Below are 53567 nucleotides of genomic sequence, written 5' to 3' on the forward strand. Positions count from 1 at the left end.
AATAACCCTTACCTTGCACAGGCGTAAGCATGTTACCAACATTTTTGTCAGTTTGCGTCAGCAGATTCTCGAACTGGCGCAGGTTTGCGTCTAATTTGTCCTTATTTTGCGGCATAAGTTCCAACAATCTGTCGTGAATCGCGATCGCGGTCACTTTTGCTATCTCCGGCGACAGCCAAACGTGCATATTGTACTCGCCGTGATGATGCCCGTGATCGTCATCGGCATGGTTATGCGCTTCGCCTGCATGTTCATGATCGTCGTCCTCTTCGCCTTTCATCAGCAGCGGCTTCACCGCCGGCAGTTCGCTGATAGCCAGCTTTCGGGTCGCCGAGATCGGCACCAGCGCCTTGGTCAGGAACGCTTCCATGTCCGGCCCGACCCACAACACCAGGTCAGCGGAACGCAAGCGTTGGATATCGGAAGGACGCAACGCAAAATCGTGCGGCGAAGCGCCGTCCGGCAGCAACACCTCGGTCGGCGTCACGCCGTCGGCGATGGCCGCAGCGATAAAGCCTAAGGGGCGAATCGAGGTCACCACCGCAGCGGAAGCGCTGCTCAGCGGGCCGGCCATCAACAGTGCGCTGGCCAGCAGCGTGCGCTGCAGCCATTTATTTTTCTTTGCCATCATCAGTAATCCCATCGTTTTCATCAACAAGGCGTGATATTATAACATCCGCTTCGTTCTGCAACCTGTAATCTCGAGATGTCTACACTGATAACGCTAAAAAATATCTCCGTCGCCTTCGGCAGCCGCAAGGTGCTGTCGAACATTTCCCTCAGCCTGCAGCCCGGCCGTATTCTCACGCTGCTTGGCCCGAACGGCGCGGGCAAATCCACACTGGTACGCGTGGTGCTGGGATTGGTCAAACCAACCGCCGGCACGCTGGAGCGGGAGCCCGACCTGCGCATCGGCTACGTGCCGCAAAAACTCCACCTCGACGCCACCCTGCCGCTGACCGTCAGCCGCTTTATGCGTCTCAAGCCCGGCGTAAAGAAAGCCGACATTCTGCCGGCGCTCAAGCGCGTGCACGCCGCCCACCTGCTCGACCAGCCGATGCAGAAGCTCTCCGGCGGTGAAAACCAGCGCGTACTGCTGGCGCGAGCGCTGCTGAATAAACCGCAGTTGCTGGTGCTGGACGAACCCACGCAAGGGGTGGACGTCAACGGTCAACTGGCGCTGTACGATTTGATCGATCAGCTGCGTAAAGAGCTGGGCTGCGCCGTGCTGATGGTCTCGCACGATCTGCATCTGGTGATGGCGAAAACCGACGAGGTGTTGTGCCTCAATCAGCACATCTGCTGCTCCGGCGCGCCGGAGGTGGTCTCGATGCATCCCGAATTTATCGCCATGTTCGGCAACCGCGGCGCAGAGCAGCTGGCGGTGTATCGCCACCATCACAACCACCGCCACGACCTGCAGGGAAGAATTGTCTTGAAGAAAACCGGGAGCCGCGAAGCATGATCGAATTGTTACTTCCCGGCTGGCTGGCCGGGGTGTTGCTGGCTAGCGCCGCCGGGCCGCTGGGCTCCTTTGTGGTTTGGCGCCGCATGTCCTACTTCGGCGACACCCTGGCGCACGCCTCGCTGCTCGGCGTCGCCTTTGGTCTGCTGCTGGACATCAATCCTTTCTATGCGGTGATCGCCATTACGCTGCTGCTGGCCCTGGCCCTGGTGTGGCTGGAACGCCGCCCGCAGCTTTCGGTAGATACCCTGCTCGGCATTCTGGCCCACAGCGCCCTGTCGCTGGGTCTGGTGGTGGTGGCGTTGATGTCCAACGTGCGGGTCGATCTGATGGCCTACCTGTTCGGCGATCTGCTGTCGGTCACGCTGAGCGACATCGTGATGATCGCCGGCGGCGTCGCCGTGGTGCTGTTGGTGCTGTGGTGGCAATGGCGCGATCTGCTGTCGATGACCATCAGCCCGGAGCTGGCGCACGTCGACGGCGTCAATTTGGCGCGGGCGCGTACCGTGCTGATGCTGGTCACCGCGTTGACCATCGGCCTGGCGATGAAATTCGTCGGCGCACTGATCATCACCTCGCTGCTGATCATTCCGGCGGCGACCGCTCGCCGCTTCGCGCGCACACCGGAGCAGATGGCGGGTATCGCGGTACTGCTCGGCATGGTGGCGGTTACCGGCGGCCTGGCCTTCTCGGCATTTTACGATACGCCGGCCGGCCCTTCGGTGGTGCTCTGCGCTGCCGTGCTGTTCACGCTGAGCCTGTTCAAAAAACAACAGGCTTGATTAAAGCCGGGATATGACAAGGGCCGCATCTGCGGCCCTTTCTTATTGGCGGATTAAAAATTTACTCTTCGCGTTCGAGACCAAAGTGCCGGTAGGCGTGCTGCGTCGCCAGACGGCCGCGCGGCGTGCGCTGGATAAAGCCCTGCTGGATCAGAAACGGTTCAATCACGTCTTCGATGGTTTCGCGCTCTTCACCGATCGCCGCCGCCAGGTTATCCAACCCGACCGGGCCACCGGTAAACTTGTCGATAATCGCCAACAGCAGTTTGCGATCCATATAGTCGAAGCCTTCGGCATCGACGTTGAGCATATCAAGCGCCTGCGCCGCCACCGAACCGCTGATCACGCCGTTGGCGCGCACTTCAGCGAAATCGCGCACCCGGCGCAACAGGCGGTTGGCGATACGCGGCGTGCCGCGCGCGCGGCGGGCCACTTCATGGGCACCCTCGTCGGACAGCTCCAGCCCCAGGCACCCGGCGCTGCGCGAGACGATGTGCTGCAGATCCGCCACCTGATAAAACTCCAGCCGCTGGACAATGCCGAAGCGATCGCGCAGCGGCGAGGTCAGCGAACCGGCGCGGGTGGTGGCGCCCACCAAGGTAAACGGCGGCAGATCGAGCTTAATCGAACGCGCCGCCGGCCCTTCGCCGATCATGATATCCAGCTGGTAGTCTTCCATCGCCGGATACAATACTTCTTCCACCACCGGTGACAAACGGTGAATTTCGTCGATGAACAAGACGTCGTGCGGTTCGAGGTTGGTCAGCATCGCCGCCAAATCGCCCGCCTTCTCCAGCACCGGGCCGGAAGTGGTGCGCAAATTTACGCCCATTTCGTTGGCCACGATGTTGGCCAGGGTGGTTTTCCCCAGCCCCGGCGGGCCGAAGATCAATAAATGGTCGAGCGCGTCGCCGCGCTGCTTGGCCGCCTGAATGAAGATCTCCATCTGCTCGCGCACGTGCGGCTGGCCGACGTATTCGGTCAGCAGCTTGGGACGAATGGCGCGATCGAGGATCTCCTCTTCGTTGATCGGTTCGGCGGAAATCAGGCGATCGGCTTCAATCATTATCTACCCCTTTTCGGCCTTACAGGGCGGCGCGCAGCGCGTCGCGGATCAGGGTTTCGCAGTCGGCGCCCGGCTTGGCAATCTTGCTGACCATGCGGCTGGCTTCCTGCGGCTTATAGCCCAGCGCCACCAGCGCCGAGACGGCTTCGGCTTCTGCGTCCGCTTCCGGCGTTTTGTCGGCGGCGGCCGGCAGGCTGATCTCGCTGCTGTTGTTGAACAGATCGCCGTTCAGCCCTTTGAAGCGGTCTTTCATCTCGACCACCAGGCGCTCGGCGGTTTTTTTGCCCACGCCCGGCAGCTTGACCAGTGCGGTGATCTCTTCGCGCTCCACCGCGCTGACGAACTGCTGCGCGGACATGCCCGACAGGATGGCGAGCGCCAGTTTCGGCCCGACGCCGTTGACCTTAATCAGCTCACGGAACAGCGCGCGCTCCTGCTTGTCGTTGAAACCGTACAGCAGCTGCGCATCTTCACGCACCACGAAGTGGGTAAACACGATGGCCTCTTGCCCCAGTTCCGGCAGCTCGTAAAAGCAGGTCATCGGCATGTGCACTTCATAACCCACGCCGTTCGCCTCCAGTAACACCAGCGGCGGCTGCTTTTCCAGAATATTTCCTCTGAGACGACCTATCATTTACCCTCCTGCAGAATTACCGGGCATGGCGCCCTGCCATGCCGTTGCTGGTAAAGCTTATAACATAAAAAAGGCTGGATGAATATCCAGCCTGAGCAATCATCGTTTCGCGTCAGCGCAAACGCCCGCGCGCCAGGTTCAGCCGCCCTTCGCTCATTCGCAGCACGTTCTGGCTGAGGTGGCAGTGGGTGATGGCGATGGCCAGAGCATCCGCGGCATCCGCCTGCGGGTTTGCCGAGAGTTTGAGCAGCGAGCGCACCATGTGCTGTACCTGCGCCTTTTCGGCCGCGCCGGTGCCGACCACGGTTTGTTTGACCTGCCGCGCCGCATACTCGAACACTTCCAGGTTCTGATTCACCGCCGCCACGATCGCGACGCCGCGCGCCTGGCCGAGCTTGAGCGCCGAATCCGGGTTCTTGGCCATAAACACCTGTTCGATGGCGAAGAAATCGGGCTGAAACTGGGTGATGATCTCGCTGACGCCGGCGTAAATCAGCTTCAGCCGCGTCGGCATGTCGTCCACCACCGTGCGGATGCAGCCGCTGGCGATATAGCTCAACTGGCGCCCCTGCTGGCGGATAAGGCCATAGCCGGTGACGCGCGAGCCGGGATCGATACCGAGTATGATCGCCATATCTACATCCACCTTGCATGCACGGCGCCGCCGAACGGCGGCGCCCGTTTTACCGAATTACAGCGTCGCCGCTACTTCGTCAGAGATTTCACCGTTATGGTAAACTTCCTGCACGTCGTCGCAGTCTTCCAGCATATCGATCAGGCGCAACAGCTTAGGCGCGGTTTCCGCGTCCATGTCGGCCTTGGTCGATGGGATCATCGACACTTCCGCCGCTTCGGCTTCGAAGCCCGCCGCGGTCAGTGCGTCTTTCACCGCGCCAAGGCTTTCCCAGGCGGTGAACACGTCGATGGCGCCATCGTCATAGGTCACGATGTCTTCCGCGCCGGCTTCCAGCGCCGCTTCCATTACGCTGTCTTCATCCAGGCCCGGTGCGTAAGTGATCACGCCCTTCTTGGTGAACAGGTAGGCAACGGAACCGTCGGTGCCGAGGTTGCCGCCGCATTTGGTGAAGGCGTGACGCACTTCCGCCACGGTGCGGTTGCGATTGTCGCTCAGGCATTCGATCATGACGGCGGTGCCGCCAGGGCCGTAGCCTTCATAGATGATGGTTTCCATGTTGGTGTCATCATCACCGCCCACGCCGCGCGCGATTGCACGGTTCATGGTGTCGCGCGTCATGTTGTTCGACAGCGCCTTGTCCATCGCCGCGCGCAGACGCGGGTTGGAATCCGGATCGCCGCCGCCCAGCTTGGCGGCCGTGACCAGCTCACGAATAATCTTGGTGAAAATTTTACCGCGCTTGGCGTCCTGCGCCGCTTTACGGTGCTTTGTGTTGGCCCACTTACTATGACCTGCCATAAAAAAATCTCCGAAAAAAACTACTGGACTGAATTGATCACGAACTCTTCAATCGCCTGCTGATTGCTCCACGACTTGGTCAACTTCACGGCCTCGGCCGCCTCAAGCCATTGGTAAGCGTGATGCTCGGTAATCACCGGATCGCGCTCCTCGGGCAACGCCAGACAGAACCAGTGCTCTTTATTGCGCGTGGTTCCCGGCGCATAGCGATGTCGCAAATGGACAAAGAGTTCAAACTCCACGCAGCGCTGGCAATCGAACAACGGCAGGTGCTCTGCTTCGATATCGATGCCCACTTCTTCCATGACCTCACGCCGCGCGGCATGCGGCGGCGACTCATCCTGTTCCAGGCTGCCGGTGACCGACTGCCAGAACTCGGTATCGTCGCGCCGCTGTAACATCAGCACCCGACCACTGGATTTCGCGTAAATCACTACCAGGATAGATTCAGGGCGCTTGTAACTCATCACTCGCTCTCTTGTTCCGCACCGGCTTTCTTTACCACGCTGATCGCCAGCTCCTGCAGCGCCGCCGGGTTGGCGAAGCTCGGTGCGTCGGTCATCAGACAGGCCGCCGCGGTGGTTTTCGGGAAGGCGATCACGTCGCGGATGTTGTCGGTGCCGGTCAGCAGCATCACCAAACGGTCCAGGCCGAAGGCCAGGCCGGCGTGCGGCGGCGTGCCGTACTTCAGCGCGTCCAGCAGGAAGCCGAACTTCTCGCGCTGTTCGTGTTCGTCAATGCCCAGAATGTTGAATACCGTCTGCTGCATTTCGCTGCGGTGAATACGCACCGAACCGCCGCCCACTTCGTAACCGTTGATCACCATGTCATAGGCGTTGGCGATGGCGTTGACCGGCGCGGCGGCCAGCTCTTCCGGGCTCATATCGCGCGGCGAGGTGAACGGGTGGTGCATCGCCGCCAGGCCGCCCTCTTCGTCCTCTTCGAACATCGGGAAGTCGACCACCCACAGCGGCGCCCAGCTGTCGAGTTGGGTCAGCCCCAGATCGCGACCCAGCTTCAGGCGCAGCGCGCCCATCGCATCGGTGACAATCTTGAAACTGTCTGCGCCGAAGAACAGGATGTCGCCGGTCTGCGCGTCGGTGCGCGCCAGGACGGCTTCCAGCACTTCCGCGCTGAGGAATTTGGCGATCGGGCTCTGCACGCCTTCCATGCCGGCGGCGCGGTCGTTGACCTTCAGCCAGGCCAGGCCTTTGGCGCCGTAGATGTTGACGAAAGCGCCGTACTCGTCGATCTGCTTGCGGGTCAGCTGTGCGCCGCCCGGTACGCGGATCGCCGCCACGCGGCCTTTGGCGTCGTTGGCCGGGCCGGAGAACACTTTGAACTCGACGTCCTTGACCAGGTCTGCCACGTCCACCAGCTCCAGCGGGTTACGCAGATCCGGCTTATCGGAACCAAAGCGACGCATCGCTTCGGCGAAGGTCATGACCGGGAAATCGCCCAGATCCACGCCCTTCACGTCCAGCCACAGTTCGCGCGCCAGCTTCTCCATCACTTCACGCACCTGCTCGGCGGTCATGAAAGAGGTTTCGACGTCGATCTGGGTGAATTCAGGCTGACGGTCCGCACGCAGGTCTTCGTCGCGGAAGCATTTGACGATCTGGTAGTAACGATCGAAGCCGGACATCATCAGCAGCTGTTTAAACAGCTGCGGAGACTGCGGCAGCGCGTAGAATTTGCCCTTGTGCACGCGGCTCGGCACCAGGTAATCGCGGGCGCCTTCCGGCGTCGCTTTGGTCAGCATCGGCGTTTCGATGTCGAGGAAACCGTGGCTGTCCATAAAGCGGCGTACGAAGCTGGTGATTTTGGCGCGAGTCTTCAGACGCTCGGCCATTTCCGGGCGACGCAGATCGAGGTAACGGTATTTCAGGCGCGCTTCTTCGCTGTTGACCTGGTTGGAGTCCAGCGGCAGCGGCTCGGAGCGGTTGATGATCTCGAGCGCGTGGGCGAACACTTCCACTTCGCCGGTGGCCATATCTTTATTGATCTGGCTGTCCGGACGCGCACGCACGGTGCCGACGATCTGGATGCAGAATTCATTGCGCAGGTCATAGGCCTTGTCGAACGCCACTTTCTCGTCCGGGTCGAAGAACACCTGCACGATGCCTTCACGGTCGCGCATATCAATAAAGATCAGGCCGCCCAGATCGCGACGACGATTGACCCAACCACACAGAGTGACTTCCTGGCCCACGTGGGACAGATTCAACTGCCCGCAATATTCAGTACGCATACGCTATCCTTTTACACAGCCGATGCCGCGCCGGGCTACTGCGCCCCTGTCGCGCGGCTGTTATCTGATAAATTCTACTTGTTGCCCGGTTTAAAATCCGTCGCATACCAGCCGGTGCCCTTAAGCTGGAAGCCGGAGGATGAGATCAACTTGGTCAACGCGGGCTGCCCACACGCCGGGCAGTCTGCCAGCGGCGCATCGGAAAATTTTTGCAATTTCTCTAACCGATGGTTGCAAGCACCACATGCATATTCATAAATCGGCATAGGTCGTTGGATTAAAGAGTGTTGAAAAAAGGGAGTCATTATAAAGGAAATTCATCCGCCCGATAAGTGCGAACACAGCATTGTTACTGCACTAAATGGCGCGTTTTTGTCCGAATCAACACATCGATTAACAAATTTCCCATTAACCTGCGACAGTTTTTTCACGTAGCCTGATTCTCCCCCGGTTTTGCGCCGTATGTTGTTCGCCCGGCGCGCCGAACAGTTTTTATCCACTTCGCAACGAGATGAAATCCATGTTGAAACTTGACGCCCAAACCACCGCTCTGGTGCTGATCGATTTGCAAAACGGCATTCTGCCTTACGCCGGCGGCCCGCACAGCGCCGGCCAGGTGGTGGCGAACGCCGCCCTGCTGGCCGCCCGTTTTCGTCTGCTGGGCGCGCCGGTGCTGTTGGTGCGCGTCGGTTGGTCAGACTCCTTCGCCGAAGCGCTGAAACAACCGGTGGACAAGCCGGCTCCCGCGCCCGCCGGCGGCTTGCCGGCCAGCTGGTGGGAATTCCCCGCGCCGCTGGCGGTCAATGACAGCGACATTCTGGTCACCAAGCGCCAATGGGGCGCCTTCTACGGCACCGACCTGGATTTGCAGCTGCGCCGCCGCGGCATCAAGTCCGTGGTGCTGGGCGGCATTTCCACCAATATCGGCGTGGAGTCCACCGCCCGCGCCGCCTGGGAGCACGGCTATGAACTGGTGATCGCCGAAGACGTCTGCAGTGCGCAGAATGCGGAAATGCACCGCTTCGCGTTCGAGCACATTTTCCCGCGTCTGGCACGGGTGCGCGACACCGGCGAAATTCTTGCCGCACTCGAGCGGTAACGTTAAGTTGTAGGCTGATGATCTCAGTAAAGGAAGACGACGCCGTGATCTACATCGGACTGCCGCAGTGGCAACATTCATCCTGGAACCGTATCGGGCTGCGTGATTTGGCGGATTACAGCCGCTACTTCAACTGCGTGGAAGGCAACACCACCTTCTACGCGCTGCCGAAACTGGAAATCGTGCAGCGCTGGCGCGACATGACCGGCGACGATTTTCGCTTCTGCTTCAAATTCCCGTCAGACATCAGCCACAAGGCCGCCCTGCGCAACTGCGCCGCCGAGCTACAGGCGTTTTACCACTGCCTGAGCCCGGTGCATCAGCGCATCGGCCAGTTGTGGCTGCAGCTGCCCGCCGCCTTCGGTCCCGATGAGCTGCCGCGCATGTGGCAGTTCTTCGAAAGCCTGCCGCAGGAATTCACTTACGGCGTAGAAGTGCGCCATCCGGCGTTTTTCGCCAAGGGCGAAGAAGAGCGTGCGTTGAATCAGGGGTTACACCAGCGCGGCATCAATCGGGTGATCCTCGACAGCCGCCCGGTGCATCACGCCGCCCCCAATACCGCCGCCGTGCGCGATGCCCAGCAGAAAAAACCGAAGCTGCCGGTACACGCGCTGGTCACCGCCGACCAACCGTTGGTGCGCTTTATCGGCGGTGACCAACTGGCCGATAACCTGCGCTGGTTCGAAGCCTGGCAACAAAAACTGCCGCTGTGGCAGCAACAGCATCAGCCCTATCTGTTTATTCATACGCCGGACAACGGCGATTCGCCCCAGCAGGCGCAAAAAATTTGGCAGCAGTTGCGCCTGGCGATCCCTGATTTGCCTGCACCGCCAGACTGGCCAGAACAAGATGCACTGTTTTGACCTATTAATCTGACCAATAACATCAAATATTTCCCCGCGACAGTGAATACAATGACGGCTATGATGCTGGCTGCCAGTTTTGGTTAGGGAACGGAGTTAAAAATGGTAAGCGCGCTTTATGTGGTGCTCGGCGCATTGTTGTTGATCAAACTCTCTTATGACGTAGTCAGGTTAAGGATGCAGTACCGCGTAGCCTACGGCGACGGCGGTTTCTACGAATTGCAGACCGCCATACGCGTGCATGGCAACGCCGTTGAATACATTCCTATCGCTGCCGTATTGCTGGTGATCATGGAAATGAACGGCGCGGAAATCTGGATGATTCACCTCTGCGGCCTGATGCTGATGGCCGGGCGGCTGGTGCATTACTACGGTTTACGCAACCGCGAGGTTCGCTGGCGCCGTTCAGGCATGGCCGCGACCTATATCTCTTTGTTGTTGATGGTTCTGGCAAATATCTTCTATCTGCCTTGGGATCTGATTTTCAGCCTGCACTGATCCCGTTTTATCATCAGGCGGCCGCGCCGCCTGCTTCCGCTCCGCTTTTTTGCGCTTTTCTGTTAGACTACGCAGCTTCGAATTCTGAACTGATTTGCCGCTATGCCAAACCGCGATACTCTTTTCTCCGCCCCCATCGCCAAACTGGGCGACTGGACCTTCGACGAACGCGTCGCCGAAGTGTTCCCCGACATGATCCAACGCTCCGTTCCCGGCTATTCCAACATCATCTCGATGATCGGCATGCTGGCCGAACGTTTTGTGCAACCCGACAGCCGGGTGTATGACCTGGGCTGCTCGCTGGGCGCGGCGACGCTGTCAATGCGGCGGAATATCAAGGTGCCCGGCTGCCATATCGTCGCCGTCGACAACTCGCCGGCGATGGTGGAACGCTGTCGCCGCCATATCGACGCCTTCCGTGCCGAGACGCCGGTCGAGGTTATCGAAGCCGACATTCGCGATATCGATATCGAGAACGCCTCGATGGTGGTGCTGAACTTTACGCTGCAATTCCTCGAGCCGGCCGACCGCCTGCGTCTGCTGGAGAAAATCTATCGCGGCCTGCGCCCGGGCGGCGCGCTGGTGCTGTCGGAGAAGTTCAGCTTTGAAGATGCCGAAGTCGGCGAGCTGCTGTTCAACATGCACCACGATTTCAAACGCGCCAACGGATACAGCGAGCTGGAGATCAGCCAAAAACGCAGCATGCTGGAAAACGTGATGCTGACCGATTCGGTGGAGGCGCACAAGGCGCGTCTGCAACAGGCCGGATTCGAGCATGCTGAAGTGTGGTTCCAGTGCTTCAACTTCGGTTCGCTGATCGCCCTGAAAGCGGGGGATGCGCAATGATCGAATTCGGTGATTTCTATCAGCGCATTGCCAAGAGCCCCCTCAGCCACTGGCTGGATACGCTGCCCGCGCAGCTGAGCGCCTGGCAACGCGAATCGCTGCACGGCAAATTCAAGCAGTGGTTCAACTCGGTGGAGCATTTGCCGACGCTGACCCCCACCCGTCTCGATCTGCTGCACGGCGTGCGCGCTGAGATGGAGCCTGGCCTGTCGCCGGGCCAGCGTGAAGGCGTCGAGAAAATGCTGCGCACCCTGATGCCGTGGCGTAAAGGGCCGTTCTCGCTGTATGGCATCGATATCGATACCGAATGGCATTCCGACTGGAAGTGGGATCGCGTGCTGCCGCACATCTCCCCGTTGGCCGGACGCACCATTCTCGACGTCGGCTGCGGCAGCGGTTATCACCTGTGGCGCATGATCGGCGCCGGCGCACACCTCGCCGTAGGCATCGATCCGATGCAGCTGTTCCTGTGCCAGTTCGAAGCGGTGCGCAAGCTGTTGGGCGGCGATCAGCGCGCCCATCTGCTGCCGCTCGGCATCGAGCAATTGCCGGAACTGGCGGCGTTCGACACCGTGTTCTCGATGGGCGTCCTGTATCATCGCCGCTCGCCGCTCGATCATCTGTATCAGTTGAAAAATCAGCTGGTAGCTGAAGGCGAACTGGTACTGGAAACGCTGGTGGTGGAAGGCGATCGCCACCAAGTGCTGGTGCCGGGCGACCGTTATGCGCAGATGCGCAACGTGTATTTCATCCCTTCCGCCGAAGCGCTGAAATGCTGGCTGGAGAAATGCGGCTTCGTTGACGTGAAAATCGCCGATATGTGCGTCACCAGCCTCGAAGAACAGCGCCGTACAGACTGGATGACCAGCGAGTCGCTGGCTGAATTCCTCGACCCGAACGACCGCAGCAAAACGGTTGAGGGCTATCCTGCGCCGCTGCGCGCCGTGTTGACCGCCAAAAAGCCCTAGCGCTTGCTAATCGGGCCGGCCTGCGCCGGCCTCAACTTACCCGTTGCCGGCATCGACAATCCGCAGCTCATACACCATCGTCGCGTTCGGCGGGATCTGCGGCGCATAGCCCGTTTCACCGTACGCCAACGCCGGCGGCACCACCATCGTCAGCGAGCCGTGATTTTTCAGATGGCCGATCGCCTCGCGGAACAGCGGTGGATAGGCGGAGAGCGGCTGTGACATCACCTTTCCACTGCGATCCATATCCTGGATCACGCTGCCGTCGGTCAAGCTCTCTTTCACCACGATGTCTACCCGCGCGTTTTCCGCAATGGTTTCATCACCCCTATAATCGATGCGATACCAGAAGCCGGAAGGCGATTTCTGCGTGCCCTTCTTCTTTTTGAACTCGGCAACGAACGCTTCGCCTTTGCTGGTTTGCCTCTTCGCCGCCTGGCTTCTGGCGTCGTTTACCGCTTTTTCCGACTCCGCCAATGCGCTGGCCAGCTGCGCATCGCTCAACTGGTAATGGCCGTTGAAGGTATCAATTACGCCGGCCAGCAACACAGTTTTATCGGGTGTGATGCCCCAATTTTTACGCTCCGCCAGCATCGTTTGAATGTCGCGCCCCAGGGCGACGCCGGCAGCATAGCTCTGTTGTTCCGGCTTTTTCTTCAGCGTTTTCACCTCCGGCAACCATTTGGCCCGCGATCTCAGCCCGCTCAGTTCGTCTTGCAAAGCTTGCTGAGCCTGATGGGCGGCAGCCAGCTCCGCCGCCGTTTTATCCGCCCGTTGCGTCGCTTCATCCCTCTTCTGCGCTGCCTGCGCGCTTTCCGCCGTCACCGCCGCCAGACGTTGTTCCAGCGTTTTGGCCTGCTCGGTTTGCGTTTTGTTTTTTTCCTGCAGTTGCGCCAACTGCCGCTGCAGTTCCTCCGTCGCTTTGGCGGCTTCTATCGCCTGCTTTGCCAGCGCCGCCTTCAGGCTGTTCTCTTGCTGCCCGGCCTGCTGGCGTTGGCCATCACGCTCTTTTTGCAGCGCTGCCAGTTGCTGCTGAAGTTCCCCCGTCGCTTTGGCGGTCTCGGTCTTTTGCTGCTCCAGCGCCATCTTCAGGTTTTTCTCCTGTTGTTCGGCCTGATGACGTTGGACACTCTGTTCTTTCTGCAGTTGTGCCAGCTGCCGCTGCAGTTCCCCCGTCAACTTGTCGGCTTCGGCCTGTTGCTGCGCCAGCGCCGTCTTCAGGCTTTTCTCTTGTTGCCCCTCCAGCTGACGTTGGACACCCTGTTCTTTCTGCAGTTGTGCCAGCTGCCGCTGCAGTTCCCCTGTCAACTTGGCGGCTTCGGCCTTCTGTCGCTCCAGCTCAGCGGCGGCCGCTTTTTTGTCCTGCTCATAACGCTGACGCGCTTTATCGTTGGCGGTTTGCGCCGCCGCCAGCTTCTCCTCCCAAACCTGCTGCCGAACGTTTTCCGCCGGTTTAGGCAAGGCCGCCAGCCGTTGTTCCAGCAAGGCAATGCGCCGATCTCGCTCCGCGGTTTGTTGCTTTTGCCGCGCTAACGCGGCTTGCGCTTCGGCGATCTGCGCCTGAGCCTTGCGCTCCTGCGGCGTCAGGTTCAGCGCCTGTCGCACGCCACTGGCGAAGTCGCTCAAGGCGCTCAGATCGGGAGCAGGTGCCGGTTTATCGGCAGCCGTCAGGGATGACGCAACGCGCAGCGCGGTCAGCTCCTGCTGCAGTGATTGAATAGCGGCTTGCTGTTGTTCCAATCGAGTCTCTTTCTCACGCAGCGCCTTTTGCAACTGCGTCAGTTGCTTTCTCTGCGCAGCCGTTTCACGAATCTGAACCGGCCGGGACGCCGGCTTTTGGGTTTCCTGAGATGGGGTAACCACGGTATCAGCCGCCGGTGCGTCCTGCCGCTGATAACGCTCGGCAAACTGCAATAACGCCGGCACATCGTCATCCGCCGCGGCCACCGCCGGCGCAAACGCCAGCGGTATCATCAGGCTCAGTAATGCCTTTCTTGCACGAGGGGTCATTGGGCACGTTCTCCGCGCTCAGCCAGGCCGGTCATCATGGCAGAACTGATGTCTGCGCAGAGGCGGCTGGTGCGATAACGATACAGCGCGTCGACGGTTTCCTGCGTGCCCGTATTGACCCGCTGGCGTACCCCGGCATACTGCGCGGCGCCGCTCATCAAGGTATCGAACTCGCGTTTGAATTTCTGATATTTCTCATTATCCATGCCGCGCATGGCATCCAGTTCGCGCTGGCACTGTTGCATGCGCTCGGCCTCACGCTGCCGCTTATCTTGCTCCGCAACTTCTTCTGCGCTGGGCGGCTTACTCAATGTAGAAACGGGCCGCTTGGCGGTCTGGCAGCCGGTCAGGGCCAACGTCAGTAAAAGCGCCGCGGTCCAACAGTGTGCCGTTCGGGTCATTATCATTATCTCCTTGTTAAGTCCGCCGCCAACGCGCTCTGCAGTCGAGCTGACGGCTCTCCTCATTGATGCTGTGATGTTCCGGCCATCAGCCAAGCTGTGTTCGGACATGAAAATGCAGACGCAGCATTGAGAGGCATGGCGCCAATCATTTACTGCATCAATATATATCAAAAAATCATTTAATATTATGATATTTAAAGGATTTTAACTCACAAACTTATCAGCAGGACATGACAATCGCAAGAAGAGATGGGGGGTTGGTCGACCGAGATACCGCGTTGAAACGGGCGAATGGTCTTTACAAAACCTAAAAAAAGCCCCGGCAAAACGCCGGGGCCTGGTACTTGCGTGATCGCCGAGGGCTCAGTGACACGCAAAGGGGTCTTACGGCCCGGAAACCGGTTGTCAAACGCGGCTAACTGCGTGCTTATGCGCTTTGCGCCAGAGGATCAACCAAGGCCAGCGCGTTTTTCATCGCCTCCACCATTTCGCCATCCACGCAATAATGGCTAAATTCGTCAAACTCGTTATCGGAGCACATGGTAACGCCCGCCTTGCGATAACGCATGGTCGACGGCACCAGATGGCCGGAAGAGCTGTGCAGTTCATGCAGGCCGATATCGACAAACTTGTGCAGATTGCTGAGGCGCACGCCGGCACCCGCCATGATCACCGGACCCTGGCTGGCCTGGCGCAAATCGCGCAGCAACGGCAGGCCAAGTTCGGCGCTCTGCTGCTGGCCGGAGGTCAGAATGCGCGCCACCCCCAGCTCGGTCAGTTGCTCCAGCGCCACCATTGGATTCTGGCACATGTCGAACGCGCGATGGAACGTCACCGCCATGCCCTCGCACAGCCTCATCACTTCGCGCATGCGCGGCAGATCGATGTGCCCTTCGTCGTCCAGCATGCCAACCACCACGCCGGGGAACCCCATCTCGCGAATTTGGCGGATATCTTGTTTGATCACTTCGAAATCCACCGCGCCGTAGCAGAAATCGCCACCGCGTGGGCGAACGATCGGATGCACCGGGATCGAAACCCGCTCACGCGCCAGACGCAGCGTGCCATAGCTCGGCGTCAATCCCCCTTCGCTCTGGCTGGCGCACAACTCGATGCGATCGGCGCCCGCCCGTTCGGCCGTCAGCGCACAGTCGACGCTAAAGCAACAAACTTCCAGTTTTATCATTGTCACCCCCAGATAACGGCCAACATACGGCGGCAATTGTTCATTTCTTCATTTCTCACGTAGGCTCATGCATAGGCATAAACCGGCTCAGGGTTATCACTATGGCATTCAATTTTGATCAATGGGTAGACCGCAGTCACAGTGACAGCGTTAAGTGGGATAAATATCGCGGCAGCGACATCATCCCGCTTTGGGTCGCCGACAGCGATTTCACCTCACCGCCGGCGGTGATCGAAGCCTTGCAGCGCCGCGTAGCACACGGCGTATTCGGCTACACCCACCCATCCCCTGATCTTGTTGAGGTTTTTACCCGCCGCATGGTAGAGCGCTACGATTGGCACATCAAGCCTGAATGGATCATTTTCCTGCCTGGCCTGGTGTGTGGCCTGAACCTGTGCGTGCGGGCCTGCACCGAAGAACATCAGAGCACGCTGGCCCCCTCGCTCATTTATCCGCCGTTTCGCAAAGCGGCCAAATTCGCCGGGCGTAAACACCTTCCGGTATCGCTAACAGCGGTCAACCAGCGTTGGGGACTGGATTTTTCCTCGATGCATGATCAGCTCAACGGCAACGAAAAACTCCTGTTGCTGTGCAACCCGCAGAACCCCGGTGGCACCGTGTATCGCCGAGAGGAGTTGTTGCAGCACCATCAGTTCGCTCGCGAACACGATTTAATCGTCTGTTCGGATGAAATCCACTGCGAACTGCTGCTTGAGCCCGGCGCGCGGCATATCCCCTTCGCCACCCTGAATGAAGACGCGGCCCAACGCAGCGTGACGCTGATGTCACCGTCAAAGACGTTTAATCTCGCCGGGCTCGGCGCCTCAATGGCGATCGTTCCCAACGAAGCATTGCGACAAAAGCTGAAACGCGCGCGCAGCGGCATCGTGCCGGAGGTCAATCTGTTGGCGCTGGCGGCGGCGCAGGCGGCTTATCAATACGGACAACCCTGGCTGGATGAGCAGTTGATTTATCTGCGCGCCAATCGCGATCGGCTGACAAAACGTATCAACGCCATGCCGGGATTGACGTTGCTGCCCGTCGAGGCCACCTACCTGGCCTGGATAGACTGCAGCGCGCTGCCGGTAGATAACCCGCATCAGTTCTTCGAACGTGCGGGCGTTGGGCTAAGCGCCGGCCTGGACTTCGGCGATCGGCGCTTTGTACGGCTTAACTTTGGTTGCCGATGGGCCCTGCTCGATGAAGCGCTCGATCGCATGGCGCGCGCCTGTGCGGCGCTGCCTGGCTAACCTTGTTCGCTGGCGACGATGTCTCGAATGGAATACGGATGAAACTTGATCGTGACCGTTCCGTCGGTGATGGCCAGCGTCGGGTTCGGTAGCCGCTCGCCCTCGCCTTTTGGCGAGCTTTGCTTCAGCTTGATCCCCGGCGCCAACAATGCTTCATCGGCAAGGTGGCTCAACGCCCGAGCGTACAGCGTCTGAGGATCGCCACTGAGCACTAATTCGACGTGTTCCCAGCCTTCGTGCGGATAGCGTTTCTCCCCAGGATACGGCAGCTCGATGCAGTCTATCCGCCACGGCCCTACGGCCAGCGGCTGAGACAAATCGAACAGACAGATAGGCCGCCCGTTGATCATCGATTCGGATAGCAGTGTCCCGCACTGCATCAGCCCCTGGCGCCAACGTTCGGCGGTGGCATTCTGGTGACAGCGCAGGGAGATGTGATCGGCGGTGAACGCGGCCAGGTCAAGCCGCAATTTGGCGGCGAATTGATGCAGCGCCTGCTCGAAACGCGGCAAATCGAGCTTCAGATCGTCAAGCTCGGCAATGGCCTGCAAGGGAGTGGTCATAGAAACCTCAAAACAACGGAGCGCAAAGTTAAACGCGGTAATTTACACGGTGGCGGCAGCGCTCGCCACCGTTACGACGTTTTTCGGCGGCAGTTCAGAATGATTTTTGGTTGCGGACGGGGAGAATAAAAAAACCAGTCCCTTATTAAGATGACAGCTTATTAAAGCAACAGAAAAATAAAAAATAAGATTTTTCGCAAGCCATTATACCTTTTCTTCATGACGCTATGATTTAAGTTATTTTGCACAAAACTCTCTGCAGTCCATTGGTCAACTCGATTGAATAGTCTGGTTTAATCAAACCTGATCCACTTATCGAAACCACATAAAACCATAAGCACAACCTATTGTAAAAAAAGACAATAAACCTCATTAATTGATGGGGAACTAAGGATTATCTTAATTTACCCCCGGGCAATTGATTCACCAAGACAACTCAGCTACTTTGGAGGAAATTTAAATTCGAGATGATCATTATGTTATTGCTGACGATATCCTTGGTGTTGATAATTATCGCCGTATACGCCATCTACCGTCATTTCAAATCACGCAGTGCCAACACGCTGGATGCCGGTCGCCGCAATAAAAAGCGCTAGCTTCGCAACTCTCCCCTTCGTACATTCTGTTCAGATCATTCTGCTTTCACCTTCCGGCAATCAACGCGCCGCCCTCGACAACTGTTTCAACGCAGCGGCCGCGCCAACTGCTGACGGGCTCCGTCAGATCGGTTACAATTACAGGCTGTTTTGTGGCGGTCGCCCATCGCGCCCGCCACCGTTGAATCCCGCAGGGGCTGGCTTCAGCCCCTCGTTCGTCATTAAGGTAACCCGGTGAATATTCAGGTTCTTCTTTCAGATAAAGTCAGCCAGGCGCTGATCGCCGCTGGCGCGCCAGCCGATTGCGAAGCGCAGGTCCGCCCTTCCGCCAAGGCGCAGTTTGGTGATTACCAGGCCAACGGCGTGATGTCAGTCGCCAAAAAGCTGGGCATGCCGCCCCGTCAACTGGCGGAAAAAGTGGTGCAACTGCTGGATCTCGGCGACGTCGCCGGTAAAGTGGAAATCGCCGGTCCCGGCTTTATCAACATTTTCCTGAACAGCGATTGGGTCGCCCGCCAGGCCGATCAGGTGCTGAACGCACCGAAGCTGGGCATTGCGCCGGTTGAGCCCCAAACCATCGTTATCGACTACTCCGCACCGAACGTGGCGAAAGAGATGCACGTCGGCCACCTGCGCTCCACCATCATCGGCGACGCCGCGGCGCGTACCCAGGAGTTTTTGGGCCATAAAGTGATTCGCGCCAACCACGTCGGTGACTGGGGCACTCAGTTCGGCATGTTGATTGCCTACCTGGAAAAAATGCAGAACGAAAACGCCAGCGACATGGGCCTGTCCGATTTGGAACAGTTCTATCGCGAAGCCAAGAAACACTACGACGAAGACGCCGAGTTCGCCGAGCGCGCGCGCGCTTACGTCGTGAAGCTGCAGGGCGGCGATCAGTACTGCCTGAAAATGTGGCGCAAGCTGGTCGACATCACCATGGCGCAAAACCAGCTGACCTATAACCGTCTGAACGTCACGCTGACCGAAGACGACGTGATGGGCGAAAGCCTGTATAACGCGATGCTGCCGGGCATCGTCGCCGATCTGAAAGCCAAAGGGCTGGCGGTGGAAAGCGAAGGCGCCACCGTGGTGTTCCTCGACGAATACCAGAACAAGGACGGCGACCCGATGGGCGTCATCATCCAGAAAAAGGATGGCGGCTACCTCTACACCACCACCGATATCGCCTGCGCCAAGTATCGCTACGAAACTCTGGGCGCCAACCGCGTTCTGTATTACATCGACTCCCGCCAGCATCAGCACCTGATGCAGGCCTGGACCATCGTGCGCAAAGCCGGTTATGTGCCGGAGTCCGTCTCGCTGGAACACCACATGTTCGGCATGATGCTGGGCAAAGACGGCAAGCCGTTCAAAACCCGCTCGGGCGGCACGGTGAAGCTCTCCGATCTGCTGGATGAAGCCATCGAACGCGCCGAACAGCTGATCGCCGGCAAAAACCCGGATATGCCGCAAGACGAAATGAAGACCGTGGCCCGCGTGGTCGGCATCGGCGCGGTGAAATACGCCGATCTGTCGAAAAGCCGCACCACCGACTATGTCTTCGACTGGGACAACATGCTGGCCTTCGAGGGTAATACCGCGCCTTATATGCAATACGCCTATACCCGTGTGGCATCGGTATTCAAGCGCGCCGGGATCGACGAAAGCAGCCTGTCACTGCCGCTGACGCTGACCGAAGAGCGTGAAATTGCGCTGGCTACCCGCCTGCTGCAGTTCGAAGAGGTGCTCACCACCGTCGCACGTGAAGGCACGCCTCACGTCATGTGCAGCTACCTGTATGATCTGGCCGGCTTGTTCTCCGGCTTCTACGAGCACTGCCAGATCCTGAACGCCGACAGCGAAGAAACCCGTCAGAGCCGCCTGAAGCTGGCGCTGCTGACCTCTAAAACGCTGAAAACCGGCCTGGATACGCTGGGCATCGAAACCGTCGAACGTATGTAAGCCGCACCGTGCGGAAAGTAAAAAGGTCGCCAAGGCGACCTTTTTTTGTTCTTGCATTCGGCTCAGGCGACGCGGCGCGCAAAATCACGCGGGCGGAAGCCCAACCCGGCCAGCACGCCAAAGTAGGCCACCACACCGGCCACCACCACCGCAGCCAAACGCAGCAAACGTTCCAGCATATTGCCCTGATCCCAGGCCGGCATCAGCCACATCACGCCAATCAGCACCGCCGACATCGCCAGCACGGCGATCACCAGCTTAGTGAGGAACAGCGCCCAACCCGGCTGTGGCTGGAAGATCTTCTGCTTGCGCAGCTGCCAATACAGCAGCGAGGCGTTCAGGCAAGCCGCCAAGCCAATCGACAGCGCCAGGCCGGCATGCTTCAGCGGACCAATAAACGCCAGGTTCATCACCTGCGTCATGATCAGCGTGATGATAGCGATCTTGACCGGCGTTTTGATGTCCTGCCGCGAATAGAAGCCCGGCGCCAGCACTTTAACCACGATCAGCCCCATCAGCCCTACCGAGTAAGCCACCAGCGCGCGTTGCGTCATCGCCGCGTCAAAGGCGCTGAACTTGCCGTACTGGAACAGCGAGACGGTCAACGGTTTGGCCAAAATACCCAGCGCAATGGCGCTCGGCAGCGCCAGCAGAAAGCACAGGCGCAGCCCCCAATCCATCAGGCGCGAATACTCGTCGTGGTTGCCGCTCGAGAAGCTTTTGGCCAGCGACGGCAGCAGGATGGTGCCCAATGCCACGCCCAACACGCCGGAAGGAAATTCCATCAGGCGGTCGGCGTAGTACATCCAGGACACCGAGCCGGATACCAGGAACGATGCGAAGATAGTGTTGATGATCAGCGAGATTTGACTGACCGACACCCCAAGGATCGCCGGCCCCATCTGACGCATTACCCGCCAGACTCCGGCATCGCCCAATTTGAGGCGCGGCAGCACCAGCATGCCGATCTTGCGCAGGTGCGGCAGCTGGTAGCCCAGTTGCAGCACGCCGCCCACTACCACCGCCCACGCCAGCGCCAGCACCGGCGGGTGGAAATACGGCGCGGCGAACAGCGCGAAGCCAATCATGCTGACGTTAAGCAGCGTTGGCGCAAAGGCCGGGATCGAGAAGCGGTTCCAGGTATTGAGGATCGCCCCCACCAGCGACGCCAGCGAGATCAACAGAATATAGGGGAATGTGATGCGCAGCAGCGCCGACGTCAAGGCAAACTTGTCGGGCGTATCGGTAAAGCCCGGCGCGGTGAGATAGATAACCCAGGGCGCGGCCAACATCCCCAGCACCGTCACCACCGCCAGCACCAGCGTCAGCAGCCCGGAGACATAGGCGATAAAAGTGCGTGTCGCCTCGTCGCCCTGCTGGCTTTTGTATTCGGCCAGGATCGGCACGAAGGCCTGCGAAAATGCCCCTTCGGCAAAGATACGGCGTAACAGATTCGGGAGTTTGAACGCCACGAAGAAGGCGTCCGTTGCCATGCCGGCCCCGAACACCCGCGCGACGATCGCATCGCGGGCAAAGCCCAACACCCGCGAAAACATCGTCATCGAGCTGACGGCAGCCAAGGATTTGAGTAGGTTCATGTGGTTGTCTGATAGGTACCGTAAATATCAACGCCTGCAACAGCAGGCGTCAGTGAAACAATCGGCTCAGTTTACGCATCCGGAAAAGAATAGCTACCGCCAGATGTTACATAGAGTTATCCCGCAGCAAACGCTCGACCACCCGCTGGGCAAGCAGCGCCTGTTCGCCGCCGGTTTCCGGCGCGCTCTGATTGGCGACGGCATCAAGGAAATGCCGCACCGCACCGTCGAAGCCGCGTTGCACCAGCGTGCTTTGCCAGCCCGGCACCGGTTGTTCCAACTCGCCCTGCGCATCTTCACGCAGCCAGTGGCGCATATCGGTCAACTGATACAGCGCGCCGTCTGTCACCGCCTGCACGCTTTCGCGCTGGCTGCCGCCGCGGCGATGCATGCTGGTCGTCACCTGCGTATCGCCGCAGGCGAAGTGATGCTCGGCGTACAGCATTTCGCCTGCGGCGTTGGCGCGCACGCTGCCGCTCAGCAGTTGCTCGCCGCCGCCCGCCAGCCACAGCGCCGTGTCCACCACGTGCAGGTAATCATCCAACAGGGTAAAACGCAGATCGTGCGGGCCGACGCTGTCCGCCCGATGTTTATCCATGCGAATGGAGGCCGGCTGGTTCATTTGCTGCTTGAGCTGCCGGTAAAGCGGCGCGAAACGCCGGTTGAACCCCACCATCAGCGTTTTGCCTCGCCGCTCGGCCAGCTCAAGCAACTGCTCACCCTGCTCCTGCGTCTCCGCCAGCGGTTTATCGACGTAAACGTGCACGCCGCGGTTCAGCAGCTCGCCTATTACTGAAAAATGGCTGGCGGTGCTGCTGTGAACAAAGACCGCGTCGCACTGTTCGGCCAGGCTGTCCAGCCGGGAGAAACAGGCCATGCGGTAGCTGTCGCACAGCGGCTGCGCTTTTTGCTGATTGGGCGAAAAACCGCCCACCAGCGTCCAATCCGCCGCCTGGCCGAGGATTGGCAGATAAGCCTTCTGCGCGATACTGCCCAATCCCACCACGCCTACACGCAATTTAGTCATTCGCATCCCTCACCAACAGATGTTGCAACTGCCGTTTCAGTTCCGCCACTTCGCTTTCCAATGCGCTAACCCTGGCGCTCAGTTCGCCGTCGAACTCGGATTCGAACGCCGCCGCCGGCGCTTCATCAATCTGGCCGCTGAACAGATGCATGAATCGGCTTTCGCGCTTGCCCGGCTCACGCGCCAGGCGCACCACGAACGGGCCATCTTCTCGCGTGGCCAGCTGTTGCAACACCTGTTCGACCTCGTTGACATCACTGAACTCGTGCATCCGATTGGTACGGGTGCGCAGCTCGCCGGGCGTTTGCGCGCCGCGCAGCAGTAAGGTGGCGATCACCGCCAGTTCGGCGGGTGAAAGTTTCAGTTGGCCGAACTCGGAGTTGCAAAACCGCTGTTCGTACTTCACTACCCGGTTGCCGAATCCGCTGAGGGTGCGCAAGAAATGTTTGCGCAGCAACAGATCGAGCAGCTGCTGCACTTCGCTTTCGCTCAGATCCATCACCGGTTCACGGTTGGTTTTTTGGTTACATGCCAGCGTAATGGCATTCAGCGAAAGCGGGTATTGATCCGGGGTCGTGACCTGTTTTTCCAACAGGCAGCCGATGACCCGGGCCTCTTTGGCGTTCAATTCATATTTCATCGTTTGGCCTCAACGTGGGGGTAGCCACTCTTTATTGGTGTATGCCGTCAAAACGTGGTCTTGCCACTGGCCGTCGATCAGCAGGTAATCCTTGGCGTAACCTTCGCGTTCGAATCCCAGACGCGTCAGCAATGCGCCACTGCGCTGGTTGTGCGGCATATAGTTGGCCATGATGCGGTGCATGCGCTGTTGGCGCAGCATATAGCGGATGGCGGACTGCAAGGCTTCGAACATCAGCCCCTGTCCCTGCCATTTCTCCCCCAGCGAATAACCGAGGAAACAGGCGTGAAACGAACCGCGCAGCACGTTGCTGAAGTTCGCCACGCCGCGCACTTCCTGCTCTTCTGGATCGAGCAGGATAAAATAGTAGGCGCTGCCCTGCTTTTGCATTTCAGCGATCATCCCCAGACGCGCCTGCCAGCCGGAAGGATAACAATGGCTTTCGTCGCGCACCGGCTCCCAGGGTTTGAGAAAGGCTCGGTTCTCGGCATAATAATCCGCCAGACGATAGGCATCCCGTTCATGCACTAAACGGACCACCATCCGGTCGGTAGTAAGACGTACTTTTGGCGATGCAGAGCGGTAGCCGAACATCATTTCCCCCGCAGTCAAAACGGTTCGATAAGAAGTATTTATTGGGAAGCCGCGTGGATAATCATCCGATGCCGATCTGATGGCATGATTTTATTTTGCCAATAGCGCTTCAGAACCGCACTTCCCTGCATTCAATATAACCGTAGCCCGCCCCCGAGGTAAAACCTCGGTCGCTCAGTAAATCGCCGAATACGCGTTTTACGGCGTTTTTCCGCCCATTTTGCAGCACAGGTAACACCTTGACGATAAAAAAATATTATCTACTCCGCCCCTGTCGCCGTCCGGCAATTGGGTAGAGAATGGTGGGGTTGCCTTCCCCCTCTCTCTTAATTGCTCATGGTGATGCATGTCTCTGGTGTCGCAAGCGCGCAGCTTGGGTAAATATTTTCTGTTGCTCGACAACCTGCTGGTGGTTTTAGGCTTCTTTGTCGTTTTTCCGCTTATTTCGATCCGCTTCGTCGATCAATTGGGATGGGCGGCGCTGATCGTCGGCATCGCGCTGGGTTTGCGGCAGCTGCTGCAACAAGGGCTCGGCATCTTTGGCGGCGCCATCGCCGATCGCTTCGGCGCCAAGCCGATGATCGTCACCGGCATGTTGCTGCGCGCCGCCGGTTTCGCCACTATGGCGATGGCCGATGCCCCCTGGATCCTGTGGTTCTCTTGCGCACTGTCCGCCCTCGGCGGCACGCTATTCGATCCGCCGCGCACCGCTTTGGTGATCAAGCTGACCCGCCCGCACGAACGCGGCCGCTTTTTCTCGCTGCTGATGATGCAGGACAGCGCAGGTGCGGTCGTCGGCGCGCTGATCGGCAGTTGGCTGCTGCAGTACGACTTCCACTTTGTCTGCTGGGTCGGGGCGGCGATCTTCGTGCTGGCCGCCGGCTGGAACGCCTGGCTACTGCCGGCTTACCGCATCTCCACCGTGCGCGTGCCGATGAAAGAAGGCATGCTGCGGGTCGTGCGCGATCGCCGCTTCCTCACCTATGTCCTGACGCTGACCGGCTACTATATGCTGGCGGTACAGGTGATGCTGATGCTGCCGATCGTGGTCAATGAAATTGCCGGCTCACCGGCGGCGGTGAAATGGATGTACGCGATCGAAGCGGCGCTGTCGTTGTCGCTGCTCTATCCGCTGGCGCGTTGGGGAGAAAAACACTTCCGGCTTGAGCAGCGCCTGATGGCGGGCCTGCTGCTGATGACGCTCAGCCTGCTGCCGATCGGTCTCGCCACCAGCTTGCAGGGCGTATTCACGCTGATCTGCTGCTTCTATCTGGGATCGATCATCGCCGAGCCGGCACGCGAAACGCTGAGCGCTTCGCTGGCCGATCCACGTGCGCGTGGCAGCTATATGGGCTTTAGCCGCCTTGGTCTGGCGCTGGGTGGCGCGTTAGGTTACACCGGCGGCGGCTGGATGTACGATACCGGACGCACGATGAACATGCCGGAGCTACCCTGGTTGCTGCTTGGGGCAGTGGGTTTCGCTACGTTGCTGGCGCTGTACTGGCAGTTCAGCCCGCGGCGCAGTGCATCGATGATGCTGCGCGGCGGTTAACGTCATAGAAATCCGGCCGAATCGGCAACAGCTGCTATCCTGTTAGTAAAAACCCCCACAGGAGCCCGTCGGCATGAGTGAAGAAGCAAAATTACCGCAACTACTCGAACATATGATACTGAACTTGCGCATGATTTATGCGCGTTCCACCCTGGTGGAAAAGGCCCTGGCCCATATCCTCGCCAGCGACGCCGGCCTGAAAAACGATATTATCAAACAGCTGCAGGTCGTCACCGCCGCCAACGAACGTGACAAAATCGACCTGGAAGAAGCTCGCATTCACCTGATCGATGTGCTCAACTCGGTACCGGCCAAGAAATAACGCCCCCTAGCCCGCGCCGGTGCGCGGGCAATATCGCAATAACGCACCATCCAACACACGCACGTCAAGACAGCCTCGATAAGCTGTGGTAACTATTGCTGTTAAAACCTGACAACCCGGAGCAAGCATGAAACTGTTCATTTACGATCATTGCCCATTCTGCGTTAAAGCCCGCATGATTTTTGGCCTGAAACGTCTGCCGATTCGTCTGGTCACGTTGCTCAACGACGATGAGACGACTCCGTTCAATCTGATCGGCCAAAAAATGGTGCCTATCCTGGTCAAAGACAACGGCGAAGCGATGCCGGAAAGCCTGGATATCGTGCGCTATGTCGATAACCTGGACGGCAAGCCGGTGCTGACCGGCCGCACCAACCCGGCCATTGCCGAGTGGCTGCAGCGGGTCGGCGGGTACAGCGCAAAATTGTTGTTGCCGCGTATTGCGCATGCCGATTTCGAAGAGTTCGCCACCGACAGCGCCCGCCGTTATTTTATCGATAAAAAGCAGGCGTCAATCGGTGATTTCGCCGAGCATCTCGCCAACAGCGCCGATCTGATCGCCCAGCTGGAGGCCGATCTGCAAACCCTGTCACCGCTGATCGTCTCCGCCGAAGCGGTAAACGGCGAACTGTCCGAGGACGATATCCACCTGTTCCCGCTGCTGCGATCGTTGTCGATCGTCGCCGGGGTTGCGCTGCCGGAGAACGTGGAAACCTACCGCAACCGCATGGCGCAGCGCTGCGAGGTGCCGTTGCTGCTGGACATGGAACAATAACGTTTGAATAACCCAAAGGATAGGGCGTACTGATGCTGAAAATGGTGCTCGCCACCGCTCGCGATCGGGCGCGGCTGAAGGAAATTACCTCCGTTCTGATTCGTTACGGCCTGCAAGACGTTCTGCGTCTGCTGGGCCTGGGGGCTTTGCTGCGCGGCGCCCGCACTGGATCCGCCCAACAGGACGCACAAACCCTGCCCGAGCGGCTGCGCGAAGCGCTCGAGGCGCTGGGCCCGACCTTCGTCAAATTCGGCCAGATCCTGGCCACGCGTTCTGATCTTCTGGATCCGGCCTGGACCGACGAACTGGATCGCCTGCACAGCCAGGCAGCGGTGTTGCCATGGGAAACGCTGGCGCCGCAAATCATCGCCGATCTGGGGGGCGAGCCCGAGCAGCAGTTTGCCGAATTCGATCGCACGCCGCTGGCCGCGGCATCGATGGCGCAAATTTACCGCGCCCGCTTGCACAGCGGCGAACAGGTAGTGGTGAAAGTGCTGCGGCCCGGTTTGGCGAAAACCATCCACGCCGATCTGCGGCTGCTGGCCTCGCTGGCGGAAACTGTCGAGCAGCAGAGCCCCGCGTTGGCGCGCTATCGGCCGCGGCAGATGGTCCGAGCGCTGGCGACGGCGCTGAATCATGAGCTGGATTTGACTCACGAAGGGCATAACTGCGATCGCGTCGCCGGGATGTTCGCGCATGAACCCGATGTGGTCGTGCCGAAAATCTATTGGCAATGGTCTTCCCCGCGCCTGTTAGTGCAGGAGTACTTGCCCGGCACCGCGCCGGAGAACCCTCAGCAATTGGCGGCGGCGGGCTTTGACGGCCCGCTGCTGGCGCAACGCGGCGCGCGTGCCTTTATGAGCATGGTGCTGAAGCATCGGTTGTATCACGCCGATCCTCACCCCGGCAACGTCATGGCGCTGAGCGATGACCGCGTCGGCTTTATCGACTTCGGCATGGTGGGCCAACTGTCTGAGCGGCGGCGCAATCAGTTGCTTCTGCTGCTGCAGGCCATTGCCGATCGTCAGTCCGAAGGCATCGTCAACACGCTGATCGCCTGGTCGGACAGCGAACCGCTGGATCTGATGGATCTGGAGCTGGCGGCGCAAAACTTTCTCGACAAACAGGCCGCCGCCACCCTGACGTTGGGCAAGGCTCTGACCGACCTGCTGGTGATGGCGCGTGAACACCAGTTGGCGCTGCCGCCCGATCTGGTGCTGCTGTTCAAGGCGTTAATCACCGCCGACGGCGTGTTGCACCGATTGGATCCGGCCTTCGACATCGTCGCCACGCTCAAACCGATGCTGCAACAAACGGTGCTGCAACGCTATGCCCCTGACGCCGTGCGCCAGCGGTTGCTGGCCCTGGGCGGGGAAGCGCTCGACGCCGGGGAAGAACTGCCGCAAACCCTGCGGCTGTTGGTGCGCCGCCTAAAACGCGGGCAGCTCAATGCCGATATCAACGTCAGTAATCTCGGCCAGTTGAGCAAAGCGCTGGAACGCGCCGCCGTCACCCTGGCTATCGCCATTGTCACCGCCGCTTTCGCCCTGGGCCTGGCGCCTTATCTGATGCACTCCTCACTGCAGCTGTGGGGCATTCCGCTGTTCCCGCTGTTGGGGGCCGCGGCCTGCCTGGCCGGCGTGATCCTCCTGGCGCTGCGATTGCGGCGCTGACGCTTTCGGCGTTATCCGATAGGTGTCGCCCGTTTTTGCGCGCACTATCCTCTGCACATCGCCGCCTGCCGTTTTCACGCGCAGGCGGAACGTTTATAATGATTAATCAATTATCTGCAGCACTTTTCGCCAGCAGTCGCAATGAGGCATTAATGAAGAAGATCCTGATGGGCGCAGCCGCCCTGCTGTTCGCCGGCGTATTGGCCGGTTGCAATCAACTGACCCAGTACACCCTGAGCGAGCAGGAAGTGAATGATTACCTGCAGAAACATAACGACTATCAGAAGCAGATCGGCGTGCCCGGCCTGGTGGACGCCAACATCGTGCTGACGCAGCTGCAAAGCCAGATCGGCCGCAGCGAGCCGGGTAAAGTCACCCTTTCCGGCGACGCCAAGGTCAACATCACGTCGATTCTCGGCCCGCAGGCGGCGGATCTGAAGCTGACGCTGAAAGCGCAGCCGGTTTACGACCGCGCACAGGGCGCCATTTACCTGAAAGACATGGAACTGACCGATTACAGCGTGCAGCCGGAAAAAATGCAGACGGTGATGAAAGCACTGACGCCATATCTGAACCAGTCACTGAAGTCTTACTTCGACCAAAAGCCGGCTTATGTGCTGAATCCTGACAACAGCAAAACCGAAGCGCTGGCGAAAAAACTGGCGAAGGGATTGGAAGTGAAACCGGGTGAGTTGGTGATACCGTTCAGCGACTGACGCCGTCTGGGGACATCAAGCCCGCCGCCAGGCGGGCTTTTTATTGCCAAAAAAGCGTTACTGCGGCGCGCTGTAGGCGATCTCGCCGGTGTTGCAGTTGAGCGTCACGTTGTAGGTTTTATCTGCCTTGGTGCCACGCACCGTCAACGGCACCTGCCACACCTGATCCTTGCCGGTGATGGCATCCGGGCTAACCCAGGCGATCGGGGTGGCGGTGCCCAGCAGCTTTTTGTCCGATTCCCAGCGCGTGATGCGGTTCTGCAAGAAGTCGCGCTTGACCTGGGCGGCGATATCCGCCGGCTGCAGACCCGCACACTGTCCCACCTTGGCGGCGCGCTGCTCGTGATCCTGCGCCCACACCGCAGTCGATGCTCCCATCATGGCCAACAAGGCGATAGCCAAACCCGTTTTTTTCATATCTCCTCCCGTTGTGATTAGCGCTATCCGGGCGTCCATCCCTGGCTCACAACAGGGTTTCGGCAAAGGGTTTACCGTTTGACGAACTCGATGACAAACAGCGCATCCAGGCCCGGATAGATTTCCTTGATCACCTGCTTCAATTCGCCGAGCGACATGTTCTCCTGCTGTGCGTGGCGTTCAGTCAGCGCGTCCAGGCGCACCGGCGTTACCGACAGCACTTCGATAAAGCAGAAAAATACGCCGTCTTCATTGCGGCTTACGCGCAATACCTCGCCCGGTTCGAAGTGCGACTCACTGGCATCCCGAATGGTGATGGTTTTGCGCCCGGCCAGAATATCTTGCTCAAAGCGGCTGAAGAAAGTTATTTCACGGCTCATTTTAGATCCTTTTTCATCACAACACCGCAACATAAGTCATTATGCCGCTTGCTTTTCTGACGCAGATCCCTCTTTTGAGTTAGAGGTCGCTTTTTTCGCTTTCGCTTCCGCCGGTTTCTTGAGGGTTTCCGCCGGTGAAGCGCCGCGCAGAATCAGACCCAGCGCATCTTTATTCTCTGCCAGGAAGAAGCTCAGCCCTTCGCGCTGTTCGTCGTCCAGGTTCAGCGGCGCCTGTTGCAGCCACTCTCCGAGGTTATCCGCCAGATCCAGCATTTTGTCGTAGGCGTCGGCTTCTTTCTTGCTCGCGAAAGTCATTTTTTCCTCACCGTTTCTCACCACCACATATTTAACTTCAACCGCCATGCGTGCGTCCTCAAATACTCAAATAACTGTAATTACATACAGTATAAATAGATAATGGCGGGAGGGCAAACCGCAGCCCGCCTTCGGCTTATTTCAGCAGCCGCACCTTGCAGCTCTTGCCTTTGATTTTGCCCTGTTGCAGCTGTTGCAACGCCTTGCGCGCGCTGGCTTTACGGATCGCGACGTAGGCATGCACCGGGAACATGTCGATTTTGCCCACTTCCGCCGCCGTCAGCCCGGCATCGCCGGTCAGCGCGCCAAGGATATCGCCGGGACGGATCTTCGCCTTGCGGCCGCCGTCGATGCACAGCGTCACCATCTCTGCCTCCAGCGAGCCGTTGGCCGCCCCGCTCAGCTCGGACACCGGCGCCCAATCGACGGTCATCTGCAGGTAGTCTTCAATCGCATGCGCCCGCGCCATCTCCTGCGGCGTGCACAGGCTGATCGCCAGCCCGCTCATGCCGGCGCGGCCGGTGCGGCCGATACGGTGCACATGCACTTCGGGATCGAACGCCAGTTCGTAGTTAACCACCAGCTCCAGCTCTTTGATGTCCAGCCCGCGAGCGGCGACGTCGGTCGCCACCAACACTCGGCAACTGCGATTGGCGAAGCGCACCAACACCTGATCGCGGTCGCGCTGCTCCAGATCGCCATGCAGCGCCAGCGCGCTGATGCCGTGGGCCTCCAGGGCCTCAAGCACTGTCTGACAATCGCGCTTGGTATTGCAGAACACCACGCAGGACGCGGGTTGATGATAGCGAATGGCCGACACCAGCAGCGCTGGGCGCTGATCGCGCGTGGTCTCATAAAAGCGTTGTTCGATGGAGGTCTGCGCTTCGCCATCGTCCACCTCGACGCTCAGCGGCTGGCGTTGAACACGCTCGCTGATGCGTTCGATGCCCGCCGGATAAGTGGCGGAAAACAACAGCGTCTGACGCTGCGGCGGCGTGTAGCTGATCACATCGTCGATATCGTCGGCGAAACCCATATCCAACATGCGGTCGGCCTCATCCAGTACCAACACCTTCAGCTCGTCCAGCAGCAGCGTTTTCTTGCGCAGATGCTCCTGAATGCGCCCCGGCGTCCCCACCACGATGTGTGGCGCGTGCACCAGCGAGTCGAGCTGCGGCCCCATCGGTTGGCCACCGCACAGCGTCAGAATTTTGATGTTTTGCGTGAAACGCGCCAGGCGACGCAGCTCTTTGCTTACCTGATCGGCCAACTCGCGGGTGGGACAGAGCACCAGCGCCTGTGTGGCAACCTGAGTAACGACGATGTTATTCAGCAAGCCAATACCGAAGGCCGCCGTTTTGCCGCTGCCGGTTTTCGCCTTGGCGCGCACGTCTCGCCCTTGCAGGATAGCGGGCAACGCGGCGGCCTGCACCGGCGTCATTTTGGCGTACCCCAGTTCGTTGAGGTTGGCCAACTGTTCGGCTGGCAGAGGCAGGGAAGAAAAAGAAACTGTGCTCACGGCGATAACTCTTATATGACGAATGGAATGGCGGCGCGCCCGCAGGTAAGCGCCGAATCAGCGGTAAATGATAACAGAGATGGGCGGCGTTACGGGGTGCGGGCATAAAAAAACCCGCCGGCGGCGGGTTTCTTGGCAACGCAGTCGTTAAATCGCAACGACGTTGGCTGCGGCTGGGCCACGTTGGCTGTCCTGGATGGAGAACTCAACCTGCTGGCCTTCAGCCAGGGTCTTGAAACCATCGCTGACGATAGCGGAGAAATGAACGAAAACGTCTTTAGAGCCGTCGGCAGGGGTAATAAAGCCGAAGCCTTTGCTTTCGTTGAACCATTTAACGTGACCAGTGATCTTGCTCATTTGTGTTTCCTTTACTTGATAAACCTGCCTTGACGGCACGAGACGCGAAAACCTTTCGATAAGTAGGCCTTCTTTCGCCGTCGCTTATTAACGCACAATCGCTCATACAGGGCAAATATTTCTGTTTGTTATAAAAACAGCCAGTTAGCAACAAAACCGGCGCGGCGGCTGTGAACGCAATCGTTTTCGTATATACTGCCCGCCGATCATCAATCCGCTTACTTTCACCGATCCAGGTACGAAACTATGTTAACGATTGGAACCGCCCTGCGCCCTTCCGCCACCCGCGTTATGTTGCTCGGCTCCGGGGAGCTGGGTAAAGAAGTCGCCATTGAATGCCAGCGCCTCGGTCTGGAAGTGATCGCCGTCGATCGCTATGCCGACGCCCCCGCCATGCATGTGGCGCACCGCAGTCACGTCATCAATATGCTGGACGGTGACGCGTTGAAAGCCGTTATCGAACAAGAGCGGCCGGACTATATCGTTCCCGAAATCGAAGCGATCGCCACCGCCATGCTGGTGGAACTTGAACGTCAGGGCCACCGCGTGGTGCCCTGCGCCGAAGCCACGCGCCTGACCATGAACCGCGAAGGCATCCGCCGTCTGGCGGCGGAAGAACTTGGCCTGCCCACCTCCAGCTATCGCTTTGCCGACAGCGAAGCGGCTTTCCGGCAGGCGGTCGAGCACATCGGCTACCCGTGCATCGTCAAACCGGTGATGAGTTCTTCCGGCAAAGGGCAAAGCCTGATCCGTGCGCCTGAGCAGCTGCAAAGCGCCTGGGATTACGCGCAACAGGGTGGACGCGCCGGCGGCGGTCGGGTGATCGTCGAAGGGTTGGTAAGATTTGATTTTGAAATTACGTTGCTGACCATCAACGCCGTGGACGGCGTACATTTCTGCGAGCCGATCGGCCATCGTCAGGAAGACGGAGATTATCGCGAATCCTGGCAACCGCAGCGCATGTCAGCCACGGCGTTGAGCCGTGCTCAGGCTATCGCGGAGAAGGTGGTGAAAGCCCTGGGCGGATTCGGCCTGTTCGGCGTGGAGCTGTTCGTCTGCGGCGACGATGTGATCTTCAGCGAAGTGTCTCCGCGGCCGCACGATACCGGCATGGTTACGTTGATCTCACAGGATCTGTCCGAGTTCGCCCTGCACGTTCGCGCGTTTCTCGGGTTGCCGATTGGCGCCATCCGCCAGTTCGGCCCTTCCGCTTCGGCGGTGATCCTGCCGCAGCTCACCAGCAGCGATGTGCGTTTCAGCGGACTGGAAAATGCGCTGCGCGGGCACAACCAGCTGCGCCTGTTCGGCAAACCGGAGATCGCCGGGCAACGTCGTCTGGGCGTAGCGCTGGCGACGGCCAACACGACGGAACTGGCGGTGGAGCAAGCGAAACAAGCCGCCGCCGCCGTGACGGTCAACGGCTGATACTCACGGGGCCGCTTGCGCGGCCCCGATAACGTCAATAGTCTTCGTCTTCTTCAGCATCGTCATCCCGCGACGCCTCCGGTGCGGCCTCATGTTGCTCGTCTTCGTCATCGAACAATACCGCAACCTGAGCACCTTGATGCTTCTCGCGAATTTCCTGCGCAACGCGAGCAATGGCCTCACCGCTGCTCATGCCCTGCTCCATCAGTTGATGGATGCGATCCGCCGCTTCCTGCTGCTCCGCGTGATTCAGTAATGGCATACCTGCATGCATGTGTCGTTCTCTCCGGCAAAAGGGAGAAGGAGTATACGCGCTAACGCGGCGGATCCCAACGTCTGGTGCGTCAGGCCGGTTGCGAACAGCCGTTATCGTTGCGCCACTGCTTCAGGCGATGCCGCCACAGCATGACATGCCACCCCTGCTTCAGGCCGCGCGCATTGGCGAACATCGCTCTGTCGATACCGCGCTGATAGAACTCTTCGGTGATCTGACTCTGAGCGGCCGGTTCCGGCTCGCGACGAATGCTGTGGCAAATGCCCAGCGCTTCGCGGGTGATTTGCCAATGGAAAGCCGGACGAATGACGATAGTGCCCGCATAGCGCTGGTTGAGCCGCTCCAGCATTTCGACGATTTTCATATAGTGGCGTTGATACTCCACGTTCGCCTTACCGATGCGACGACGATTACTGATCGACTTGTCGTGCACCCGTTGACGGTACAGCGGCGTACTTAAATATTTGACCCGTTTGGCATTAAACATGACTTCTGTCGTCCAGGGAATATCCTGGTGATGTAACCCCGGCTCAAAATAAAGCCGATGCTGGCGAATAAAGTCGAGGCGATATATTGCCAGCCATACAACGTGAATAAACTTTCGCGATTTCAGCGCACGTTCAAACCACTGCACGCCACTGATAACATCGGTGGTACGCAAACGCGCCTCGGGAAAAATCGGCTGCAATTCATCTTGGCTGGTGAAATAGCGCTCGCCATTACATTGCATCACGTCTAATTGGTGTTTTTCCGCCTGTTCCAGCAGCGTGGAATACATCTCCGGCGCCAGCAAGTCGTCGGCATCGGGAAACGCCACATATTTGCCTTGGGCAACGGCAAGCCCGGCATTACGCGCGTTAGAAACACCGGCATTGGCCTGATCGATCACACGAATATGCGGATGTACCGCCGCGTAACGGTGCGCGATCTCTCCTGAACCGTCAGTGGAACCATCGTTGACGATGATCACCTCCAACCGTTGCTCGCGCTGGGCCAGCAGCGAGGCCAGGAAAGGCTCCAATAATTCCCCCGCATTGTGCATCGGGACGATCACGCTCAGCATTAACGACATAGTCAGCTCTTCAATGATAATGTAACAAAATAATAATTTTATTTTTCTAAAAGACTCATTCGGCCTGCGTAGGCTTGGGATAAGCGTGAAACACTGCAAATTCCCGCGCTGGCTAATGGGACCGAACTGGCCTTTCTTTCTCAAACCCGCGCCAGAAAAGCGCTGAGTAATTAAGCCATTAATTCCAAAGGGCGGCGACGTTGCTAAAATCGGGCATAGCAACATCTCCCCCGCTTCTAATAACAAGCAGAAATAATAAATTTATGAAATTAACGAATCTTTTTTTATATTTCTCGGGTATTGCGCCCTCGATGAATAGGCTTCCAGTGCATTTGACGTTAAATTTTTAACATATCGAAGTATAATCAATGGCGCAAAAAATGCCTTATTTCAGGTTTATTGAGCTGCCGTTTATGTGAACTGTGCTGCATGTCGCGCATGGCAAAACATGCATGACGTGGCCGTCTATGGCACACTAGCCGCCAGATATCGCCGTCCTCACAGCCAGGTTTATTGACGTTCATGAGCGTAACCGCCCCAAACATAAAATCTTTGCCCTACAGCCGCCGTGCCCTGATGACGCTTTTCGCCCCGCTTTCATCGCAGCCTTGGGCGATGCTGCTGCATTCGGGCTTTGCCGACCATTCGCACAACCGCTTCGATATCCTGGTCGCACAACCGCGCGTGACACTCACCACTCAGGGTGCCGACACGCAAATCGAAAGTGACGGCGTCACCATTCAGTCGCAGGAAGATCCGTTCTCCTTGCTGCAGCAGCAACTGGCGGCGCAAGGTTGGCAGCCGGCGTTTAATCCGGACCTGCCGTTTCAGGGCGGAGCTCTGGGACTGTTCGGCTACGATCTTGGGCGCCGGGTGGAAACCCTGCCGCAGTTGGCCGAAGCCGACCTCGCTTTGCCGGATATGGCAGTGGGCATTTATGACTGGGCAGCGATCGCCGACCACCAATTGCAAACCCTGACGCTGCTCAGCTATGGCGATGTGGAGCAGCGCTGGCGCTGGCTCAATAGCCAAACCGCACCTACAGAACGCCCTTTCACGCTGCTGAGCGACTGGCGCGCCAATATGAGCCGGCGACAATACGGCGAGAAATTCCAACGTATTCAGCACTACCTGCGCAGCGGTGACTGTTACCAAATTAATCTGGCACAACGATTCTCCGCCGACTATCAGGGGGATGAATGGCAGGCGTTCTGCCGCCTGAGCGCCTGCAACCGCGCGCCGTTCTCGGCCTTCCTGCGCTTGCCGCACAACAGCGTACTGAGCGTCTCTCCCGAGCGCTTCCTGTGGCTGGAGCAGCAGCGTATCCAAACCCGCCCGATCAAGGGCACGCTGCCGCGGCTGGCGGACGCGGAACAGGACGCCGCGCAGGCTCGCCGTTTGGCCGATTCACCCAAGGATCGCGCTGAAAATCTGATGATCGTCGATCTGCTGCGCAACGATATCGGCCGCGTCGCCCAACCTGGCAGCGTACGGGTGCCGGAACTGTTCGCCGTGGAGCCGTTCCCCGCCGTGCATCACCTGGTGAGCACCATCACCGCGACCCTGCCAAACCATACCTCGGCGGTCGAACTGCTGCGTGCCTGCTTCCCCGGCGGTTCGATCACCGGCGCGCCCAAGGTGCGCGCGATGGAAATCATCGAAGAGTTGGAGCCGCAGCGCCGCAATGCCTATTGCGGCAGCATCGGTTACCTGAGCGCCTGCGGCACCATGGACACCAATATCACCATTCGCACGCTCGTCACCGAAAACGGTCGCATCCACTGCTCCGCCGGCGGCGGCATCGTGGCGGACAGCCAGGAGCAGGCGGAATACCAGGAGACCTTCGACAAGGTCGGCCGCATTTTGCCGCAGCTAGGGGAGTATGCCCTGTCGTGATCCCATCGAACTCACCGGCCTCACTGCACGCCTTTATCAGCCGTTTTCAACTGCAGCTGCCGCAGGCGACGCAGATTTCGCACCATGTGCGCCCGGCGGCGGTGCTGATCCCGATCGTCTGCCGCGCCGAGCCGACGCTGCTGTTGACCCGCCGTGCCGACTCGCTGCGCAAACATGCCGGTCAAGTGGCCTTCCCCGGCGGCAAAACCGACGCCGAAGACGGATCGGCGATCGTCACGGCGCTGCGAGAAGCGCAGGAAGAAGTGGCGATACCGCCGCAAGCGGTGACTGTCCTCGGCCAAATGGCGCCGCTCGACAGCAGCACCGGATTTCAGGTTACCCCTATCGTCGGCCTCATCCCGCCGGACGTGCAGTTCCACGCCAATGAAGGCGAAGTGGCGGACGTGTTCGAGATGCCCCTGCGGGAAGCGCTGACCCTGTCGCGTTACTATCCGCTGGATATTCATCGCGCCGGCCATACGCACCGCATCTACCTCTCCTGGTATCACAGCCAGTTTATCTGGGGGCTGACCGCCGCCATCATTCGGCGCCTGGCGCAACAGGTCAGTATTTAGCCCGCATTACGTGATCTGACTCGCAATCTGGCACGGTTGCCGGCCTCCGCGGCGGGTAAAGCGATCGCTATCACTTCATTTGATCGCTTTTTCAACTACCGTTCCGTTTGAATGGTTTTAAAAAAACTGTAAACCCTCTCTTAAACCTTACGAAATACCTGTAAAATACCACCGTCCGAGATAAACCACTGTAGAAACAGGGATTAAGCCGGCGGCGTTCAGCACGGAAAGCTGGCGCGATTACCGCTAATGGAGCTTGGGCGAAAGCGGATACCCCGCACAAGGGTTCGCCCCGGGTAATCAGTAAAAAAAGCGACACCACGGATTATTTAATTTCATGCGAAAAAGGCAGCCGAACCCGCACGGCCCTTTTACAATATCGCTGTTCCCTGCGCGGTTTTTGACCGCCGCAGCCATAACAATACGTCTCTTTAAGGAGTTTTAGCGTGATTAGCGTTTTCGACATGTTTAAGATCGGCATCGGCCCGTCCAGCTCTCATACGGTTGGACCGATGAAAGCCGGCAAACAGTTTGTCGACGATCTGGTAAATAAAGGCCTGATGCCTTCTATCACGCGTGTTGCCGTAGACGTTTACGGCTCACTCTCATTGACCGGCAAAGGTCACCATACCGATATCGCCATCATTCTCGGCCTGGCCGGCAACATGCCGGACACCGTCGATATCGATAGCATTCCGGGTTTTATTCGCGATGTAGAACAACGTCAACGCCTGATGCTGGCCAACGGCCTGCATGAAGTCGATTTCCCACGCGACGGCGGCATGGTCTTCCGCAGCGACAACCTGCCGCTGCACGAAAACGGCATGCAGATCCACGCCTTCGCCGGCGATAAAGAAGTGTACAGCAAGACCTATTACTCTATCGGCGGCGGTTTCATCGTCGACGAGGAGAATTTCGGCAAGGCCGCCGAGCAAGAACTGCAAATGCCATATCCGTTCAACTCCGCGCGCGAAATGCTCGACCACTGCCGCGAGACCGGCCTGTCGCTGTCCGGCATGGTGATGCAGAACGAACTGGCGCTGCACAGTAAGCAAGAGATCGAGACCTACTTCGGCAACGTCTGGCAAACCATGCGCGCCTGTATCGACCGCGGTCTGAACACCGAAGGCGTACTGCCGGGGCCGCTGCGCGTACCGCGCCGTGCCTCCGCGCTGCGCCGCATGCTGGTGGCGTCGGACAAACTGTCCAGCGATCCGATGAACGTGATCGACTGGGTCAACATGTTCGCGCTGGCGGTTAACGAAGAAAACGCCGCCGGCGGCCGCGTGGTCACCGCGCCGACCAACGGCGCCTGCGGCATCGTGCCTGCGGTGCTGGCTTACTACGATCACTTCATCGAGTCCGTCAGCCCGGATATCTACATCCGCTACTTTATGGCGGCGGGTGCGATCGGTGCGCTGTACAAGATGAACGCCTCCATTTCCGGCGCCGAAGTCGGTTGCCAGGGTGAAGTCGGCGTTGCCTGCTCCATGGCGGCGGCCGGTCTGGCCGAACTGCTGGGCGGCAGCCCTGAGCAGGTCTGTGTGGCGGCGGAAATCGGCATGGAACACAACCTGGGTCTGACCTGTGACCCGGTCGCCGGCCAGGTGCAGGTGCCGTGCATCGAGCGCAACGCCATCGCCTCGGTCAAGGCGATCAACGCCGCCCGCATGGCCCTGCGCCGCACCAGCGAGCCGCGCGTTTCGCTGGATAAGGTGATCGAGACCATGTACGAAACCGGCAAAGACATGAACGCCAAGTACCGCGAAACGTCACGCGGCGGCCTGGCAATCAAGGTGCAATGCGACTGACAGACAACCCCGCCACCCGGCGGGGTTTTTTATGGGTAATCAATTTATTAGCCGCATTCTGTGACAATGTCACCAGAAAAAATCCTGCATTTCTCTCATCGATCCGGCGGTTAGCCTGCAAATTGACCTTCTGTTTTGCCAAATCGAAATAATTTACTGAGTTACCATCAATCTTGTATAACCTCAGGCTAGAATTAGCCGAGCGCAACTTAAGGATCTATGACCTGACCGTGACTCGGGGCTGGATTACCGAACAAGGATTTACCGGATGTTGATGACCCACCTCGCCGCGTCCCGATATCGTTATTACCGTTGGCTGCTGGCCGGAGCGGTGGGCGCGGCTATTCTGTTGGTATCGCTGTATACCCGTTACTATCAAGAGGTCAAAAGTATCGAGCTGAGCCAACAGACATTGGCCACCCGCACCGTCGGCAAGCTCAACCAGTTGTTGACGCCGGCTCAGCTGCAGGCGGAGCGCAGCATGGACATGCTGGACCAGCCCTGCGAGAACGTTTCGTCGACCCTGCGCTTTCGCGCCGCGCAGAATCAGGCGCTACGCGCCATGTTGCTGGTAAAAAACGGCATTATTTACTGCTCCAGCCTGTTTGGTTCCCGTCATTATCAGCTGGCCGCGGTAATGCCGACCTTCGTCAACAGCAACGCCAGGCTGGCGCTGCGCCCCTCGCTGGCGGTGAGCAAAGGCCTGCCCACGCTGGTGATGTGGACGCCATCCCCCCACGATAAAACCAGCGGCGTGCTGCACGTGTTTAATATCGAGCTGCTGTCCAACTTTTTACTCGAGCCGCAGGAGCCTTACGTTCAGCGCGTGGTGCTGAACGTGGCTGACAGCAGCCTGGAATACGGCCGACGTGAAATCCTGAGCCGTGACACCCTGACCAACGATCTGCGCTACACCGCCGGCTCTGCGCTATACCCGTTCTCGATTTCGCTGTTCGGCCCGCAGATCGGCATGCTGGCGCTTTCCGCACTGCCGCGCCATATCCCGCTGGCGCTGCTGATCAGCCTGTTGGCCGCCTATGTGGTCTATCTGCTCACCGCTAACCGCATGAGCCTGTCTTATCACATCGGCCATGCCATCACCCATCGCGAGTTCCGCGTCTATTGCCAGCCCATCATCCATAGCGACACCGGGCGCTGCGCCGGCGTCGAGATGCTGCTGCGCTGGAAAAAGAAGCGGCAAGGGTGGATCTCCCCCGACGTGTTTATTCCGCTGGCCGAGCAGCATGAGCTGATCATTCCGCTGACCCGTTATCTGATGAACACCGTGACGGAAAATCTGCAGCTGTTCCCGCCGCGACCGTCGTTCTACATCAGCATCAACGTCGCCGCCGAACACTTTAAAACGCTCAACATCATCGACGATATCCGCCGGATTTGGCTGCCGGCGCATCCGATGCCGTCACTGATGCTGGAGCTGACCGAGCGCACCGCGCTGTCGGCGATCCAGCATGACCAGATCCGGACGCTGAAAGACATGGGGATCATGCTGGCCATCGACGATTTCGGCACCGGCCACAGCTCGCTGAGCTACCTGAAGAACCTTAGCCCGGACGTGTTAAAGATCGACCGCGGGTTTACCGCGGCCATCGGTACCGACGCGGTCAACGCCACGGTGACCGATACCATCATTACGCTGGCGCAGCGCCTGAAGCTGAAGCTGGTGGCTGAAGGGGTAGAAACGGCGGAACAGGCCGACTATCTGCGCTCGCGTGAGGTCAATGCCCTGCAGGGGTATTATTTCGCCAAGCCGATGCCGATCCACGTTTTCCCGCTGTGGTTGCAGCAGTACGAATCGCGCGTCAGGAAAACAGAAGAGAATACGCCGGAGACCTGAGCCTCCGGCGGGTGGGTTACGAATGCGCCGGTTCGTCGAAGACGACGCGGGTGACACGCACCAACTCGATGCGATAGTCGGAGACCTCGACGATATCGAAACGCAGGTGGTTCAGTTCAATGGTGTCCCCCACCACCGGCATCTGGCCGTAGTGGGCTAACAGCAGCCCCGCCAGAGTAGCGTAGTCTGCGGTTGGGCTGACCAGGTCATCGCAGGCCAGCGCCTGTTCCAGCGAGTGCAGGTCGGTCCCGCCTTTGACCAGCCAGCCGTCGCCTTCCGCCACGATGTCCGGCGTTTCATCTTCGTCCGGGAACTCGCCGGCAATCGCTTCCAGCACATCCAGCGGCGTCACCAGCCCCTGCACCACGCCGAACTCGTTGGTGACCACCACCAGGCGCCCTTTGGCGCGGCGCAGCACCGCCAGCAGCTTGATGACATCCATGGTTTCCGGCACCACGATCGGCGGCGTGCGGGCGGCAAACTCGGCGATATCTTCCCCTTGCTCCAGCGCCACCAGCAGATCCTTGGCGCGTACCACGCCGACGATCTCATCCACAGAGTCGCGACACACCGGGAACAGGCTGTGCGGCGTATCCAGCAACTGTGCGCGCACCTCCTCACGGGAGCGCTCGCAGTCGACCCAGGAGATGTCAGTGCGCGGCGTCATCACGCTGCGCAATGAGCGCGAGGCCAGCGTCAGCACACCGCTGATCATATAACGCTCTTCCGCCGCAAAGGTTTCATCCCTCGGCAACGCCACCGCATCGTCCGCCTGCTGCGCGCGCTGCTGCCCCATCAGGCGCATGATCGCTTCCGCGGTGCGCTCGCGCATCGGGCGACGCGCCTGATGCTTGATAAAGTTGCGACGCGCGATCTGATTGAACAATTCAATCAGGATCGAGAAGCCGATCGCGGCGTACAGATAGCCTTTAGGAATATGCAAGCCGAAGCCTTCGGCGATCAGGCTCAGACCGATCATCAACAGGAAGCTCAGGCACAGCACCACAATGGTCGGGTGCGCGTTGACGAAGTTGGTCAACGGCTTGGATGCCAGCAGCATCACCGCCATCGCGATCACCACCGCCGCCATCATCACCGGCAGATCGTTCACCATGCCCACGGCGGTGATCACCGCATCGAGCGAGAACACCGCGTCAAGGATCACGATTTGCACCACCACCGCCCAGAACTTGGCGTAACCGCGGTTGGCGCCATCCTGGTGCGTCTGCCCTTCCAGCCGTTCATGCAGCTCCATGGTGGCCTTGAACAGCAGGAATACCCCGCCGAACAGCAGGATAAGATCGCGGCCGGAGAAGCTGAAATCGCCGACGCTGAACAGCGGCGTGGTCAGGGTTACCATCCAGGAGATAACAGACAGCAGGCCCAAACGCATCAGCAATGCCAGCGACAGGCCGATGATGCGCGCCTTATCGCGCTGCTTAGGCGGCAACTTATCGGCCAAAATGGCGATGAATACCAGGTTGTCGATGCCCAGCACAATTTCCAGCACCACCAGCGTAAGCAACCCCGCCCAAATAGAGGGGTCCATTAAAAATTCCATATCAGACTCCAGAAAAAAGTGGGAATGAGCGCACGCCGCTCAGACATGACGATGCCGCCGCTGCATGGGCGCAGTCGACAATAGCAAAGTGACGGGATGGGATTACCGGGAGATGGCCGAAGGGCCGAACAGCATATGCAACGCCAGCAGGTGGCGGGTGAAACCTGGAAAAACAGTTACTTCGGTGACAGTCCATAGGGAGGGCTGAGGCCCTTCACTCCTTAGTGATGAAAGAGGAAATTACTGTATCAGGATTTTTCTGGGGGACAAAGCGGCTTTTTCAACGGCGGTTTAGGGTGACGCCACGCCATATCGTCTGCGACAGCTAAGATTTCTCCGAGCATTCAATAGCGGAGCAGCGTCACAAAAAATATTTTTTCACTCACTAAAATAAATCTCGCGTTCGTGAAGTATCACGCACAGGCATTTGATACTGCGTGAGAAATGTTAGGCGTGCGTTTCTTTTTTTCTACCATAATGTATCTGAACCGCGGAAGTGACTGCCAAGACGGCGCGGAGAAACGACACAAGCCGCGCCTGGAGTTCAACGAGGAGGTAGCGAGTGGCAATAGCTATTATCATCGGCACACACGGGGCTGCAGCGGAACAACTGCTGAAAACGGCGGAGATGCTATTGGGCGAGCAGGACAACGTCGCCTTTATAGACTTCGTTCCCGGTGAGAATGCCGAAACGTTAATCGTCAAGTACAACGAAAAAATCAGTGGGTTGGATACCAGCGGCGGCGTGCTGTTCCTGGTGGATACCTGGGGCGGCAGCCCGTTCAACGCCGCCAGCCGCATTGCGGTCGACAAAGAAAACTATGAGGTCGTCACCGGGGTCAACATCCCGATGCTGGTGGAAACCTTCATGGCGCGGGACGACAACCCCGCTTTCGATGAACTGGTGGCGCTGGCGTTGGAAACCGGCCGAGAAGGCGTGAAAGCGCTGAAAAAACCGCAGGAAGAACCCGCAAAACCCGCGGCGCCCGTCGCCAAAGCCGCTGCCCCTCAGGCGCCGCTGGGGCCGAACGACCACATGAAAATCGGCCTGGCGCGCATCGATGACCGCTTGATTCACGGCCAGGTCGCCACCCGCTGGACCAAAGAGACCAACGTCAGCCGCATTATCGTCGTCAGCGATGAAGTCGCCGCCGATCATGTGCGCAAAACTCTGCTGACCCAGGTCGCCCCGCCGGGCGTCACCGCCCACGTGGTGGACGTGGCGAAGGCCATCCGCGTGTGGAACAACCCGAAATACGCCAACGACCGCGTGATGCTGCTGTTTACCAATCCGACCGACGTCTGGCGTCTGGTGGAAGGCGGCGTGGATATTCAATCTGTCAATATCGGCGGCATGGCGTTCCGCCAGGGGAAAACCCAGGTGAACAACGCCGTTTCCGTCGATGAAAAAGATATCGAAGCGTTTAAGAAACTGAACGATCGCGGTATCGAGCTGGAGGTGCGTAAGGTCTCGTCCGACAGCCGGCTAAAAATGATGGACCTGATTAACAAACTCAATTAGTGGCGCCAGCCGCTGATTATTTTACTCAGAGCTTTTTTGGTCATAGGAGAAGTGCAATGGAGATCACCACTCTTCAGATTGTGCTGATATTTATCGTTGCCTGTATCGCCGGGATGGGTTCCGTCCTCGACGAGTTCCAGTTCCACCGTCCGCTGGTCGCCTGTACCCTGATCGGCTTCATTCTCGGCGATATGAAAACCGGCATCATCATCGGCGGTACGCTGGAAATGATCGCCCTCGGCTGGATGAACATCGGTGCGGCGGTCGCGCCGGATGCCGCCCTCGCGTCCATCATCTCGACCATCCTGGTCATCGCCGGTGGGCAAAGCGTCGGTGCCGGTATCGCCCTGGCCATTCCGCTGGCGGCGGCCGGCCAGGTGTTAACCATCATCGTGCGAACCCTCACCGTGGCCTTCCAGCACGCGGCGGACAGCGCGGCGGAGCGCGGCAGCCTGCGCGCCATCAGCTGGATCCATGTCGGCGCCCTGCTGCTGCAGGCAATGCGTATCGCCATCCCGGCGGTCATCGTCGCCATCTCGGTGGGCACCGCCGGGGTGCACGCCCTGCTCAACTCGATCCCGGAAGTGGTCACCAGCGGCCTGAACATCGCCGGCGGCATGATCGTGGTGGTCGGTTACGCGATGGTGATTAACATGATGCGCGCCGGCTACCTGATGCCGTTCTTCTATCTCGGTTTCGTTACCGCCGCCTTCACCAACTTCAACCTGGTGGCGCTCGGCGTCATCGGCGTGGTGATGGCCGTGCTGTATATCCAGCTCAGCCCGAAATACAACAAGTCTCAGGTTGTCCAGGCCGGCCCGGCTAACGCGAACGATCTCGATAACGAACTCGACTAGGAATAGGTGAGAGAAATGGTTGATACAACTGCTCAAAAGAAACTCACGCCGGCCGATATTCGCGGCGTATTCCTGCGTTCGAACCTGTTCCAGGGTTCATGGAACTTCGAACGCATGCAGGCGCTGGGTTTTTGCTTCTCGATGGTGCCGGTGATCCGTCGCCTGTATCCGGAAAACAATGACGATCGCAAACAGGCGATCAAGCGTCACCTGGAGTTCTTCAACACCCACCCTTACGTGGCGGCACCGGTACTCGGCGTGACCATGGCGATGGAAGAGCAACGCGCCAACGGCGCACCGATCGACGACGCCGCAATCAACGGCATCAAGGTTGGTTTGATGGGGCCGCTGGCGGGCGTCGGTGACCCGATCTTCTGGGGCACCGTGCGGCCGGTATTCGCCGCGCTTGGGGCGGGCATCGCCATGAGCGGCAGCCTGCTCGGACCGATCCTGTTCTTCGTGCTGTTCAACCTGGTGCGCCTGCTGACCCGCTATTACGGCGTGGCCTACGGTTACCGTAAAGGGGTGGACATCGTCAACGACATGGGCGGCGGCTTCCTGCAGAAACTGACGGAAGGGGCGTCCATTCTCGGCCTGTTTGTCATGGGCGCGTTGGTCAACAAGTGGACGCACGTGAATATCCCGCTGGTGGTGTCCAAGATCACCGACCAGACCGGACATACCAACGTCACCACGGTGCAGACCATCCTCGACCAGCTGATGCCGGGCCTGGTGCCGCTGCTGTTGACCTTCGCCTGTATGTGGCTGCTGCGTAAAAAAGTCAATGCGCTGTGGATCATCATCGGCTTCTTCGTCATCGGTATCTTTGGCTATTGGATTGGCCTGCTGGGCCTGTAATCGTTCGAAACGGCCGGGGGGCAACCCCCGGCTTTTTTATGTGTGGAGCAAGAGATGTCACTGACCGACGCCGTACTGATGCTGTTTATCGCCCTGCTGTTGCTGTATTCACTGTACGACGAATTCGGCATGGATCTGCTGAAAGGCAAAACGCGGCTCAAAGTGCCGCTCAAACGCCGCAACCGCCTCGACAGCCTGATTTTCGTCGGCCTGATCGCCATTCTGATTTACCGTAACGTCACCGCCAACGGCGCGCTATTAACCACTTATCTGCTTATTTCTTTGGCGCTGCTCGCCATCTATATTGCTTATATCCGCTCGCCCAAAATGGTGTTTAAAGCGCACGGTTTTTTCTTCGCCAATGTTTTTGTCGAATATAACCGCATTAAAGCCATGAATTTATCGGAGGACGGCATTCTGGCCATCGACCTGGAGCAGCGCCGGCTGTTGGTTCAGGTGACGCACCTGGATGACCTGGAGAAGATATACAATTTTTTCGTTGATAATCAATAAATAAAGGGAAATTAATTTTATTCCCGCTCAAACCTTGCGCTGTCTGTGGATAATTAATCGGCAGCGCCATTTCATTTCTGACTATTATTTCTGCAACATTGTTACCCGCGTCTACATTATATTCCCACATGAACTCAGATTAATGAAAACGAGTCTCAATTAAGAACAAAAATCGCGCCAGAATAAAGTTGTCGGTACCGGAAATAATATGGTATGGTTGCGCCGTCATTGGGGAGTAGCCGGTTTCTGGAGAATAAAACGCCAGAAACGCCCGTATCAACATACTCGTTTCGCCGTATGAAACGTGGTGCGGGCAGCCAGGTAAGGTTGGCGAGACCATAGACACGTAACTCCGTCGTTTGGTTGGGGGTGGGTTACGTGTATATGGAGCCACCCGGCCGAGGCTATTTCACATGAACCTTTCAGCAACGCTTATTCTCGCTTTCGGCATGTCCATGGATGCGTTCGCCGCTTCTATCGGCAAAGGCGCCAGTCTGCATCAGCCGCGTTTCCGCGAAGCGATCCGCACCGGCCTGATCTTCGGTGTGGTCGAAGCAATCACCCCGCTCATCGGTTGGGCCATCGGCCTGTTCGCCAGCCAATACATCATGGAATGGGATCACTGGGTCGCCTTCTCGCTGCTGTTCATTCTCGGCATGCGCATGATAGTCGAAGGGGTGCGCAACAGGCCCGACGAAGAAGAGAAGGTCAAACGCCACGGCTTCTGGATATTGGTGGCCACCGCTATCGCGACCAGCCTGGACGCCATGGCGATCGGCGTCGGTCTGGCCTTCCTGCAGGTGAACATCGTGCACACCGCAATGGCCATCGGCTGCGCCACCATGATCATGGCAACGTTGGGCATGATGATCGGCCGCTTTATCGGCCCGCTGCTGGGCAAACGCGCCGAAATTCTCGGCGGCGTGGTGTTGATCGGCATCGGCGTCAACATCCTGCTGGAGCACCTCGGCTACCTGGCCTGAGGCGACCGAACTGCAAAAAAAAACCTGCCGCGGCAGGTTTTTTTGTTTCTGAGTTCAAGGCCCCTTAAGCGCGACGTCGGTACAACGCCAACACGAAATCCGTCTCGCACACAAACTCGCCGCCTTCGGCCAACCGCTGTTGCACCTCCGGCGTAGCGCGCCAGGCGAACGGCGTCATCTGCAGCAGATTGGCGGCCTGCGCGCCCGGTAGGGTCATCGTATAGGCCAGCGCCTCTTTGCGCTCGCAGTCGAATCCGTCGAACTGTTCATCCTGTTCGGCATGCAGCTGCACCTGCTGGTACACCTGCTCTTTCAGCTGGTACAGATGACGCGGGCCCGGCGACACCGTCAGCACCACGCCGCCCGGCTTCACTACCCGCGCCAGCTCCTCCGCCTTGCAAGGCGCATAAATGCGCAAGACCGCATCCAGCGCCCCGTCGGCGAACGGCAAACGGTGACTGGAGGCAACGCAGAACGAGACCGCCGGATAACGTTTGGCAGCGTAGCGGATCGCCACCTTGGCGACGTCCAGCCCATAGACCGTCATATTGCGCTTCTGTGCCAGCCGTGCGGCCACGGCGGCGGTGTAGTACCCTTCCCCGCAGCCTATGTCCAATAACGCGCCTGCATCGGCCGCCAGCGCCGAATCCAGCCACTCAGCTACCTGCGCTTGCAACGGCTGATAATATCCACCGTCGAGAAACGCGCGCCGTGCCTGCATCATTTCCGCGCTGTCTCCCGGCTGCTTCGATCGTTTGTGCTGCACCGGCAGCAGATTCACGTAGCCTTCTTTGGCTTGATCGAACTGATGATTGCCGTCACAACGCCAGTGTTGTGATGAAAAATGCAGCGGTTGATGACACAGGGGGCATTGATAAGACATGAATGGGCTTCCAGAAAGACAGGGCGCGGCTAGTCTAAAGAAGGCGTCGGCTTGATGCAAGGCGCATCCCCGCTCGCTTTCGCCGCCAACAACACCTGGCCAAGCGGGGAAAAAGCTGGCTACACTGAGAGTCTGTTTTCTCATGCAGGTGAACATAACTTATGAGCGATCGTTCCGCGCTGCTCGATGCGGTGCCCCACATTCAGCACGGCTTCGGCAGCAAACTCGCGCTGCTGCCCGGGCATCTGCTGCCCTACAGCGCCACGCTGCCGGAAAAAAAACAGGTGCACGGTACCCGCATCGTCGATGTGCTGCAGCCGGCGCAGGCATGCGGCGAGGCCGATGGTTTCTATACTCGCCAGCCCGGCATTCTGCTCAGCGTACTGACGGCGGACTGTTTGCCGGTGCTGTTCAGCCGCCGTGACGGCAGCGCCATCGCTGCGGTACACGCCGGCTGGCGCGGGCTGCTGGACGGCATTCTGGAACAGATGGCAGCACGCATTCGCCAGGACGGCGACACCGCCGATTGGGTCGCCTCCATCGGCCCTGCCGCCGGCCCGTGCTGCTACGAAGTCGATGAAGCGCTGGTGGAGAGTTTTAAACAGCGCCTGCCGCTGCCCGCCACGCTGATCAGCCCGCATTACCGGCATCTCGATTTGGCCGCAATTGCCGAATACAAGCTGGCGGCGCTCGGCTTCGCCGCCGTTGACCGCGCCGGCAGTTGCACCATCTGCACGCCGGACGTCGACCCACAGCGGCCGCAGCGCTTCAAATACACCAGCTATCGCCGCAACAGCCACCGGCGCGCGCAGGATCCGACGCATCCGGGGATCAAAGGCCGCAACCAGTACGCCGGCATCATCATCGCCGCCGGATGACGGAAACGAAAAAGCCCGCGCGAAGGCGGGCTTTTTGTACAGCTGACGCTGATTAGATAGCAGTAACGTTTACTGCAGATGGGCCTTTCTGGCCATCTTGGATTTCGAACTCAACGTTCTGGCCTTCAGCCAGGGTTTTGAAGCCGTTACCCTGGATTGCAGAGAAGTGTACGAACACGTCTTTGCTGCCGTCAGCCGGGGTGATGAAACCGAAACCTTTAGACTCGTTGAACCACTTAACTTGACCTTTGATCTTTGCCATCTTGAGTATTTCCTTTGGATTGTTTAAACCGCCCGAGGGCGTTACATAGACAAACTAGAGTCGTTACTGCTTGAGGCACTAAGATAAGGATCGGCAGAGAAGCGGTATTCAACGCTAACGTCTTTACTCAGAACTTCTTTACTGAAAATGCCACACATATACAGAACTGTACCTCGTTTTACCCAGATGCGTTATCACATACTCTGTATGCGATGGCAAGCCATTTTTAATCACTGAACGACATGTCGCACATATTTGAAACGGTCGAGCGCAACATTTGCTTAAATAGGCCAAAAGATGTTGAAGCATCGGCTATTTTCTGCTTGCCAAAATCACTGCGCCAGACCCCGCATTCTGCTGGAGTTTTAACAAAACTTTCATCGTCTTGACGCCTTTGCGTCTCATCATTTCCGCTTTTTTACCGCTTATAGCGTTAAAAAATTTGAATCTTTATGGAATGTGATATGCAACATCTGAATATCGATGAACGGGGGCCAATTTATTCATCGCTCCTCCGACCATTTACCGCCGGAAAGCCCATTCATCATCGGCTTTCCGCCCTGCCGCCAAACGGCGCGGGCGAGAACGGCGCACGGGTCGGCGGCAACGTCTCAGCCCTGCACAACGGATGCATAAGCATGCAAAGCGCCGGCACATCTTCCGCTGCCTGCGATTTCATCATAAATAATCCGAATGTCATTAACCTCAATAGCCGGAATAATCTTATCAATAACGAAAGTTCAACGTTGAATTAAATCCTGAAAACACGGGGGTTATTTGAATCACCACCCGCACTTATCAATTCTGCTAATTACAGCTGCGCTTTCAAACCATTGACTTTATTCATCCCGCTGCGCCGCCGGGTGATTAGGTAACGCAGGCGATGAGCCCTGCAACGCGATGCGCTCGCCAATCTTCAGCGGGAGGAATTGATGCTGCTCCAACCCCGCCTCGCTCAGGGCCAGGTTCAGCTGCTGCGGCGGTTCGTCCAGCGATTCATCCGCCAGTTCGAATACTCCCCAATGGATGGGAATGGCTCGCGGCTGATTCAGCTCGCGATACAGCGCCACCGACTGCTGCGGATCCATATGCTGCTCCTGCATAAACCAGCGCGGCGCATAGGCGCCGATCGGCAGCGCAGCCACGTCGAACGGCCCCAGCCGTTGACCGATCTCCGCCAGCCGTTCCGAATAACCGCTGTCGCCGGAAAAATAAAACCGTAGCGCCGGATGGTGGATCACCCACCCGCACCACAGCGAGCGATTGCGATCCCACAGCGTGCGCATGCTCCAGTGCCGCGCCGGCGTGGCATAGACCGTCAGCTCACCCAGTGACAGGCTCTGCCACCAGTCCAGTTCATGCACCTTCAGCCGGTAGCGGCGAAACCAGCGCTTCAACCCCAACGGCACGATGAACTCGGCCTGTGGGAAACGCCGCGCCAATTGCCGCACCGTACGCCTGTCGAGGTGGTCATAATGGTTATGAGAGATCAGCACCACATCCACCGCCGGCAGTTGCCCCACCGTCAACGGCGGCGGCGTTCTGCGCTTTGGGCCGTAAAAGCTCAGCGGCGATGCACGTTCGGACAATACCGGATCGATCAGGATATAGCGGCCACTCAATCGCAATAGCATCGAGGCATGCCCCAACCACCAGACGCTGTCGTCGCTGCCACTGAGATCGGCAGGTTGCCACCAGCGCTGGGTAAATTGCGCGTAACCCAGCTGCGGCGGCCTGGGCAGCCCCTGCCGCTTGCGTTCATCTTGCCAACGCCGAAGATCGCCCTCCTGACGCCGCGAAGGTTCCAGGTTGCGAAATCCCTCCGGCGTATGATGCGCCTTGGCCGCGTCGTAATAACGGTTGATTCTTTTCATCCTGCCTTTTCTCCCGACCACAGCGCCCTGCACGGGCATGACTTTCAGTGTAACAAACCCGATGAAGCTCGCACTTTGTCAGCCGTGCGCTGCATCTCGGGACCTTTTGCCGTATGCTGTTGTCTCACTCCGGTGGAAAGCCAGGGCCGCCAAGAGCCCGTTAAGACTCTCTTAAGATCTTTGTGATTGACTTGTAGGGCATACAGAAAAGGAGAAGTTATGAGTCGTTCTACATCCCGCAAATCAGGCATCGGCCTGGGGCGTCGTATTCGCAGCGCGCTGCTGGCGCAGAAGCAATACTGGAAAATGTATTTCGCCATGAAGCTGCGCCGGCTGCGCGTACCTGCACCGTTGGTACTGCTGGGCGGTTCGCTGCTTGGGTTCTTCATGCTGACTCTGCTGATGCTCAGCGTAGTCGCCATCGACGTCATCAGCACCCTGCTGCTGTGCCGGAAACTGCTGGGGCGGGGTCACGGTGAGGACCGCGCCTTTATGCCGCGCGGCTAACGAGAAAAGAAGCGGAGGCGGGCAATACGCCTCCGCAGCACGCAGATTAACGCTTGGCGCCTTTACGGCGCGTCAGCATGAACCCGCACCACAGCACCGCAACCCATACCGGCATCAGCAGCACCGAAATGCGGATCCCTTCGCTGAAATACATGATCACCAGAATCAGGCCGAGGAACGCCAGGCACAGGTAGTTGCCGAACGGATACCACAGCGCCTTAAAGCTGGGGATGACGCCCTGGCGGTTCTTGGCGGCACGGAACTTCAGGTGCGCCAGGCAGATCATCACCCAGTTGATCACCAATGTTGACACCACCAGCGCCATCAGCAGCTCAAACGCCTTGCCGGGCATCAGGTAGTTGATCAGCACGCCGATCGAAGTAATCAACGCCGACAGCGCGATGGACAGCACCGGCACGCCGCGTTTATTCACGCGCGTCAGCACCTGCGGCGCATTGCCCTGGCTGGCCAGCCCGAACAGCATGCGGCTGTTGGCATAAACGCCGCTGTTGTAAACCGACAGCGCGGCGGTCAATACCACTACGTTGAGCACCGTTGCCACCAAATTGCTGTTCAGCGCATGGAAGATCAGCACGAACGGGCTGCCGCCCTCCACCACTTGCCCCCACGGATAGAGCGAAAGCAGCACGGTCAGCGAGCCGATATAGAAGATCAGGATGCGGTACACCACCTGATTGGTGGCTTTGGGAATGCTGCGGCGCGGATCGGCGGCTTCCGCCGCGGTGATGCCGACCATCTCCAGCCCGCCGAACGAGAACATGATCACCGCCATCGCCATCACCAGCCCGGAGAAGCCGTGCGGCATAAAGCCGCCCTGCTGCCAGAGATTGGTGATGCTGGCCTGCGGCCCGCCGTTACCGCTGGCCAACAGCCAGGCGCCGAAGACGATCATGCCGACAATCGCCACTACCTTGATGATGGCGAACCAGAATTCGGTTTCGCCGTAGAGGCGCACATTCACCAGGTTAATCAGGTTGATCAGCACGAAAAACAGCGCGGCGGAGGCCCAGGTGGGGATCTCCGGCCACCAGTACTGAATGTAGATGCCGACGGCGGTCAATTCCGCCATGCCGACCAGAATGAACATTGCCCAGTAGTTCCAGCCAGAAAGGAAGCCGGCGAAATCGCCCCAGTATTTATAGGCAAAGTGACTGAAAGAGCCGGCGACCGGCTCCTCCACCACCATTTCACCCAGCTGGCGCATGATTAAAAACGCGATAAAACCGCCGATGGCGTAGCCCAGCAGCACGGCGGGGCCGGCCATTTTAATGGTTTGCGCAATGCCGAGAAATAAACCGGTACCGATGGCGCCCCCGAGGGCAATAAGCTGTATGTGTCTGTTTTTTAAACCGCGTTTTAGCGGAGTATCCTGATGCTGACCGCCCATCTTATCCTCATATGGCGTATACCCTTGCCGCTATCGGCCAAGATTTCACCAATCAATAAATGTATCTGCGGGCGGCTTTTTAACACTTAACCCCGTGAGCATCAAGGAGAAGCGCCCCGAGACGGCAGGCCGGAGCGCGATTTTTTTACCGCGAGAAAGCGGATAACGGCAGCGTTTAGCCAGGCATACCGCACAGTTTGGTCAGATTGCGCGCGCCGATCATCAGCGTGGCGACATAAGATTGGCTGCGCGTGACCACTTCCACCGCCACGCGATCGTTTTGATATTTTATCAGGTAGGTCGAGGGCCAGCCCTGACGGCGCTGGCCGAAGCTTTCGGCATGACGATCGATCGCCGCATGGGCAATCACCAGATGAGACAAGTTTTTATCACCTTTGATAATGCGCTTCATAAACAGCCTCCGCCAACGACAGCTCTGTTATTAGAAAAAGGAGAAACTCTTACCAATCACCGGTATTGTTCGACTCAGTTAGCCTGTCGGCTCATCAGGAAGCAGATCATCGCCGCGCGCAGCGGGCTGGCGCTGTCCGCCTGCCATTCACCGCCCTGAGTGCTCATGCGCGCCTGCCACTGCGGGCTGTCGCTTTGGTTGTCGGGGTTCAGACTGATTTTGTTGGCGCAAATGATCGGCCAGGCATCGGAGGGATTCTTGCAGTAATCTTTACCTTTCACACCACCGTAGGGATACCACTTGTCCGGGTTCTCTCCGGTCAGCAGCGCAATGCTGCGGTTCACTTCGGCATCGCTTTCTTCGTACCATTTAATC

At 58.6% G+C, this 53567-nt stretch carries 58 protein-coding genes and 1 riboswitch (2 of these 59 running past the window's edge); of the genes, 27 read left to right on the forward strand and 31 right to left on the reverse strand.

Going from position 1 to position 53567, the window contains the following annotated elements; all coding sequences use genetic code 11:
- A protein-coding gene (gene znuA / locus ACJ8IJ_RS01840) for a zinc ABC transporter substrate-binding protein ZnuA (protein WP_041922343.1) crosses the window boundary here: on the reverse strand, positions 1–628 show its 5' portion. Its footprint begins 317 nt before the window's first position; the window shows 628 of its 945 coding nt (coding positions 1–628); the start codon lies at positions 626–628; the stop codon falls past the left edge of the window.
- Positions 629–706: 78 nt separating this feature from the next.
- Here znuA and znuC point away from each other — a divergent pair, with 78 nt between their 5' ends.
- Positions 707–1465 carry a zinc ABC transporter ATP-binding protein ZnuC gene (znuC, locus tag ACJ8IJ_RS01845; RefSeq protein WP_004932357.1) on the forward strand — a complete coding sequence of 253 codons (759 nt, stop codon included), beginning with the start codon at positions 707–709 and terminating at the stop codon, positions 1463–1465.
- Positions 1462–2247, forward strand: a complete 786-nt coding sequence (gene znuB / locus ACJ8IJ_RS01850; RefSeq protein ID WP_154871181.1) for a zinc ABC transporter permease subunit ZnuB — start codon at positions 1462–1464, stop codon at positions 2245–2247. Before znuC ends, znuB begins: the two co-directional genes overlap by 4 nt.
- A 61-nt stretch (positions 2248–2308) precedes the next feature.
- On the opposite strand, the gene ruvB is transcribed toward znuB, so the two are convergent.
- The 7 genes from ruvB to ACJ8IJ_RS01885 all read right to left on the reverse strand — a co-directional run bounded on the left by ruvB (position 2309) and on the right by ACJ8IJ_RS01885 (position 7938).
- A complete protein-coding gene (gene ruvB, locus ACJ8IJ_RS01855) occupies positions 2309–3313 on the reverse strand; it encodes a Holliday junction branch migration DNA helicase RuvB (RefSeq protein WP_004932364.1) in 1005 nt (334 codons plus the stop codon).
- Positions 3314–3332: 19 nt separating this feature from the next.
- Positions 3333–3947 carry a Holliday junction branch migration protein RuvA gene (ruvA, locus tag ACJ8IJ_RS01860; protein ID WP_004932365.1) on the reverse strand — a complete coding sequence of 205 codons (615 nt, stop codon included), beginning with the start codon at positions 3945–3947 and terminating at the stop codon, positions 3333–3335.
- Positions 3948–4059: 112 nt separating this feature from the next.
- Positions 4060–4581, reverse strand: a complete 522-nt coding sequence (gene ruvC, locus ACJ8IJ_RS01865) for a crossover junction endodeoxyribonuclease RuvC (RefSeq protein WP_004932367.1) — start codon at positions 4579–4581, stop codon at positions 4060–4062.
- 57 nt (positions 4582–4638) lie between these two features.
- Positions 4639–5382, reverse strand: a complete 744-nt coding sequence (locus tag ACJ8IJ_RS01870) for a YebC/PmpR family DNA-binding transcriptional regulator (RefSeq protein ID WP_004932370.1) — start codon at positions 5380–5382, stop codon at positions 4639–4641.
- 20 nt (positions 5383–5402) lie between these two features.
- A complete protein-coding gene (gene nudB / locus ACJ8IJ_RS01875) occupies positions 5403–5849 on the reverse strand; it encodes a dihydroneopterin triphosphate diphosphatase (RefSeq protein ID WP_004932373.1) in 447 nt (148 codons plus the stop codon).
- A complete protein-coding gene (gene aspS / locus ACJ8IJ_RS01880) occupies positions 5849–7633 on the reverse strand; it encodes an aspartate--tRNA ligase (RefSeq protein ID WP_280631523.1) in 1785 nt (594 codons plus the stop codon). Before aspS ends, nudB begins: the two co-directional genes overlap by 1 nt.
- 74 nt (positions 7634–7707) lie before the next feature.
- Entirely contained in the window at positions 7708–7938 is a 231-nt protein-coding gene (locus ACJ8IJ_RS01885; protein WP_320204121.1) for an FmdB family zinc ribbon protein, read from the reverse strand.
- A 215-nt stretch (positions 7939–8153) separates the two neighbouring features.
- Here ACJ8IJ_RS01885 and ACJ8IJ_RS01890 point away from each other — a divergent pair, with 215 nt between their 5' ends.
- The 5 genes from ACJ8IJ_RS01890 to cmoB all read left to right on the forward strand — a co-directional run bounded on the left by ACJ8IJ_RS01890 (position 8154) and on the right by cmoB (position 11907).
- Positions 8154–8732, forward strand: a complete 579-nt coding sequence (locus ACJ8IJ_RS01890; protein ID WP_275094852.1) for a hydrolase — start codon at positions 8154–8156, stop codon at positions 8730–8732.
- 47 nt (positions 8733–8779) lie between these two features.
- Positions 8780–9595: a DUF72 domain-containing protein gene (locus ACJ8IJ_RS01895; protein ID WP_442518392.1), complete on the forward strand. Its 816-nt coding sequence runs from the start codon at positions 8780–8782 to the stop codon at positions 9593–9595.
- 102 nt (positions 9596–9697) lie between these two features.
- On the forward strand, positions 9698–10093 hold the full coding sequence (locus tag ACJ8IJ_RS01900; protein WP_004932387.1) for an MAPEG family protein: 396 nt from the start codon (positions 9698–9700) through the stop codon (positions 10091–10093).
- Between the two features lie 102 nt (positions 10094–10195).
- On the forward strand, positions 10196–10939 hold the full coding sequence (cmoA, locus tag ACJ8IJ_RS01905) for a carboxy-S-adenosyl-L-methionine synthase CmoA (RefSeq protein ID WP_019452812.1): 744 nt from the start codon (positions 10196–10198) through the stop codon (positions 10937–10939).
- Positions 10936–11907 (forward strand): tRNA 5-methoxyuridine(34)/uridine 5-oxyacetic acid(34) synthase CmoB, encoded by a 972-nt coding sequence (cmoB, locus tag ACJ8IJ_RS01910; RefSeq protein ID WP_004932392.1) that lies wholly within the window; start codon positions 10936–10938, stop codon positions 11905–11907. The genes cmoA and cmoB overlap by 4 nt, the downstream gene beginning before the upstream one ends.
- A 36-nt stretch (positions 11908–11943) precedes the next feature.
- Here cmoB and ACJ8IJ_RS01915 read toward each other — a convergent pair whose 3' ends face one another.
- From ACJ8IJ_RS01915 to cutC, 3 genes are all read right to left on the reverse strand, one after another.
- Positions 11944–13881 (reverse strand): FKBP-type peptidyl-prolyl cis-trans isomerase N-terminal domain-containing protein, encoded by a 1938-nt coding sequence (locus tag ACJ8IJ_RS01915; RefSeq protein WP_442524989.1) that lies wholly within the window; start codon positions 13879–13881, stop codon positions 11944–11946.
- Between the two features lie 32 nt (positions 13882–13913).
- Positions 13914–14318, reverse strand: coding sequence for a hypothetical protein (locus tag ACJ8IJ_RS01920; RefSeq protein ID WP_015378136.1), 405 nt, complete (start codon positions 14316–14318; stop codon positions 13914–13916).
- A gap of 430 nt (positions 14319–14748) precedes the next feature.
- Positions 14749–15507 carry a copper homeostasis protein CutC gene (gene cutC / locus ACJ8IJ_RS01925; RefSeq protein ID WP_004932400.1) on the reverse strand — a complete coding sequence of 253 codons (759 nt, stop codon included), beginning with the start codon at positions 15505–15507 and terminating at the stop codon, positions 14749–14751.
- A 101-nt stretch (positions 15508–15608) separates the two neighbouring features.
- Between cutC and ACJ8IJ_RS01930 the strand changes: the two genes are divergently transcribed.
- Positions 15609–16757 (forward strand): MalY/PatB family protein, encoded by a 1149-nt coding sequence (locus tag ACJ8IJ_RS01930; protein ID WP_442518211.1) that lies wholly within the window; start codon positions 15609–15611, stop codon positions 16755–16757.
- On the opposite strand, the gene ACJ8IJ_RS01935 is transcribed toward ACJ8IJ_RS01930, so the two are convergent.
- Positions 16754–17320 (reverse strand): VOC family protein, encoded by a 567-nt coding sequence (locus ACJ8IJ_RS01935; protein WP_004929646.1) that lies wholly within the window; start codon positions 17318–17320, stop codon positions 16754–16756. The two genes, ACJ8IJ_RS01930 and ACJ8IJ_RS01935, sit on opposite strands and share 4 nt — an antisense overlap.
- Positions 17321–18150: 830 nt before the next feature.
- Between ACJ8IJ_RS01935 and argS the strand changes: the two genes are divergently transcribed.
- Positions 18151–19881: an arginine--tRNA ligase gene (gene argS, locus ACJ8IJ_RS01940; RefSeq protein WP_004929644.1), complete on the forward strand. Its 1731-nt coding sequence runs from the start codon at positions 18151–18153 to the stop codon at positions 19879–19881.
- Positions 19882–19943: 62 nt separating this feature from the next.
- On the opposite strand, the gene murJ is transcribed toward argS, so the two are convergent.
- The 4 genes from murJ to rimJ form a co-directional block, all read right to left on the reverse strand.
- Positions 19944–21479 (reverse strand): murein biosynthesis integral membrane protein MurJ, encoded by a 1536-nt coding sequence (gene murJ / locus ACJ8IJ_RS01945; protein ID WP_028127483.1) that lies wholly within the window; start codon positions 21477–21479, stop codon positions 19944–19946.
- Positions 21480–21585: 106 nt separating this feature from the next.
- The gene (locus tag ACJ8IJ_RS01950; RefSeq protein WP_442518212.1) at positions 21586–22506 is read right to left on the reverse strand and encodes a Gfo/Idh/MocA family protein; all 921 of its coding nucleotides are present in this window, start codon (positions 22504–22506) and stop codon (positions 21586–21588) included.
- Positions 22499–23146 carry a YceH family protein gene (locus tag ACJ8IJ_RS01955; RefSeq protein ID WP_442518213.1) on the reverse strand — a complete coding sequence of 216 codons (648 nt, stop codon included), beginning with the start codon at positions 23144–23146 and terminating at the stop codon, positions 22499–22501. Before ACJ8IJ_RS01955 ends, ACJ8IJ_RS01950 begins: the two co-directional genes overlap by 8 nt.
- Before the next feature lie 9 nt (positions 23147–23155).
- Entirely contained in the window at positions 23156–23740 is a 585-nt protein-coding gene (gene rimJ, locus ACJ8IJ_RS01960) for a ribosomal protein S5-alanine N-acetyltransferase (protein WP_004929636.1), read from the reverse strand.
- A gap of 346 nt (positions 23741–24086) precedes the next feature.
- Between rimJ and mdtH the strand changes: the two genes are divergently transcribed.
- The 5 genes from mdtH to ACJ8IJ_RS01985 all read left to right on the forward strand — a co-directional run bounded on the left by mdtH (position 24087) and on the right by ACJ8IJ_RS01985 (position 28778).
- The gene (gene mdtH / locus ACJ8IJ_RS01965) at positions 24087–25292 is read left to right on the forward strand and encodes a multidrug efflux MFS transporter MdtH (protein WP_021503887.1); all 1206 of its coding nucleotides are present in this window, start codon (positions 24087–24089) and stop codon (positions 25290–25292) included.
- A gap of 73 nt (positions 25293–25365) precedes the next feature.
- Positions 25366–25614, forward strand: a complete 249-nt coding sequence (locus ACJ8IJ_RS01970; protein WP_004929632.1) for a hypothetical protein — start codon at positions 25366–25368, stop codon at positions 25612–25614.
- A 127-nt stretch (positions 25615–25741) separates the two neighbouring features.
- The gene (gene grxB / locus ACJ8IJ_RS01975; protein WP_033632832.1) at positions 25742–26389 is read left to right on the forward strand and encodes a glutaredoxin 2; all 648 of its coding nucleotides are present in this window, start codon (positions 25742–25744) and stop codon (positions 26387–26389) included.
- 32 nt (positions 26390–26421) lie between these two features.
- On the forward strand, positions 26422–28062 hold the full coding sequence (locus ACJ8IJ_RS01980; protein WP_197753211.1) for an ABC1 kinase family protein: 1641 nt from the start codon (positions 26422–26424) through the stop codon (positions 28060–28062).
- 152 nt (positions 28063–28214) lie between these two features.
- Positions 28215–28778, forward strand: a complete 564-nt coding sequence (locus tag ACJ8IJ_RS01985) for a lipoprotein (protein WP_004927555.1) — start codon at positions 28215–28217, stop codon at positions 28776–28778.
- A gap of 57 nt (positions 28779–28835) precedes the next feature.
- On the opposite strand, the gene yebF is transcribed toward ACJ8IJ_RS01985, so the two are convergent.
- The 5 genes from yebF to cspE (ACJ8IJ_RS02010) form a co-directional block, all read right to left on the reverse strand.
- Complete coding sequence (yebF, locus tag ACJ8IJ_RS01990; protein ID WP_015378148.1) at positions 28836–29195, reverse strand: protein YebF; 360 nt, start codon at positions 29193–29195, stop codon at positions 28836–28838.
- A gap of 71 nt (positions 29196–29266) precedes the next feature.
- Positions 29267–29575 (reverse strand): N(4)-acetylcytidine aminohydrolase, encoded by a 309-nt coding sequence (yqfB, locus tag ACJ8IJ_RS01995; RefSeq protein ID WP_004927562.1) that lies wholly within the window; start codon positions 29573–29575, stop codon positions 29267–29269.
- Positions 29576–29614: 39 nt separating this feature from the next.
- Positions 29615–29938 (reverse strand): YebG family protein, encoded by a 324-nt coding sequence (locus ACJ8IJ_RS02000; RefSeq protein WP_442518214.1) that lies wholly within the window; start codon positions 29936–29938, stop codon positions 29615–29617.
- An 88-nt stretch (positions 29939–30026) separates the two neighbouring features.
- Positions 30027–31409, reverse strand: a complete 1383-nt coding sequence (dbpA, locus tag ACJ8IJ_RS02005; protein WP_442518215.1) for an ATP-dependent RNA helicase DbpA — start codon at positions 31407–31409, stop codon at positions 30027–30029.
- 147 nt (positions 31410–31556) lie between these two features.
- Complete coding sequence (gene cspE, locus ACJ8IJ_RS02010) at positions 31557–31766, reverse strand: transcription antiterminator/RNA stability regulator CspE (protein WP_004927572.1); 210 nt, start codon at positions 31764–31766, stop codon at positions 31557–31559.
- A 246-nt stretch (positions 31767–32012) separates the two neighbouring features.
- On the opposite strand from cspE (ACJ8IJ_RS02010), the gene purT reads away from it, so the two are divergent.
- Entirely contained in the window at positions 32013–33191 is a 1179-nt protein-coding gene (gene purT / locus ACJ8IJ_RS02015; protein WP_442518216.1) for a formate-dependent phosphoribosylglycinamide formyltransferase, read from the forward strand.
- Between the two features lie 34 nt (positions 33192–33225).
- Here the strand turns inward: purT and ACJ8IJ_RS02020 are convergent, their stop codons facing one another.
- Both ACJ8IJ_RS02020 and ACJ8IJ_RS02025 read right to left on the reverse strand, forming a co-directional pair.
- Positions 33226–33465 carry a YoaH family protein gene (locus tag ACJ8IJ_RS02020; protein WP_015378151.1) on the reverse strand — a complete coding sequence of 80 codons (240 nt, stop codon included), beginning with the start codon at positions 33463–33465 and terminating at the stop codon, positions 33226–33228.
- Between the two features lie 70 nt (positions 33466–33535).
- Complete coding sequence (locus ACJ8IJ_RS02025) at positions 33536–34537, reverse strand: glycosyltransferase (protein ID WP_048323877.1); 1002 nt, start codon at positions 34535–34537, stop codon at positions 33536–33538.
- Positions 34538–35059: 522 nt separating this feature from the next.
- Between ACJ8IJ_RS02025 and pabB the strand changes: the two genes are divergently transcribed.
- The 4 genes from pabB to ACJ8IJ_RS02045 all read left to right on the forward strand — a co-directional run bounded on the left by pabB (position 35060) and on the right by ACJ8IJ_RS02045 (position 40674).
- Positions 35060–36433, forward strand: a complete 1374-nt coding sequence (gene pabB / locus ACJ8IJ_RS02030) for an aminodeoxychorismate synthase component 1 (RefSeq protein WP_442518217.1) — start codon at positions 35060–35062, stop codon at positions 36431–36433.
- The gene (locus ACJ8IJ_RS02035) at positions 36430–37008 is read left to right on the forward strand and encodes a CoA pyrophosphatase (RefSeq protein WP_004927587.1); all 579 of its coding nucleotides are present in this window, start codon (positions 36430–36432) and stop codon (positions 37006–37008) included. The genes pabB and ACJ8IJ_RS02035 overlap by 4 nt, the downstream gene beginning before the upstream one ends.
- Positions 37009–37454: 446 nt before the next feature.
- Positions 37455–38819, forward strand: a complete 1365-nt coding sequence (sdaA, locus tag ACJ8IJ_RS02040) for an L-serine ammonia-lyase (RefSeq protein WP_004927589.1) — start codon at positions 37455–37457, stop codon at positions 38817–38819.
- 268 nt (positions 38820–39087) lie between these two features.
- The gene (locus ACJ8IJ_RS02045; protein ID WP_442518218.1) at positions 39088–40674 is read left to right on the forward strand and encodes an EAL domain-containing protein; all 1587 of its coding nucleotides are present in this window, start codon (positions 39088–39090) and stop codon (positions 40672–40674) included.
- Positions 40675–40690: 16 nt separating this feature from the next.
- Here ACJ8IJ_RS02045 and ACJ8IJ_RS02050 read toward each other — a convergent pair whose 3' ends face one another.
- Positions 40691–42235 (reverse strand): TerC family protein, encoded by a 1545-nt coding sequence (locus tag ACJ8IJ_RS02050; RefSeq protein WP_044031058.1) that lies wholly within the window; start codon positions 42233–42235, stop codon positions 40691–40693.
- 562 nt (positions 42236–42797) lie between these two features.
- On the opposite strand from ACJ8IJ_RS02050, the gene manX reads away from it, so the two are divergent.
- From manX to mntP, 5 genes are all read left to right on the forward strand, one after another.
- The gene (gene manX / locus ACJ8IJ_RS02055; protein WP_004927601.1) at positions 42798–43757 is read left to right on the forward strand and encodes a PTS mannose transporter subunit IIAB; all 960 of its coding nucleotides are present in this window, start codon (positions 42798–42800) and stop codon (positions 43755–43757) included.
- A gap of 56 nt (positions 43758–43813) precedes the next feature.
- A complete protein-coding gene (locus ACJ8IJ_RS02060; protein WP_015378156.1) occupies positions 43814–44614 on the forward strand; it encodes a PTS mannose/fructose/sorbose transporter subunit IIC in 801 nt (266 codons plus the stop codon).
- A gap of 15 nt (positions 44615–44629) precedes the next feature.
- Positions 44630–45472 carry a PTS mannose transporter subunit IID gene (locus ACJ8IJ_RS02065; protein WP_015378157.1) on the forward strand — a complete coding sequence of 281 codons (843 nt, stop codon included), beginning with the start codon at positions 44630–44632 and terminating at the stop codon, positions 45470–45472.
- A gap of 54 nt (positions 45473–45526) precedes the next feature.
- Positions 45527–45985: a DUF986 family protein gene (locus ACJ8IJ_RS02070; protein WP_004927610.1), complete on the forward strand. Its 459-nt coding sequence runs from the start codon at positions 45527–45529 to the stop codon at positions 45983–45985.
- A 218-nt stretch (positions 45986–46203) separates the two neighbouring features.
- Positions 46204–46387: riboswitch (yybP-ykoY riboswitch) on the forward strand.
- Positions 46388–46398: 11 nt separating this feature from the next.
- Positions 46399–46968 carry a manganese efflux pump MntP gene (gene mntP, locus ACJ8IJ_RS02075; protein WP_004927615.1) on the forward strand — a complete coding sequence of 190 codons (570 nt, stop codon included), beginning with the start codon at positions 46399–46401 and terminating at the stop codon, positions 46966–46968.
- Positions 46969–47032: 64 nt separating this feature from the next.
- Here mntP and rlmA read toward each other — a convergent pair whose 3' ends face one another.
- The gene (gene rlmA, locus ACJ8IJ_RS02080; RefSeq protein ID WP_164122456.1) at positions 47033–47851 is read right to left on the reverse strand and encodes a 23S rRNA (guanine(745)-N(1))-methyltransferase; all 819 of its coding nucleotides are present in this window, start codon (positions 47849–47851) and stop codon (positions 47033–47035) included.
- 161 nt (positions 47852–48012) lie between these two features.
- Between rlmA and pgeF the strand changes: the two genes are divergently transcribed.
- Entirely contained in the window at positions 48013–48729 is a 717-nt protein-coding gene (gene pgeF / locus ACJ8IJ_RS02085) for a peptidoglycan editing factor PgeF (RefSeq protein WP_442518219.1), read from the forward strand.
- Positions 48730–48781: 52 nt separating this feature from the next.
- Here the strand turns inward: pgeF and cspE (ACJ8IJ_RS02090) are convergent, their stop codons facing one another.
- Entirely contained in the window at positions 48782–48991 is a 210-nt protein-coding gene (gene cspE / locus ACJ8IJ_RS02090; protein ID WP_002221949.1) for a transcription antiterminator/RNA stability regulator CspE, read from the reverse strand.
- A 41-nt stretch (positions 48992–49032) separates the two neighbouring features.
- Entirely contained in the window at positions 49033–49149 is a 117-nt protein-coding gene (locus tag ACJ8IJ_RS02095; protein ID WP_002211058.1) for a DUF2627 domain-containing protein, read from the reverse strand.
- 306 nt (positions 49150–49455) lie between these two features.
- Between ACJ8IJ_RS02095 and ACJ8IJ_RS02100 the strand changes: the two genes are divergently transcribed.
- Positions 49456–49746 carry a hypothetical protein gene (locus ACJ8IJ_RS02100; RefSeq protein ID WP_152733810.1) on the forward strand — a complete coding sequence of 97 codons (291 nt, stop codon included), beginning with the start codon at positions 49456–49458 and terminating at the stop codon, positions 49744–49746.
- A gap of 84 nt (positions 49747–49830) precedes the next feature.
- Here the strand turns inward: ACJ8IJ_RS02100 and ACJ8IJ_RS02105 are convergent, their stop codons facing one another.
- Positions 49831–50865: an MBL fold metallo-hydrolase gene (locus ACJ8IJ_RS02105; protein WP_442518220.1), complete on the reverse strand. Its 1035-nt coding sequence runs from the start codon at positions 50863–50865 to the stop codon at positions 49831–49833.
- A gap of 219 nt (positions 50866–51084) precedes the next feature.
- On the opposite strand from ACJ8IJ_RS02105, the gene ACJ8IJ_RS02110 reads away from it, so the two are divergent.
- Positions 51085–51372, forward strand: coding sequence for a hypothetical protein (locus ACJ8IJ_RS02110; RefSeq protein WP_442518221.1), 288 nt, complete (start codon positions 51085–51087; stop codon positions 51370–51372).
- A gap of 46 nt (positions 51373–51418) precedes the next feature.
- Here ACJ8IJ_RS02110 and ACJ8IJ_RS02115 read toward each other — a convergent pair whose 3' ends face one another.
- The 3 genes from ACJ8IJ_RS02115 to ACJ8IJ_RS02125 form a co-directional block, all read right to left on the reverse strand.
- The gene (locus tag ACJ8IJ_RS02115; protein ID WP_004927677.1) at positions 51419–52780 is read right to left on the reverse strand and encodes an amino acid permease; all 1362 of its coding nucleotides are present in this window, start codon (positions 52778–52780) and stop codon (positions 51419–51421) included.
- Positions 52781–52955: 175 nt separating this feature from the next.
- Positions 52956–53192, reverse strand: coding sequence for a DUF4060 family protein (locus ACJ8IJ_RS02120; protein ID WP_004927680.1), 237 nt, complete (start codon positions 53190–53192; stop codon positions 52956–52958).
- 74 nt (positions 53193–53266) lie between these two features.
- A protein-coding gene (locus ACJ8IJ_RS02125) for a phage protein NinX family protein (protein ID WP_004927682.1) crosses the window boundary here: on the reverse strand, positions 53267–53567 show its 3' portion. It continues 2 nt past the right edge of the window; 301 of the gene's 303 nt are visible here — the last part of the coding sequence; the start codon is cut by the window's right edge — 1 of its three bases falls inside, at position 53567; the stop codon is at positions 53267–53269.

Origin of the sequence: Serratia sp. CY40230 (assembly GCF_052168835.1) — a bacterium.
Taxonomy (GTDB): Bacteria; Pseudomonadota; Gammaproteobacteria; order Enterobacterales; family Enterobacteriaceae; genus Serratia; species Serratia nematodiphila.

What these genes read in the sequence shown, in the direction of transcription:
- cspE (WP_002221949.1), bottom strand. Translation starts at nt 48,991, where the DNA reads ATGGCAAAGATCAAAGGTCAAGTTAAGTGGTTCAACGAGTCTAAAGGT.
- ACJ8IJ_RS01955 (WP_442518213.1), bottom strand. Translation starts at nt 23,146, where the DNA reads ATGAAATATGAATTGAACGCCAAAGAGGCCCGGGTCATCGGCTGCCTG.
- ACJ8IJ_RS02110 (WP_442518221.1), top strand. Translation starts at nt 51,085, where the DNA reads ATGAGTCGTTCTACATCCCGCAAATCAGGCATCGGCCTGGGGCGTCGT.
- ACJ8IJ_RS01885 (WP_320204121.1), bottom strand. Translation starts at nt 7,938, where the DNA reads ATGACTCCCTTTTTTCAACACTCTTTAATCCAACGACCTATGCCGATT.
- ACJ8IJ_RS02000 (WP_442518214.1), bottom strand. Translation starts at nt 29,938, where the DNA reads ATGGCGGTTGAAGTTAAATATGTGGTGGTGAGAAACGGTGAGGAAAAA.
- cmoB (WP_004932392.1), top strand. Translation starts at nt 10,936, where the DNA reads ATGATCGAATTCGGTGATTTCTATCAGCGCATTGCCAAGAGCCCCCTC.
- ACJ8IJ_RS02045 (WP_442518218.1), top strand. Translation starts at nt 39,088, where the DNA reads ATGTTGATGACCCACCTCGCCGCGTCCCGATATCGTTATTACCGTTGG.
- murJ (WP_028127483.1), bottom strand. Translation starts at nt 21,479, where the DNA reads ATGAACCTACTCAAATCCTTGGCTGCCGTCAGCTCGATGACGATGTTT.
- yebF (WP_015378148.1), bottom strand. Translation starts at nt 29,195, where the DNA reads ATGAAAAAAACGGGTTTGGCTATCGCCTTGTTGGCCATGATGGGAGCA.
- ACJ8IJ_RS02070 (WP_004927610.1), top strand. Translation starts at nt 45,527, where the DNA reads ATGTCACTGACCGACGCCGTACTGATGCTGTTTATCGCCCTGCTGTTG.
- ACJ8IJ_RS02120 (WP_004927680.1), bottom strand. Translation starts at nt 53,192, where the DNA reads ATGAAGCGCATTATCAAAGGTGATAAAAACTTGTCTCATCTGGTGATT.
- ruvA (WP_004932365.1), bottom strand. Translation starts at nt 3,947, where the DNA reads ATGATAGGTCGTCTCAGAGGAAATATTCTGGAAAAGCAGCCGCCGCTG.
- ACJ8IJ_RS02100 (WP_152733810.1), top strand. Translation starts at nt 49,456, where the DNA reads ATGCAACATCTGAATATCGATGAACGGGGGCCAATTTATTCATCGCTC.
- ACJ8IJ_RS02025 (WP_048323877.1), bottom strand. Translation starts at nt 34,537, where the DNA reads ATGTCGTTAATGCTGAGCGTGATCGTCCCGATGCACAATGCGGGGGAA.
- aspS (WP_280631523.1), bottom strand. Translation starts at nt 7,633, where the DNA reads ATGCGTACTGAATATTGCGGGCAGTTGAATCTGTCCCACGTGGGCCAG.
- cutC (WP_004932400.1), bottom strand. Translation starts at nt 15,507, where the DNA reads ATGATAAAACTGGAAGTTTGTTGCTTTAGCGTCGACTGTGCGCTGACG.
- cmoA (WP_019452812.1), top strand. Translation starts at nt 10,196, where the DNA reads ATGCCAAACCGCGATACTCTTTTCTCCGCCCCCATCGCCAAACTGGGC.
- grxB (WP_033632832.1), top strand. Translation starts at nt 25,742, where the DNA reads ATGAAACTGTTCATTTACGATCATTGCCCATTCTGCGTTAAAGCCCGC.
- rlmA (WP_164122456.1), bottom strand. Translation starts at nt 47,851, where the DNA reads ATGTCTTATCAATGCCCCCTGTGTCATCAACCGCTGCATTTTTCATCA.
- ACJ8IJ_RS01935 (WP_004929646.1), bottom strand. Translation starts at nt 17,320, where the DNA reads ATGACCACTCCCTTGCAGGCCATTGCCGAGCTTGACGATCTGAAGCTC.
- ACJ8IJ_RS01985 (WP_004927555.1), top strand. Translation starts at nt 28,215, where the DNA reads ATGAAGAAGATCCTGATGGGCGCAGCCGCCCTGCTGTTCGCCGGCGTA.
- pgeF (WP_442518219.1), top strand. Translation starts at nt 48,013, where the DNA reads ATGAGCGATCGTTCCGCGCTGCTCGATGCGGTGCCCCACATTCAGCAC.
- ACJ8IJ_RS01900 (WP_004932387.1), top strand. Translation starts at nt 9,698, where the DNA reads ATGGTAAGCGCGCTTTATGTGGTGCTCGGCGCATTGTTGTTGATCAAA.
- cspE (WP_004927572.1), bottom strand. Translation starts at nt 31,766, where the DNA reads ATGAGCAAGATCACTGGTCACGTTAAATGGTTCAACGAAAGCAAAGGC.
- rimJ (WP_004929636.1), bottom strand. Translation starts at nt 23,740, where the DNA reads ATGTTCGGCTACCGCTCTGCATCGCCAAAAGTACGTCTTACTACCGAC.
- ACJ8IJ_RS01980 (WP_197753211.1), top strand. Translation starts at nt 26,422, where the DNA reads ATGCTGAAAATGGTGCTCGCCACCGCTCGCGATCGGGCGCGGCTGAAG.
- ruvB (WP_004932364.1), bottom strand. Translation starts at nt 3,313, where the DNA reads ATGATTGAAGCCGATCGCCTGATTTCCGCCGAACCGATCAACGAAGAG.
- ACJ8IJ_RS02065 (WP_015378157.1), top strand. Translation starts at nt 44,630, where the DNA reads ATGGTTGATACAACTGCTCAAAAGAAACTCACGCCGGCCGATATTCGC.
- ACJ8IJ_RS01890 (WP_275094852.1), top strand. Translation starts at nt 8,154, where the DNA reads ATGTTGAAACTTGACGCCCAAACCACCGCTCTGGTGCTGATCGATTTG.
- ACJ8IJ_RS02020 (WP_015378151.1), bottom strand. Translation starts at nt 33,465, where the DNA reads ATGCATGCAGGTATGCCATTACTGAATCACGCGGAGCAGCAGGAAGCG.
- znuB (WP_154871181.1), top strand. Translation starts at nt 1,462, where the DNA reads ATGATCGAATTGTTACTTCCCGGCTGGCTGGCCGGGGTGTTGCTGGCT.
- znuC (WP_004932357.1), top strand. Translation starts at nt 707, where the DNA reads ATGTCTACACTGATAACGCTAAAAAATATCTCCGTCGCCTTCGGCAGC.
- ruvC (WP_004932367.1), bottom strand. Translation starts at nt 4,581, where the DNA reads ATGGCGATCATACTCGGTATCGATCCCGGCTCGCGCGTCACCGGCTAT.
- mdtH (WP_021503887.1), top strand. Translation starts at nt 24,087, where the DNA reads ATGTCTCTGGTGTCGCAAGCGCGCAGCTTGGGTAAATATTTTCTGTTG.
- ACJ8IJ_RS01930 (WP_442518211.1), top strand. Translation starts at nt 15,609, where the DNA reads ATGGCATTCAATTTTGATCAATGGGTAGACCGCAGTCACAGTGACAGC.
- nudB (WP_004932373.1), bottom strand. Translation starts at nt 5,849, where the DNA reads ATGAGTTACAAGCGCCCTGAATCTATCCTGGTAGTGATTTACGCGAAA.
- purT (WP_442518216.1), top strand. Translation starts at nt 32,013, where the DNA reads ATGTTAACGATTGGAACCGCCCTGCGCCCTTCCGCCACCCGCGTTATG.
- ACJ8IJ_RS01950 (WP_442518212.1), bottom strand. Translation starts at nt 22,506, where the DNA reads ATGACTAAATTGCGTGTAGGCGTGGTGGGATTGGGCAGTATCGCGCAG.
- ACJ8IJ_RS02115 (WP_004927677.1), bottom strand. Translation starts at nt 52,780, where the DNA reads ATGGGCGGTCAGCATCAGGATACTCCGCTAAAACGCGGTTTAAAAAAC.
- pabB (WP_442518217.1), top strand. Translation starts at nt 35,060, where the DNA reads ATGAGCGTAACCGCCCCAAACATAAAATCTTTGCCCTACAGCCGCCGT.
- ACJ8IJ_RS01970 (WP_004929632.1), top strand. Translation starts at nt 25,366, where the DNA reads ATGAGTGAAGAAGCAAAATTACCGCAACTACTCGAACATATGATACTG.
- yqfB (WP_004927562.1), bottom strand. Translation starts at nt 29,575, where the DNA reads ATGAGCCGTGAAATAACTTTCTTCAGCCGCTTTGAGCAAGATATTCTG.
- ACJ8IJ_RS02050 (WP_044031058.1), bottom strand. Translation starts at nt 42,235, where the DNA reads ATGGAATTTTTAATGGACCCCTCTATTTGGGCGGGGTTGCTTACGCTG.
- mntP (WP_004927615.1), top strand. Translation starts at nt 46,399, where the DNA reads ATGAACCTTTCAGCAACGCTTATTCTCGCTTTCGGCATGTCCATGGAT.
- ACJ8IJ_RS01870 (WP_004932370.1), bottom strand. Translation starts at nt 5,382, where the DNA reads ATGGCAGGTCATAGTAAGTGGGCCAACACAAAGCACCGTAAAGCGGCG.
- ACJ8IJ_RS02105 (WP_442518220.1), bottom strand. Translation starts at nt 50,865, where the DNA reads ATGAAAAGAATCAACCGTTATTACGACGCGGCCAAGGCGCATCATACG.
- ACJ8IJ_RS01915 (WP_442524989.1), bottom strand. Translation starts at nt 13,881, where the DNA reads ATGATACCGCTGGCGTTTGCGCCGGCGGTGGCCGCGGCGGATGACGAT.
- ACJ8IJ_RS02095 (WP_002211058.1), bottom strand. Translation starts at nt 49,149, where the DNA reads ATGTGTGGCATTTTCAGTAAAGAAGTTCTGAGTAAAGACGTTAGCGTT.
- ACJ8IJ_RS02060 (WP_015378156.1), top strand. Translation starts at nt 43,814, where the DNA reads ATGGAGATCACCACTCTTCAGATTGTGCTGATATTTATCGTTGCCTGT.
- ACJ8IJ_RS01920 (WP_015378136.1), bottom strand. Translation starts at nt 14,318, where the DNA reads ATGACCCGAACGGCACACTGTTGGACCGCGGCGCTTTTACTGACGTTG.